45 protein-coding genes and 5 tRNA genes (1 of these 50 cut by a window edge) are annotated in these 57671 nt (G+C 37.4%); 39 read left to right on the top strand and 11 right to left on the bottom strand.

Features of this window, described 5'->3' with window-relative positions; genetic code table 11:
* Window positions 1-1687 carry the 3' portion of a metallophosphatase gene (locus tag M0G43_RS05825; RefSeq protein WP_248024331.1) on the top strand. The gene continues 1916 nt to the left of window position 1, outside the view, so 1687 of the gene's 3603 nt are visible here — the last part of the coding sequence; the start codon falls outside the window, past its left edge; its stop codon occupies window positions 1685-1687.
* Window positions 1688-1715: 28 nt separating this feature from the next.
* Here the strand turns inward: M0G43_RS05825 and M0G43_RS05820 are convergent, their stop codons facing one another.
* Window positions 1716-2141 (bottom strand): LytR/AlgR family response regulator transcription factor, encoded by a 426-nt coding sequence (locus tag M0G43_RS05820; RefSeq protein ID WP_248024328.1) that lies wholly within the window; start codon window positions 2139-2141, stop codon window positions 1716-1718.
* Window positions 2142-2234: 93 nt separating this feature from the next.
* Window positions 2235-3350: an FG-GAP repeat domain-containing protein gene (locus M0G43_RS05815; protein WP_248024325.1), complete on the bottom strand. Its 1116-nt coding sequence runs from the start codon at window positions 3348-3350 to the stop codon at window positions 2235-2237.
* Window positions 3351-3841: 491 nt separating this feature from the next.
* Here M0G43_RS05815 and M0G43_RS05810 point away from each other — a divergent pair, with 491 nt between their 5' ends.
* Window positions 3842-4744: a hypothetical protein gene (locus tag M0G43_RS05810; RefSeq protein ID WP_248024323.1), complete on the top strand. Its 903-nt coding sequence runs from the start codon at window positions 3842-3844 to the stop codon at window positions 4742-4744.
* A 281-nt stretch (window positions 4745-5025) separates the two neighbouring features.
* Window positions 5026-6486 carry a hypothetical protein gene (locus M0G43_RS05805; protein WP_248024321.1) on the top strand — a complete coding sequence of 487 codons (1461 nt, stop codon included), beginning with the start codon at window positions 5026-5028 and terminating at the stop codon, window positions 6484-6486.
* A gap of 11 nt (window positions 6487-6497) precedes the next feature.
* On the opposite strand, the gene M0G43_RS05800 is transcribed toward M0G43_RS05805, so the two are convergent.
* The 5 genes from M0G43_RS05800 to M0G43_RS05780 form a co-directional block, all read right to left on the bottom strand.
* Window positions 6498-7541 (bottom strand): nucleoid-associated protein, encoded by a 1044-nt coding sequence (locus M0G43_RS05800; RefSeq protein WP_248024319.1) that lies wholly within the window; start codon window positions 7539-7541, stop codon window positions 6498-6500.
* Window positions 7542-7543: 2 nt separating this feature from the next.
* Window positions 7544-9400: a DUF3732 domain-containing protein gene (locus tag M0G43_RS05795; RefSeq protein ID WP_248024316.1), complete on the bottom strand. Its 1857-nt coding sequence runs from the start codon at window positions 9398-9400 to the stop codon at window positions 7544-7546.
* Entirely contained in the window at window positions 9397-9855 is a 459-nt protein-coding gene (locus M0G43_RS05790) for a three component ABC system middle component (RefSeq protein WP_248024314.1), read from the bottom strand. The genes M0G43_RS05795 and M0G43_RS05790 overlap by 4 nt, the downstream gene beginning before the upstream one ends.
* Window positions 9852-11075 (bottom strand): hypothetical protein, encoded by a 1224-nt coding sequence (locus tag M0G43_RS05785; protein ID WP_248024312.1) that lies wholly within the window; start codon window positions 11073-11075, stop codon window positions 9852-9854. Before M0G43_RS05785 ends, M0G43_RS05790 begins: the two co-directional genes overlap by 4 nt.
* Before the next feature lie 586 nt (window positions 11076-11661).
* A complete protein-coding gene (locus tag M0G43_RS05780; RefSeq protein WP_248024311.1) occupies window positions 11662-11898 on the bottom strand; it encodes a hypothetical protein in 237 nt (78 codons plus the stop codon).
* A gap of 196 nt (window positions 11899-12094) precedes the next feature.
* Between M0G43_RS05780 and M0G43_RS05775 the strand changes: the two genes are divergently transcribed.
* From M0G43_RS05775 to M0G43_RS05765, 3 genes are all read left to right on the top strand, one after another.
* On the top strand, window positions 12095-15115 hold the full coding sequence (locus M0G43_RS05775) for a tetratricopeptide repeat protein (protein WP_248024310.1): 3021 nt from the start codon (window positions 12095-12097) through the stop codon (window positions 15113-15115).
* A 63-nt stretch (window positions 15116-15178) separates the two neighbouring features.
* The gene (locus M0G43_RS05770; protein WP_248024309.1) at window positions 15179-16906 is read left to right on the top strand and encodes a TonB-dependent receptor; all 1728 of its coding nucleotides are present in this window, start codon (window positions 15179-15181) and stop codon (window positions 16904-16906) included.
* Between the two features lie 120 nt (window positions 16907-17026).
* A complete protein-coding gene (locus M0G43_RS05765; protein WP_248024307.1) occupies window positions 17027-18694 on the top strand; it encodes an amidohydrolase in 1668 nt (555 codons plus the stop codon).
* Window positions 18695-18697: 3 nt separating this feature from the next.
* Here the strand turns inward: M0G43_RS05765 and M0G43_RS05760 are convergent, their stop codons facing one another.
* A complete protein-coding gene (locus M0G43_RS05760) occupies window positions 18698-19399 on the bottom strand; it encodes a class I SAM-dependent methyltransferase (RefSeq protein WP_248024305.1) in 702 nt (233 codons plus the stop codon).
* 68 nt (window positions 19400-19467) lie between these two features.
* On the opposite strand from M0G43_RS05760, the gene M0G43_RS05755 reads away from it, so the two are divergent.
* From M0G43_RS05755 to M0G43_RS05735, 5 genes are all read left to right on the top strand, one after another.
* Window positions 19468-19968: a YkgJ family cysteine cluster protein gene (locus M0G43_RS05755; RefSeq protein WP_248024303.1), complete on the top strand. Its 501-nt coding sequence runs from the start codon at window positions 19468-19470 to the stop codon at window positions 19966-19968.
* Window positions 19969-19971: 3 nt separating this feature from the next.
* The gene (locus M0G43_RS05750) at window positions 19972-20868 is read left to right on the top strand and encodes a hypothetical protein (protein WP_248024301.1); all 897 of its coding nucleotides are present in this window, start codon (window positions 19972-19974) and stop codon (window positions 20866-20868) included.
* Window positions 20861-21697, top strand: a complete 837-nt coding sequence (locus M0G43_RS05745) for a sterol desaturase family protein (protein ID WP_248024298.1) — start codon at window positions 20861-20863, stop codon at window positions 21695-21697. Before M0G43_RS05750 ends, M0G43_RS05745 begins: the two co-directional genes overlap by 8 nt.
* Before the next feature lie 227 nt (window positions 21698-21924).
* Window positions 21925-22614 (top strand): hypothetical protein, encoded by a 690-nt coding sequence (locus M0G43_RS05740; RefSeq protein ID WP_248024296.1) that lies wholly within the window; start codon window positions 21925-21927, stop codon window positions 22612-22614.
* Window positions 22615-22776: 162 nt separating this feature from the next.
* Window positions 22777-23175: a hypothetical protein gene (locus M0G43_RS05735; RefSeq protein WP_248024294.1), complete on the top strand. Its 399-nt coding sequence runs from the start codon at window positions 22777-22779 to the stop codon at window positions 23173-23175.
* Here the strand turns inward: M0G43_RS05735 and M0G43_RS05730 are convergent.
* Entirely contained in the window at window positions 23172-24455 is a 1284-nt protein-coding gene (locus M0G43_RS05730; RefSeq protein ID WP_248024292.1) for an exo-beta-N-acetylmuramidase NamZ domain-containing protein, read from the bottom strand. The genes M0G43_RS05735 and M0G43_RS05730 overlap by 4 nt on opposite strands.
* Window positions 24456-24464: 9 nt before the next feature.
* Between M0G43_RS05730 and M0G43_RS05725 the strand changes: the two genes are divergently transcribed.
* From M0G43_RS05725 to M0G43_RS05595, 27 genes are all read left to right on the top strand, one after another.
* Complete coding sequence (locus tag M0G43_RS05725) at window positions 24465-25700, top strand: ABC transporter permease (protein WP_248024290.1); 1236 nt, start codon at window positions 24465-24467, stop codon at window positions 25698-25700.
* A gap of 146 nt (window positions 25701-25846) precedes the next feature.
* Window positions 25847-26827 carry a PLP-dependent cysteine synthase family protein gene (locus M0G43_RS05720; RefSeq protein ID WP_248024288.1) on the top strand — a complete coding sequence of 327 codons (981 nt, stop codon included), beginning with the start codon at window positions 25847-25849 and terminating at the stop codon, window positions 26825-26827.
* 133 nt (window positions 26828-26960) lie between these two features.
* Window positions 26961-28256 (top strand): DUF2851 family protein, encoded by a 1296-nt coding sequence (locus tag M0G43_RS05715; RefSeq protein WP_248024286.1) that lies wholly within the window; start codon window positions 26961-26963, stop codon window positions 28254-28256.
* A 26-nt stretch (window positions 28257-28282) separates the two neighbouring features.
* Window positions 28283-28510, top strand: a complete 228-nt coding sequence (locus tag M0G43_RS05710; protein WP_248024283.1) for a PspC domain-containing protein — start codon at window positions 28283-28285, stop codon at window positions 28508-28510.
* A gap of 3 nt (window positions 28511-28513) precedes the next feature.
* Window positions 28514-29536, top strand: a complete 1023-nt coding sequence (locus M0G43_RS05705) for a potassium channel family protein (protein WP_248024281.1) — start codon at window positions 28514-28516, stop codon at window positions 29534-29536.
* A gap of 106 nt (window positions 29537-29642) precedes the next feature.
* The gene (locus tag M0G43_RS05700) at window positions 29643-31313 is read left to right on the top strand and encodes an alanine/glycine:cation symporter family protein (RefSeq protein ID WP_248024279.1); all 1671 of its coding nucleotides are present in this window, start codon (window positions 29643-29645) and stop codon (window positions 31311-31313) included.
* Between the two features lie 21 nt (window positions 31314-31334).
* Window positions 31335-32234, top strand: a complete 900-nt coding sequence (locus M0G43_RS05695) for a ComEA family DNA-binding protein (RefSeq protein WP_248024277.1) — start codon at window positions 31335-31337, stop codon at window positions 32232-32234.
* Window positions 32235-32270: 36 nt separating this feature from the next.
* Window positions 32271-33428, top strand: coding sequence for an acyl-CoA dehydrogenase family protein (locus M0G43_RS05690; protein ID WP_248024275.1), 1158 nt, complete (start codon window positions 32271-32273; stop codon window positions 33426-33428).
* Between the two features lie 12 nt (window positions 33429-33440).
* On the top strand, window positions 33441-34874 hold the full coding sequence (locus M0G43_RS05685; protein ID WP_248024273.1) for a carboxypeptidase-like regulatory domain-containing protein: 1434 nt from the start codon (window positions 33441-33443) through the stop codon (window positions 34872-34874).
* An 87-nt stretch (window positions 34875-34961) separates the two neighbouring features.
* Entirely contained in the window at window positions 34962-35156 is a 195-nt protein-coding gene (gene rpsU, locus M0G43_RS05680) for a 30S ribosomal protein S21 (RefSeq protein ID WP_248024271.1), read from the top strand.
* A gap of 105 nt (window positions 35157-35261) precedes the next feature.
* Window positions 35262-36155, top strand: coding sequence for a tyrosine-type recombinase/integrase (locus tag M0G43_RS05675; protein ID WP_248024792.1), 894 nt, complete (start codon window positions 35262-35264; stop codon window positions 36153-36155).
* A gap of 24 nt (window positions 36156-36179) precedes the next feature.
* A complete protein-coding gene (gene hpf / locus M0G43_RS05670) occupies window positions 36180-36482 on the top strand; it encodes a ribosome hibernation-promoting factor, HPF/YfiA family (protein WP_248024269.1) in 303 nt (100 codons plus the stop codon).
* Window positions 36483-36582: 100 nt separating this feature from the next.
* Window positions 36583-36656: transfer RNA gene (locus M0G43_RS05665), tRNA-Thr, on the top strand.
* Between the two features lie 62 nt (window positions 36657-36718).
* Window positions 36719-36800, top strand: a tRNA-Tyr gene (locus M0G43_RS05660).
* A gap of 57 nt (window positions 36801-36857) precedes the next feature.
* Window positions 36858-36933, top strand: a tRNA-Gly gene (locus M0G43_RS05655).
* 66 nt (window positions 36934-36999) lie between these two features.
* A tRNA-Thr gene (locus tag M0G43_RS05650) sits at window positions 37000-37071 on the top strand.
* A gap of 58 nt (window positions 37072-37129) precedes the next feature.
* On the top strand, window positions 37130-38317 hold the full coding sequence (gene tuf / locus M0G43_RS05645; protein WP_248024267.1) for an elongation factor Tu: 1188 nt from the start codon (window positions 37130-37132) through the stop codon (window positions 38315-38317).
* 163 nt (window positions 38318-38480) lie between these two features.
* Window positions 38481-38553, top strand: a tRNA-Trp gene (locus tag M0G43_RS05640).
* A 145-nt stretch (window positions 38554-38698) separates the two neighbouring features.
* Complete coding sequence (gene secE, locus M0G43_RS05635; RefSeq protein ID WP_248024264.1) at window positions 38699-38893, top strand: preprotein translocase subunit SecE; 195 nt, start codon at window positions 38699-38701, stop codon at window positions 38891-38893.
* Between the two features lie 17 nt (window positions 38894-38910).
* Complete coding sequence (gene nusG, locus M0G43_RS05630) at window positions 38911-39468, top strand: transcription termination/antitermination protein NusG (RefSeq protein WP_248024263.1); 558 nt, start codon at window positions 38911-38913, stop codon at window positions 39466-39468.
* Between the two features lie 69 nt (window positions 39469-39537).
* Window positions 39538-39975, top strand: coding sequence for a 50S ribosomal protein L11 (gene rplK / locus M0G43_RS05625; RefSeq protein ID WP_248024260.1), 438 nt, complete (start codon window positions 39538-39540; stop codon window positions 39973-39975).
* 11 nt (window positions 39976-39986) lie between these two features.
* Window positions 39987-40676 (top strand): 50S ribosomal protein L1, encoded by a 690-nt coding sequence (gene rplA, locus M0G43_RS05620; RefSeq protein ID WP_248024258.1) that lies wholly within the window; start codon window positions 39987-39989, stop codon window positions 40674-40676.
* 18 nt (window positions 40677-40694) lie between these two features.
* Window positions 40695-41216, top strand: coding sequence for a 50S ribosomal protein L10 (gene rplJ, locus M0G43_RS05615; RefSeq protein ID WP_248024256.1), 522 nt, complete (start codon window positions 40695-40697; stop codon window positions 41214-41216).
* A 61-nt stretch (window positions 41217-41277) separates the two neighbouring features.
* Window positions 41278-41655 (top strand): 50S ribosomal protein L7/L12, encoded by a 378-nt coding sequence (gene rplL / locus M0G43_RS05610; RefSeq protein WP_248024254.1) that lies wholly within the window; start codon window positions 41278-41280, stop codon window positions 41653-41655.
* A 126-nt stretch (window positions 41656-41781) separates the two neighbouring features.
* Window positions 41782-45594 carry a DNA-directed RNA polymerase subunit beta gene (gene rpoB, locus M0G43_RS05605; protein WP_248024252.1) on the top strand — a complete coding sequence of 1271 codons (3813 nt, stop codon included), beginning with the start codon at window positions 41782-41784 and terminating at the stop codon, window positions 45592-45594.
* Between the two features lie 81 nt (window positions 45595-45675).
* Window positions 45676-49977 (top strand): DNA-directed RNA polymerase subunit beta', encoded by a 4302-nt coding sequence (rpoC, locus tag M0G43_RS05600; RefSeq protein ID WP_248024249.1) that lies wholly within the window; start codon window positions 45676-45678, stop codon window positions 49975-49977.
* Between the two features lie 65 nt (window positions 49978-50042).
* Window positions 50043-50360 carry a DUF3467 domain-containing protein gene (locus M0G43_RS05595; protein ID WP_248024247.1) on the top strand — a complete coding sequence of 106 codons (318 nt, stop codon included), beginning with the start codon at window positions 50043-50045 and terminating at the stop codon, window positions 50358-50360.
* A 98-nt stretch (window positions 50361-50458) separates the two neighbouring features.
* Here M0G43_RS05595 and M0G43_RS05590 read toward each other — a convergent pair whose 3' ends face one another.
* Both M0G43_RS05590 and M0G43_RS05585 read right to left on the bottom strand, forming a co-directional pair.
* Window positions 50459-50695 carry a (4Fe-4S)-binding protein gene (locus M0G43_RS05590; protein WP_248024245.1) on the bottom strand — a complete coding sequence of 79 codons (237 nt, stop codon included), beginning with the start codon at window positions 50693-50695 and terminating at the stop codon, window positions 50459-50461.
* 206 nt (window positions 50696-50901) lie between these two features.
* Entirely contained in the window at window positions 50902-52491 is a 1590-nt protein-coding gene (locus M0G43_RS05585; RefSeq protein WP_248024243.1) for a peptide chain release factor 3, read from the bottom strand.
* 444 nt (window positions 52492-52935) lie between these two features.
* Here M0G43_RS05585 and M0G43_RS05580 point away from each other — a divergent pair.
* Window positions 52936-57671: beta strand repeat-containing protein (locus tag M0G43_RS05580; RefSeq protein ID WP_411039853.1), on the top strand; the 4736-nt coding region annotated here is incomplete at its 3' end.

Here is a 57671-nt window from a genome sequence, read left to right as displayed (position 1 = left end):
TGTTGACAATGTAAAATGGATGAGCCGCTATGCCTATCCACTTGACCAGGCCTTTCTTAAAACAGCTACTTGGGAAGAGTGGGAAGCGCAGGTGAAATTCATCCAGCAAAACCTCACCGACGAATCTATTGATAGTGCCTTCAAGACCTTGCCAGAAGCAGCGCAAGATGATAGTATTGAAACTATCAAAAAACATTTGAAAGCACGTCGTGATAATTTGGCGTCTATCGCCAAGCGTTATTATGACTACTTGATGGCACATCAAATTTTGACTGGAACAAACGATAAAGATACCTTTTTGATAACACGTCAACCGAACGGTGAAACCACCATTTCACGAACCTCTGAAGATGGTTCTAGTTTTGAGCGCACCTACACAAAAGATCAGACAAAAGAAATCTGGATTTATGGTCTAGATGATGAAGACACGTTTAAGATTGTTGGCGAAGGCGACCATTATATTCCGTTGAAGATTTTGGGTGGTGAGAACAATGATGTGTATGATTTTGAAAACACACGTTCCGCAAAGGTGTACGACTACAAAAGCAAAAAAAATACCTTTGTGAATTCTGGCACGCACAAATGGTTGGTAGATAGTTATGATATCAATAACTATAACGATTCAAATCGAAAATTGAATGCCTTCACCACTTTTCCTGCTATCGGCTTTGATCCAGATGCAGGCTTTAATGCTGGCTTGAGCGGTACCTATACCACCTATGGCTTGGCAAATAATCCATTTAAAACCCAACAAACACTGACAGCAAAATTCTACTCTGCCACTACTGGCTTTGAGTTTGGTTATTCTGGCGAATTTGCACACGCATTTTACAATTGGAACTTCGGCTTGGATGCACGTTATACCAGTCCCAATTTTGCCATCAATTATTTTGGTGTAGGTAATGAGACCTTTTACGATGATGATGCCGTAACGCGCGATTTCAACCGAGTGCGGATCAGTCAATGGAGTGTGTCGCCATCGCTTATCTATAGAAAGGACAGAGTCACGATGCGTGTGGCACCATTGGTAGAGTCATTGGACGTAGAATATGATATGGGCAATATCACTGGCCCAGCAGGCGATTTGGCACCGACAGATGATGTGTTTGATAGACAACTATACGCGGGTGGCGAGGTCAGCTTTCAGTATAAAAATAAAAGTGGAGAAATTGCCTTTATCCGTCGTGGGTTTCAGTTTGATGTCACTGCAGGTTACAAAACCAATATCGACGACTATAATAATGAGGTCACTTACCTAAAACCTGTTTTATCCATTGATTTTCCGTTGCATCGCAGTGGTGCTGCGGTGTTGGCTACCAAGATTGGAGCGCATATGAACTTTGGAGACGAGTATGAATTTTATCACGGGGCAACGCTTGGAGGAAACAATGATTTAAGAGGTTTCAGAAACGAACGTTTCAACGGTGAGACGGCTTTTTATCAAAGCACTGACTTGCGTGTGGGTGTGTTCCAATTTAGAACCAACTTTATCCCGATTCGTCTTGGCGTCTCTGCCGGCTTTGATTATGGTAGAGTATGGGTAGAGAACGACAATTCAGACCAATGGCATAACAGTTATGGCGGTTCCATCTTTATCAATGGCTTTAAGGCAATAACTGCCAATGTGGGCTATTATCAAAGCAGTGAACTGGGAAGAGTGATTTTTACGTTAGGGTTTAGGTTTTAGAAGTTCGGGTGACAACACGGGCGATCACTTATTTTAAACCGAGACTTTCTATCAAGGCCTCGTAATCAAAAGTTTTTGAGATGGGCAGTTCTTCTTGAGTGGAAAGCAGCATAGTGCTGTTGTCCATTGAAACAATAAATAGACTATTGACGGCATAACGTCTATGTATTCGATAGAGTGACGTATTAGGTAACTGGTCAAGGACATCTTGTAATTTACCTCGCACTTCATGAGAGGTGTCAGTGGTTTTTATATGCACATAATTGCCTTGAGACATAAGATAGGTAATGTTTTTTGTGTCAATGGAGACAATGCCCTTGCGTGTTTTGATATGTGCGATGGATGCCTGCGCTTTAGGAGTGTCAGTTTTTAGTCGTTCTCTATTGCGGCATGCCATTCGGATGGCCGAAAGCAAGGTGGGATTGTTAAAGGGGTGAAATATGAAATTGACCATAACATCAAAAACTACTGCTCTTGAGGGGAGCGGTGGTTTTTTTGTTGTCGTTTTTTGATCGGGACTAGTAGGAAATGCTGGTTAGGTATTGGCTTACTCTTTGCGTGTCCTGTAATATAAATTCCAGCTTCCGGAGTTAGACTCTACAATGTCGGGTAGCCCATCGTTATTGATATCTCCTATGTCAATGTTGTAGGTGTCATCTTTCAGGTCTTCGCGCAATGCTATTTCTAAAAATTCCCCATTTTTTTGACCAAGATATACATAATTGCGATCTTCTGAATTTCCTTCGACAATATCTAACAAACCATCCTGATTGAAGTCGGATATCTTAATGGACGCCGTCATGCGTTCGGCCTTAAAATCATATGTCTTTTTAAAAGATAGATTTTTATCGCCAAAGTAAATACGATTCTTTGAGCCCAAATTTCCAGTAACAATATCCAAAATACCATCATTATTAAAATCGCCCACATCAATAGAACGAGTTTCCTCCTCTTCGTGCCCAAATGTCATTATGTTTGAAAAGTCCATAGAGCCGTCGTTTAAATAAATGTTGTTCTGGGCTTGTCGTTCTGCCGTAATCAAATCCATGTGGCCGTCTTTGTTAATGTCTACAAGTTTGGTTTGAATGGTTTGATCTGATGCCTTGCCATAGGTGAGGATGGTATCAAAATTACCATTGCCATCATTAAGGCAAATTTCATTTTGGGCATTGCGGTTAGATAAAATTAAATCAATGTCGCCATCACCATCGATATCGCCTATCTCTAGGTGTCTTGAGGGTGCTGTGGAGCCAAAGGTGACCTCTCTGTCAAAGTTTTGGTTGGCCGAGCCAAAGTAGATCCTGTTGGGGACATTGTCATTAGCTACAGCAACGTCCATAAATCCATCATTGTTCAAATCGGCACCCTGTAAGGCATAAGAAGCATCCAGAAACTTTCCTAGAGGTTGCGCCAGTTTAAAACCGCCTTTACCATCATTGTAGTAAATATAATTTTGTTCTGCCCAATGCCTACCATTGGCCACTAATGCATCCAAATCGCCATCTTGGTCTATATCACACAAGCTTATAGAAGCTGTTCTGTACGATTGTGTGCCTATTGAGAAAAAACCATCTGCATTAAAAAAACTAACTTCTTGCGAAAATCCTGTAGAGGCAACTATCAGGGAGCATATCAGGCTGAATGGTATTTGCTTTTTTTTCATGGGTGAACAGTGGTTGTGTTAGGAAAAACTAAAATTAGTAAAACTTTTTTAATCGATTTTTTACAAGTGCCAAGCCTTTAATAGCTCGCTAAAATGACATCAAAGACCTCTAAATTCCACACATTTGTTTTTCACAATTTTGACAAAAAGTCTTGAGCTCGCCGTTTTTAGATTTTTACACCATCAAAATATCCTCACTTTATACTGTTAAAAACAAAGAATATGACCCCTCAAATGTTAAAGTTTGCAGCAGTTCATCGACTATTTGCCATTTTAACAAATCAATAATTTTATGAAATTTGTCAGATTTGACGCGGTCTTTACGTATTTTTATCGATTTTTTTAAACACTTCATCTATTATTTGCAAAATATGCTCTGTGTTTTGAATGGTAAAATGATGTACATTGCGGCATATCAAAACACTGAAACTGAAAGGATAGGAGGTAGGTGTTTTGACAGTAACCCAAACATTTACTAATACCTATTATTTATGAGTACTACTAAAAAGAATGGAGCAAAAGTGTCACGGGTGACACCGCTCGCAGACAATGTGAAACAAGTATTGACCCAGAAGGCACAAGACCACGACTTTCAGTCAAATTCCAAACCTTCTTCACAGCAAGTAGATCTTCGCCCAGAGCTGAAGAAAAACACTTCTGAAAAAGCCGCAAAAGCGGTGCGTATCAATGAGACCGGTAATGCTACCGTAGTGTTTAATTTCGAATTGCTCATCGCAGCAGCCATCGGCTTCGACACAAAGTACAACCCGAGTTCACCCTTGTTGAAAGTATTGTATATGCAAACCCTATTTACCGATGCACAACTGGCCCTCTCCAGAGTCAATGATGAGTTCAATGCCCTCAAGCGCGCTTTAGATAGTCGTCATGCACTCTATGAAGGCATGCTGTTGTTGGCAACCCGTATGATGGGCGAATTGAGATCTTGTGGTGCAACAAAGTCAACTATAGAAAAGGCAGAAACTTATAAACGTGCTATCGATGGTAGACGTGCTCACAAGATAGACCCTACATCTTCAGATAAGGTCATCAGTGCTAGTCACACCTCCTTCGCAAACCGAGCCCTTAATTTCGACGGTCTTATAGGTGTATGCGAGTTAGAACCATTGTACAATCCGTCCGAGGTGCCATTGCAAATCGTATCACTAAAATCTTATTTGGCAGATATGAGAGCGGCCAACTCGGCAGCGGTTACCACCCAAGCGTCACTTACTAATGCGCGTACAGACCGCAATAAGCTTCTGTACACCCCAGGCACTGGCTTGGTAGATATTGCAAAGGCGGCTAAAGAGTATGTAAAAGCAGTATTTGGGTATAAAAGCCCAGAGTACAACCAGGTAAAGCACATTAAGTTCAAAAACAGAAAGATAGCTTAAACAAAACAATCCCCGTGCAAACGGGGATTTTTTTATGTCCTCACGTATGTGGGTATCTCTTTTTTTCCATTTCTAGAAGCCTGCTCCGAGCATTATTGAGAAACAAAATATATGTTGTTTCGAAGATAGCTTGCGCAGTAAGTCAATGGGTCGGAATCTCATAACAATAAACCATTGCTCTTGAAAAAAGGAGGTAGTTTTTTATAGTTATAAGGGAAAATAAATAATAAAAAAATTGTGACCTTGCCTATTATAAGTTATACTTGTATAAATAGTGTGGTGTGACAAATATAGTTGAAATTATAAAAAGTAGGGGTCCTATCTTATCTGGAGAATTGATAGAGATTATTGTTAATCAGGATAATAGTATATCTAAAGATGCTGCTAGAAAGCGTATTTCAAGAATCAAAGATGATGATATAGCTCGAGTAACAGGATTATTTGCTGACCGACAAATACTATTTCATGACAAAGCAATTTTTCGAAATCATGAATATTATGAAGGATTATCATCTGCATTAAAAAATGCTGGGAAACAATACTATTTAATTCTACAATCTCTAGATTTTCATTATGGTGTGATGAATTTAGCTAATTTACCCGCATATTCAATAAGCCCAGTTAAATTAACCAAAGGGCATCAAGATTTTCACACTGTTATTAATAAGCTTAATGATCTTAGCTTAATTTCAATTCAAGATAAGCAAGTTTATCTTTCTTATGCAATTAATGACAATCAAAGAAACGAGAAAAAATCTAAAGGTGTAGAAACTGCAAAAAATTTTCTTCTAATTCAGTTTAATGACTGGGCGAGAAAAATTGGCCTAGCATCCTATAATACGTCAAGTTTTCATAGTGATTTCGGTAATTTTCAGTTTAACTATGTTAACCCTAGTTATGTTGGAACGTTACCAAAATATTCTTCTAGTAAAAAGATTGTACCTGGGTTTGTGATTGCAGATATTTTAATTGGTAACACCGTCAATGCTTATCAAATTGAATTTTTTCTGAATAAAATAAAAACATTAAAATTCAAAAAAAATACTCCTAGTTTTTTACCTTTTCTAATTGTGGAATCAATAGATACAGATTCTTTAAACTTATTAAAAGCAGAAGGAATTATTGTAGGGTTTGTAAATGAATTGTTTGGTAGTAAATATAAAGAGTTACTTAATTCTTTGATAAATCTTGTAACAAATGCAGGCGCTATTTTAAAGAAAAATCCTGACGCTTATTTAGACTTAATTACAAAGCTTAATAAGCTAGTAGATGGTAAGACAAATAATCTCCGTGGAGACTTGTTTGAGCTTGCGGTAGGCTACTATCAGGGAAGAATGGGAAATAGCATAGAAATAGGTAAATCAATTAATTTCGAAGGAAATTTACGAGAAATAGATGTATTCAGTTTCATGCCAAATAAAGTTACGATATCAGAATGTAAGGGATATAATAGTATGATTGATATTGTAGAGGTCGATAAATGGTTAGGAGAAAAAATTCCAATAATTAGAAAATGGATAATGGAGCAGGCGTATTTTAACGGTTATGAAATTGTTTTCGAGTTTTGGTCTACTGGAGGTTTCACCCCTGATGCCAGAGCATTATTAGAACAAAGAAAAGCAGAAACAAAAAAGTATCAAATAGATTTTTTTGATATTGAAAATATGATGAATAAATCAAAAGCTTTGCACTCTAAAAAGTTTACAGATATATTAAACGAATATTATATAAAAGAGATTTGATTTTTATTTGTTCAATTTTCCTCTTTATAATAAATTTTATAAAATTTTCTTCCATCTTTCTCGGTTCCCTGTTCAATTAAATTTCTATCCCCGTGAATATAAATATGAAAATTTTTATCTAGTCTTAAAACACTTTTAAAAACTCTTGCCTGTTTTTTTACTGCTTGAGGGGAAATTTCGAAATGGTCATTTGATTCTAGTTCGTTTTCTTTTCTATACCTTTCATCGTATTCACGAAAATAATCTATGACATTGCTGTCCCCAAAAACTGTTTCTTCAAATTCTTTTTTGTCAAACTCATTATGTTTTTTAAAATAATCTACTGAACGATTAAGAAAATCAATTTTATCCGCTTTGCTTACTTCAAAATTTTTATCTAATTCTTTGGTGACAAATTGTTTTGTAATGCCTAAAAATTGGTTGGTTTGTAGATATTCATTTTTCTTTGTTTTGACACTTAAAAATTCATCCTTCCAATATTGGGCTTCCGTGCTTTTATTAGTATTGTCAACTATGGCAATTAAGTATCCATTTTCTTTGTCAACATTAAATATCAAACACCCTTTGTCTAATTTATGAGTGTTCATGCCACTCACATCTTTTAGCCCATATTTTGTTTTCTCATCTTGAATCGTTAATATAGTTTCTTTATTCTCTGATTTAAAAATGCCAATACCACTAATTATCTCATCGTCTATACGGCAATCATTCAAATAAAAAACAACTATTTCTCCTGACTTAATTTGATGATGGGTGCTTTTATCATATAGATATCTACCAATATTTTTAGTTTGGTCTATAAAATTTAAATCTTCGTCATTATCAAAAATTGAGCTGACAAATGTGAAAACTGGATTTAATTCAAGGTTAGGCAGGAAATGGAATTGATGCAATTCATCAAATTTGAAATTACTAGTGATTAATTTACTTATAATATCTTCAATGTTATCAAAGTTTGTCAAGTCCTCGGAAAAGCGAACTCCGTCACCATTATTCTTATTACCAATTTTATGAATTATTAACTTGTCTAGCGTACCTAAAGCAATGTTTTGCATATTTATTTATTGTAAATTTTACTTGGAATTAGACCGTTTCCATCAATAAACTCATCAACAGTATGAAAATGAGTTAAGTTATTTTCAATCCAAAATTCTTTAGCCGCATGTTCAACCATGAAAATCTGAAAATCCGATTTCTTTTCATGCACAATATCTTTGATAAATGAGTTTAGAAGATTAAAAGCGTCAAGAAGTTTTTTCTCATCATCATTATTCCCTCCAAAATAAGGAGTGCTTGGTTGGTCAATGAATAAAAAAGGAGGCACATTTTCTTGTTCTAAATTTATCACGTGTTCATGCAAACCTAGATAAGTGCATAAATGCATTAACATGTAATTTGAAGCACTTCCAACATTAGGTAAAGCAAATAATTGTCCTTCCGGTATTAGCTCTAATAACATTCTATCACTATTAAACCTCACTTTACTATTCCTGTAATTTTGAAGTGTTGTTAATTTATCATAATTTCTTTGAATGCTATCATTTAATAGCATTTCCATTGTAGATTTTATTTGCGGATTATCTTGTGCTTGCTTGACCAAATCATTTTTTTCATCTAACAGCCTATTGAGTTCGATTGTATCTATTGGTTTTATTTCTTTTTCCTTTAAAATCTTTTCAAGAGCATATTCTATTTTACCTAATTCTATGAATTTTTCTCCCTCAGCAAGAAAACCTTTCTTAATTTCGTTTAATTTAGAAATTTCTTTATTTATCGTTTCCAATTGAGTTTTTAATTCTTTTATATCCCCTTCGACTTTTAATGGTTTTTCTGCTTTATTTGAGAGATTATTTTTTATACTCTTTAATGAACCATCTAAATAATCAATAAATACTTTAACCTCATATATGTCTAAAAGCTGGTCGGACATTTTTTGATTTAAAAATTCAATAGGCTGAAGACTGTCCGCGGATTTAGTGAGATTTCTTTTATAGATATCATATTCTCGTTGATATTGAGTAATCGAATTTATTTGTGATTGTATTCGATTTTTAGCTATTTCTAACTTATCTATTTCCGAGAAGAGAGATGTGTTTTGGGCTATTCGTCTAGTGTTTTTTACAATTTCTTTTATAGTCAGAATAGCGGTATCAATATCTTCGATGTCGTCAGTAAATTCAATTAGGTTTAATTTTTTACCCCAATTAACAAGTTCAAAAATGTCGGATTTAAATGTTTCTAACTTTTTCTTATTCCTTTTTTCTTGATTAGAAATGCTTTTTAATTTTTTGTCTATTAGTTTTAATTTTTCTTCGCCTTTAATATTGTTCATATCGTTGATGCCAATTACTAAATCAAAGATGTGGTTCAGTGCTTTGTCATACTCCTCTTTACCATAAAACGTAGTATCAAAATAAGTTTCGGGAGCATCAATAATGGTTTGAGTCAATGAATTGAAAAGCAGAAAATAACGATAAGAAATATTGAATGGGGCTTTTCCTGCTTCTTTACCAAAAGGGAATCTTAAATTATCGTTTATTCCAAATTCTTCATCCAGAAATGATTTAATCTCCGCTATTTCAGAATTGCTAAATGGTATATCAGGAAACATTCCAAGATTAAAATATACTTCTGATGAAACCGCACCTTTAACTGGACTTTTCCTGATAATGGAAACTTCCTTTTTATTAATACTAAACCTAATTCCGAACCATTGAACCCTATTAATGACTTCGGTTGGAATCGTTACCTTTCCTGCCATTAAACAATAATCAATTATATTCCAAAAACTGGTCTTGCCTTTAGTTGAATCCCCAGTTATAACATTAATTTTATTGGGTAATAATTTATAATTTTTAGGTTCAGCAGTTTCATCGTTGAACCACAACTTTATGTCATGAAGTACAAATTTCATAATTGTATATTTAAAGTTTTATAAAGTTTACTTGTGTCATAGCTTTTTATTATTGCGAGCAGTTGAGGAATGGCTCTATTAATGTTTGAAAAGCGAGCTCCTAGATTATCTGTGTTTTCAATCTTGAACTCAGAATGTACTTTAATTAGCTTTTTAATTTTTATCTGATTACTTTTTTCTAATATTATTAAAGAATTAATCATTACAGGTAGAAGTGATAAATAGCGTTGGTTGAATGAAACAAATAATCGAGGTTGCTCTTTTATAATTTGTTCCAAATTCAAATCTGATTCCAGTCCTAATCTGTTTAAGAAATTAACAGTTCTGTCATCCAACAGGAACGGTAGCATAAGGCTAATGCGAGCAATATCAATTTCCTTAATTTCTTGTAAAATAGAAAGAAAAACACAGCTTGCTATTGCTTCATTATTATATACGTAATATACTTCTTTCATTTTTTGTATTTGTTTTTCCAGTCATAATGCCAGCCTATTTCTAAATCATTTGAAAGTAAATAGTAATGACCGTTTGAAAAATTTATTCCTAAAGGCATGTAATCACCAATTCTTAAGTCAAGTTTTCTAATATAATCGACTATACCTAAGCTTAAATGTTTTATTTCGTCATCCAGATCAACAATGTTAGAGCCTGCTTTTATCTTTTCTTCAATTGCCCTATATTTAGATTTAAATTCATTCTTCCATCTCGTGATACTATCTTTCTTGAATTCATCAGCTTCTGATAATAAAATGAAATTTTCATCATCCGACCAATATGTAAAATTCTTTAGGAACTGAAGCATTAGCGTTGTATATTCAATAACATCTTCAGAACCTTTATGAATCTCACCTATATCAATTAGTTGTTTTATAAAAATTTGTTCTTCTGGGTTTTCAGGAATTAGAATGGGAAATTCTCTTAGAGGTAGTTTTTTTATTTCTGTTGAAGTTTTAAAACACCTTGCAAATTTATTTGAAAAATCTTCAAAAGTAACTTCAAATTTTTTTCCTGCTGTTATTTCCAAATACTTTGAAGATTGTAAATTTGAATAAAGACTATTATATACAGTCTCTACAATATGTTCATCTCTATAGCATATAAATAGTCTTTCTTTGATTTTGCCAATAATATTATCAGTGTCAGTTTCAATTGTAAGTTTTTGGAAAAACAATTTTAGAGCTCTAGAACCTATTTTTCGAATATTTGCACAGTATTTTTTTAATGAGGTGTCTGTTGTTTTATTTTCAATACTGCTTATTGTATCAATTACTGCATTAGTTTTTAAATCCTTTTTGAAAGTTGCGAGAGACTCCATAAATTTATTGTTATTCTCATTTTTGTTCGTTATTAAAATGAAGGAATGTTTTTTTAAAAAATCTATTTTTGAAGCCGCTTCATTAATGAAGGATGCCCAATTACTTAATGTCTTCCACATATCCAAATCCATTGTTGTTAGATTTTGCGAAGTTCCATCGGCATTTTTTAAAGTGGTGTGTTTTGTTTGGTACAATAATGTCGTTCCATCTTCTTTATCAATATGGACATCATCCTTTACTTCAAATCCTACTTTTTCCCCATGCCTCAACTCTAACGCCATAAGCATAAAATAATAGAATTGGTAATCGAAGCCTACTGCTATTGGTCCCGCACTATGTTGTTCTTGTATAGATTTCATTTATTTAGTTTGATTGAATAAATAAACTAGTTGCCAAAATGCAAACTAATGATAATATTGGAAGGGAGAATGCTCTAAACATAGTAAATATTCAGATTGGTTGATTTTGTGTTGGGATGAACGGGTTAGAAAGTCGATGAAATGCCATTTGCGCTCTCAAACTGCCCCAGCTCTGCGAAGTCTTCTGACTTTGCCCCGATAGCGCGGATTTGCAATCCGTGCATTCTCGCTTATATTTCATCTCCCAACTCCCAACTCCCAACTTCCAGCTACAAGCTTCAAACTCCATATTTCTACATTCTGTAGCAACATCCTGCTACAATCATAAGTAATTTTGTGTATTCAATAATCTCTATGATGAAATACACAAACTATTACAGCGAGCTTCTCAAAGCAAATAAAGTACCTAACCTATCCAGAAACCAACAACAAGAAATCATGAACATTGTATTTCTAGAAGGTAGCCTAAACAGCTTAATAAAATTAAACTGCCACGCAGACACCCAAGTCAATAAAATTCATGCCACTTATAAACTCTCCGCAAAGCTCTACAACCTCACAAAAAACCAAACCCCACAACAACTTTTCACAAAAATTCTAGGTCCACATTAGCACCACGCAATGTCCCGCGTCCACCACGCAATGTCCCACCCACACCATGAAATGTCTCGGTCACACCACGCAATGTCTCACGTCCACCACGCAATATCCCAGCCACACCGCCCAATGTCTCGGTCATACCACGCAATGTCTCAAGTCCACCAAGCAATGTCTCGGGCGCACCAAGCAATGTCTTGCGTCCACCACCCAATGTCTCGGGCACACCAAGCAATGTCTCGCGTCTACCATGCAATGTCTCGCACTCAAAAAACCATACCCATCCACCCACATCCAAAGGCTAACGGCTAACAGCCAAAAGCACACCTTTTAATAACCCTGTTTATAATTAATCGCAAATCCCATCGTTATTACTTTTAAGATTCCCATATCTTTGAATCGTCAAACAAAAAACGACATGAATGGCTCATAAAAAAATCATCGTGTTTGCCGCTATCGTGTGGCTGCACGCCTTCAGTTTTGCCCAACTATCGGCCACGTATACCAATGACTTGGTAGACTATCAAAAGGCCCTCACACTATACAACAATAAGCAGTATCAGGCGGCACAGAGTATGTTCGACAAGATCATCGACGCTACTGATGACGAGCAGCTCAAAAGCGATGCGGTGTATTACTACGCCAATTGCGCCGTGCGCCTTAATCAAATCAACGCCGACAGCCTCATTGAGGACTTTGTAGAGACCTACCCAACCTCTACCAAGAAGAACACGGCGTATCTCGATGTGGCAGATTACTATTTCGACAACGGAAAATACGCCTACGCACGCAAATGGTACGAAAAGGTGGATGAAGGCAGCATATCACGCACCGAGCGCGACAAGTTTTCCTTCAATTATGGCTATTCGCTCTACTCCACAAAGGATGAAGCGGGTGCGCAAAAGTACCTTAACCGTGTGGTGAACAGCAAGGAGTATGGCTCGCAGGCGAAATACTACATCGGGTTTATGGCCTATGAAGGTGATGATTATAACAAGGCGAATGAATACTTTGAACAGGTAAGCGACAACGAGCAATATGCTGAAAAACTCTCGTACTATCAGGCGGATTTGAACTTTAAGCTCGGCAATTTTGAGAAGGCGATTGAAATGGCGAAGGAACAGATGCCGAAAAGTAGTCCCGCAGAAAAATCAGAGCTGAACAAGATTATTGGCGAGAGTCTCTTTAACCTAAAACGCTACGACGAGGCCATCCCATACCTGAAAGAGTACAAGGGTAAGGGCGGCAAGTGGAACAACACTGATTACTATCAGTTGGGCTATGCTTACTACAAGCAAAACAACTTTGAAGCGGCCATTTCGGAGTTTAACAAGATTGTAGGCGGTAATAACAGCGTGGCGCAGAATGCCTACTATCATTTGGGCGAAAGCTACATCAATCTCGACAAGAAGCAAGAGGCGCTGAATGCCTTTCGCAATGCCTCGCAGATGGATTACGACCTCAAAATTCAGGAAGACGCGTGGTATAACTATGCGAAAATAAGTTACGAAATCGGGAACCCATACCAGTCGGTGCCGCAAGTGCTCACAAGCTATCTAAACCAATATCCGAAAACCGCGATGCGCGAGGAAATTGAGACGCTCTTGATAGACAGTTACATCACCTCAAAGAATTATAAGGAAGCCTTGAAGTTGCTGGAAGGCAAAAGTAGCTTTGAGAACAAGGTCGCTTATCAAAAAGTGACCTTCTATAGAGGAATTGAGGTGTACAATGAAGGGAATTACGCCGAAGCGAAGAGTTTATTTGAAAAATCACTGAAGGAACCGCGCGACGCAAAGTTTACGGCTCGTGCCACCTTTTGGAAAGCCGAAAGCGATTATAACATTGGGAATTTTGCCGATGCCTTGATTGGTTTCAAGCAGTTTCAACAGCAAGCCGAGGCCAAAAACACCCCAGAATGGACCAATCTGGACTATAACTTGGCTTATACCTATTTTAAACAGAAGAATTACAGTCAGGCGACAGGCTTGTTTAAGGATTTTATTGCCAATCATAAGGACGACAAGCTCCGTTTGAATGATGCCTATTTGCGATTGGGCGATGGCTATTTTGTGTCGAGCAATTACCAAGAAGCGATAGCCGCTTATGATAAAGCGATGGCGCTGAACGAAATCGAAACTGACTATGCCGCATTTCAAAAAGCGATGAGCTACGGCTACATAGGGCAGGGCAGTACCAAAATGCAGGAACTCAACAGTTTTATCGACCGCTACGCGAAGTCGCCGTTGCGTGACGATGCGATGTATGAGTTGGCAAACTCTTACGTGAAGGCGAACCAAACCGACAAAGCGATGGCAATGTACGACCGAATGAATAACGAGTACAAGACCAGCGTGTTCGTACCAAAAGCCTTGTTGCGTCAAGGTCTGGTGCACTATAACGCCAGCCGAAATACCGATGCCTTGGAGAAATTCAAGAAAGTAGCGCGCGATTATCCGAATTCCGAAGAAGCCATTCAGGCGGTCAGCACTGCCAGATTAATTTATATCGATTTGGGACGCGTGGACGAGTATGCCGCTTGGGTGAAAACGCTTGATTATGTGAATGTCACCGATGCAGAATTGGACAACACGAGTTATCTCGCGGCAGAAAAGCAGTATTTGGATGGCAACACCGACAATGCGATTAAGCAATTCAACCGTTATTTGAATGACTTCCCTAACGGAATGAGTGCCTTGAAAGCGCATTTTTATCTCGCGGAGTTATACACGAAGAAAAACCTTCCGGAAAACGCACAACCGCATTACGAATATGTGGTCAACCGTCCGAAAGGCGAATACACGGAGCAATCCTTGGTGAAATTGTCTGAAACCTATTTGAACGCGTCCCAATGGAACAAGGCCTTACCCATCTTGAAGCGTCTCGAAACCGAAGCTGATTATCCACAGAACGTGACTTACGCACAATCGAATCTGATGAATGCGTACTACCAGTTGGATAACTATCGCGATGCCGAGGCGTATGCCGAAAAGGTGTTGGCGAGTTCGAAATTGGACAACAAAGTGAAGAGCGATGCGAAAATCATCATCGCGCGTTCTGCCATTAAGACAGGTAACGAAGCGAAAGCTAAAACCGCTTATGCCGAGGTGGAGAAAATTGCCACAGGCGCCTTGGCAGCGGAAGCCTTATACTATAACGGTTACTTTAAAAATAAGGACGGACAGTATGAAGCCAGTAACACGGTCATACAACGCCTTGCCAAGGACTATAGCAGCTATAAATATTATTCGGCGAAAGGTCTTGTGGTGATGGCGAAGAATTTCTATGCTTTGAAAGATGCCTTCCAGGCCACGTATATTTTGGAATCCGTCATCAACAACTTTGCAGAGTTTGATGATGTGGTCGCCGAAGCTAGAACCGAATTGAACAAAATCAAAACAGAAGAAGCCAAAACAAATTCATCAATCACCACGGAAGATTAAAATGGCCGTCTCCTTTAGTGAAGTCGAGATGACATTTTTAATTTTTGAATTTTAAATAGAATTATGCAGAATCAAATCAAATATACCCTCATCCTGATGCTTTTGGCAAGCAGCACCTTTTTTGCCCAAGAAAGAACCAAAGACACCTTGGATCCCGAGGTAGTCAATGTGGTAAAACCCTACACACCTACCATTTCCGATGCGTTTAAAATCAAGGAAACACCTACCCTCGATGATGCCACGACCACAACCAAAAAGGAAGTGAAGTACAATATCTTTTCCATTCCAGTCGCATCGACCTTCACACCTGCCAAAGGCAAGGCTGCCTCTGTGAACAAAGCGAAGCAGGACAAATTGTATGACAACTATGCGTCGTTGGGCGTGGGCAATTATACGACTGTTTTGGGCGAAGTCTATTTGAATCACGAATTGGGCAGAGGAGAAACCGTTGGTGGCTATTTGAGTTATCACTCCTCTGGCGGAGGTATTGAAGGCTTACAAGTAGACGACAACTTTATGGACATCAACTTGAACGCGAACTATACTAAAAAGGAACGTGATTATTCTTGGAGTGTTGATGGTGGCGGATTGTACAAGAATTATAATTGGTACGGGCTCCCAAAAGACTTTTTTCTAGATGAGGTTGCTGATACTTTGGACGTTGGACATTCGTACACTGGCGTCAACATCGGAGGGAAAATCAAGTTTGAAGATTCTTATTTCAAGCAAGCCACTGTGCGATTCAGACGCTTTGGAGACAATCAAGGCAGTGGTGAAAATAGGCTTGTTGTGAAAGGAAATGTGGACGTGCCTATCCAGGATGAAATCATCTCTACGAAAGTGACTTTAGATTACTTGGGTGGTTCGTTCGATAGAAGCTATTTCGTGAACGAAGAGTTGAAATACGGAAACTTTAATATCGGTATCGCGCCACAATATCAATTGACGCAAGACGATTTGACCTTGAATTTGGGCGTGAGTCTATTCTATTTAAACAACACCGAAAGTGGTGACAACGATATCTTTATCTACCCGAACATTACTGCCAGTTATCGTTTGGTAGACGAGTTGTTGATTGCCTACGGAGGCATTGAAGGTGGCTTGATTCAGAATTCGTATGAAAACTTCGTGGATCAGAATCCGTTTGTGTCGCCAACCTTGTTCATAACACCTACTGACCAACAATACAATGTCCACGCTGGAATCAAAGGAAAACTGTCGAACAGTATGAGCTACAACGTCAATGCACGTTATTTTGCAGATAGAAGCAAAGCCTTGTTCAAATCGAACGCCGTGTTCAGCGATGCCACCGAAGATTATCAAATGGGCAACTCATATGATGTTGTTTATGATGATTTGAAAACCTTTGCATTTTCTGGTGAATTGAGTGTGGACGTGAATCGTAACTTTAAGTTGGGTGCCAAGGCAGAGTTTTTTGCGTATAATACCAAAGACGCATCCGAACCTTGGAACTTGCCAGATATTACCGGATCATTGTTTGTAGATTATCAGATTGACGAACATTGGTTTGCGGGCGCTAACCTGTTCTTTGTGGGCGAGCGTAAAGACCAGTTTTTTGAAGTTGGCACCCTTGTGCTTCCAGACCCTCAAACAGTTACTTTGGACAGTTATTTTGATGCCAATGCCCACGTTGGGTATCGCATCACCGATCAGATTTCGGCCTTTGCGAAAGTCAATAACATTGCAAACCAAAACTATCAACGTTGGTTTAATTATCCAGTGCAGGGATTTCAGTTTTTGATAGGTGCTACCTATCAGTTTGATTTTTAGAAACACACATTATTTGCATTAATGATTATATTGAAAAAGCATCTCAAGTGGGATGCTTTTCTTATTTTTACATAGCTGTCTGATCGAGCGGAGTCGAGACCTATTCAACCCTATATGATTATGAAAAAAATCCTAATACTCTTTGCAATTATATGCTTCTTTTCCTGTAAAAATGAAGAAAAAATCAAAGTAGATGCCATCGTTATCAATGCCAATGTTTATACTGTGAATGCCAGTTTTGATAAGGCGCAAGCATTCGCTATTAAAGATGGTAAATTCTTTGATATCGGAAGAAATAGTGACATCCAAGACAAATACGAAAGCCACAACATCATTGACGCCAAAGAACAAACTGTATTGCCTGGCCTGATTGATGCGCATTGTCATTTTTTGGGATTGGGATTCAATCAGCAAAGCATTAATTTATTCGGTACCAAGAGTTTTGAAGAAGTGGTGGATAGTGTGGTGGCGTTTCACAAAAGAACCAAGGCAAAGTTTATTACTGGTCGCGGCTGGGATCAAAATGATTGGCTTGAGAAGGAGTTTCCAACAAAAGACTTGCTCGATGCCAAGTTCCCAAATACGCCAGTCGTGCTTACCAGAATTGATGGTCACGCCGTAATTTGTAACCAAGCCGCTTTGAACCTTGGCAAAGTAACTAAAGATAGCAAGGTTGAAGGTGGCGAAGTGGTTTTAAAAGATGGAAAGCCTACAGGTGTGTTGATTGACAATGCAGAAACATTGGTAATGGATGCTTGGCCAAAAAATACCCGAAAGGACATTGCCAAAGCCTTAATTGCTGCCCAAGACATCTGTTTTAAATACGGATTGACCACCGTTGATGATGCAGGATTGAATAGAGATGCCATTGAAGTCATTGATAGTTTGCAGAAAGCTGACATCTTAAAGATGCGAGTGTATGCAATGGTTTCAACCTCTGATGAAAACCTCGATTACTATTTGAACAAAGGTATTTACAAAACAGACTATTTGAACGTTCGCTCCTTTAAAGTTTATGGTGATGGCGCTCTGGGTTCTCGTGGTGCTTTGTTGCGCAAGCCTTATAGCGACCATCCAAACCATTTTGGTCTGCCAATCACCAGCATTCCAAAACTGGATAGCATTGCGCAACGTATTGCCAATTCGAAATTCCAAATGAATACACACGCCATTGGAGATTCTGCCAATCACACATTATTGACTATTTACAACAAGGTTTTAAAAGACAAGTCAGATAGACGTTGGCGCATCGAACACGCGCAAGTCATTTCTCCAAAGGATTTTGAAAAATTCAAAAATGTGATTCCGTCGGTACAACCTACGCACGCGACGAGCGATATGTATTGGGCAGAAGAACGATTAGGGAAAGAACGCCTGAAGAATGCCTATGCTTACCAAGATTTATTGAAAGTCTATGGTAAAATAGCCCTTGGAACCGACTTTCCTGTTGAGGAGGTCAGTCCGTTTTTGACGTTTCATTCGGCTGTAGCACGACAAGATTTGGAAGATTATCCGTTGGAAGGATTTCAGATGGAAAACGCTTTAAGTAGAGAGGAAACCTTACAGGGTATGACTATTTGGGCAGCCTATTCCAATTTTGAAGAAAACGAAAAAGGAAGTATTGAAGTTGGTAAGTTTGCTGATTTTATCATTTTGGACAAGAACATTATGGTCATTGACAATAAAGACATTCCAAAAGTGAATGTTTTGAAAACGTTTGTAAATGGTGTGTTACAATATGAAATGCCAACCAAGGCAACTGAAAACACATCCGAAGAAAAAAAGTAATACCTATTTCGAAGTCAGGCGAGCCAAATAATCAAAGTGTTCGCCTTCTTGAACCAATTCGCAATATAATCCCACTGATTCACATTCCTTCTTAAAGGTATTGAAATCGAGGTACAACCATTTCATAGGAACTTCATTTTCGCCTTTATAGCTTAAGAAATAGTCGAGTTCGCCATAATAGTTGGCGTTGAGGTCTTGCCAGAATCCGCCATCTTCATCTTCATACATATATTTGATATCGGAAGAATCAATCAAAATCTGTCCGTCAGGATTCAACAGTGATTTTAGATGAATGAGATATGATTTTGTTTTTGACAACTCTTGAAAAATTCCGATGCCATTCATCAACAATAATATGGTGTCAAAGGTTGCAGTTTCACCAAGAATATCCACTAACTCAACGGAATTCACACCACGAGCGTTAGCAACTTCAACAGCACCTTTAGATACGTCAATTGCTTTCACATCAAAACCTTTGTTCTGTAAATACAAACTATGGCTTCCGGAACCACAGCCAACATCCAAGGTCTTTCCTTTCGCCAATTGCAAAGCTTTTTGTTCTAATTTCGGCATGCTATCAAAACTTCTGAATAAATAGGGAAGTGGCAATTCATCTTCATCAGAGATATTGGTTGACGTGATGAGGTCTTCGGTGTAATTTCCGTTATGGTAATCCAATAAAGCTTTTCCGAATAAATCTTTCATAAGTTTTTGGTTAGTTCGACTGTTATCCAAAGACGAATTAAATCGAGAACTTTAATTATTTTTGTGTTATGCAAGACATCCTCAATCATCTGCCACAGCTCGCCAAAGATAAGCATAAGGAAAACAAAAATTTCTTTGCAAGGCTAAAAAAGAAGCCACCAAAACAATTGGATTATTTGATGCAGGAGTTGCACGAAGCAGAATTTCAACGAACCGACTGTTTGGAGTGCGCTAATTGCTGCAAGACAACAGGGCCTTTATTTACGGATAAGGACATTGAACGCATTGCGAAACATTTCAGGATGAAACCGTCTCAATTTATAGCACAGTTTTTGAGGCTAGATGAAGAAAATGATTATGTGTTGCAGAGTGTGCCGTGTACATTTTTGGGTGCTGATAATTATTGTTCCATTTATGAAGTGCGACCAAAAGCGTGCAGGGAATTTCCGCATACCGACCGAAAGAAATTTCAGCAAATCTCTAATTTGACATTGAAGAATGTGGCCATTTGTCCTGCAGCGTACAACATTGTGGAAGAAATGAAAAAACGATTGCTTCAAATAAAATAACAGATGAAAAAGACATTTTTGATACTTGTATTCGGTTTGATGGTCAGTGTTGGCCAGGCTCAAGAATGGTTTACGTCTTTTGATGTTGCCAAGAGATTGGCACTTGTACAGGACAAAATGTTGTTGGTAGTTTGGGAAGGTTCGTTTGAGTATTCAATACCCGTTAGCTATACAGCTGTAAACGGCAACAGAACTGTGATTGATTTGGCTGTTGATAAAACTTTGGATCCTATTATATTCAATTATTTTGTGCCAGTAAGATTGCAGGAAGTCAATCACTTGGATGTTATGAAAAAGGCCGAGGGCAGAGGTTTATCTTATAAAAGTAAACTTGAAGACGATAGCATCAAAATTATGGATGTCAATGGCAATATCCTGAATGTTGACCAATCTTCTGAAATGATTTTGGATTTTTCAGAATTAATCAACCGATACGCACTTAATACTTCTTTTCTCAATGCAGAATTGAGGAATTATCTAGACAATCCGAACTATTTATCCTCGTTTTTACTTGGTGAAAAGTATATTGAATATGCTATGTATGCACAAAAGGACTTGAGACTAGAAATCATTGATTTGGGAACCATTTATCTTGAAGAGTCGAAAAAGATGGCAGAAGCCAATAGTATTGACAATTTAGATGGTGTACTTCAAAAGATTGAATTGAAGGAGATTGAAAGCTTATTGATATTGAACAAAGAAGGAAAGGCGAAAAGATTTTTGAAAAGGATTGAACAACAAGATGTGGAGACAATAAATCAACGCACTTATAATTTTTTGAACTATGTAATTTCCACATTGGATAATGATAATACAAACGCAGATATGTGGAAAAATGAAATTTCTTCATTAGATTTGAGAAAAGCCGAAATGATTTTGAATATCATAAAACATGGATAATATAATCAACTATTTTGAAACCATTCCTTCACTTCACAGAAGCATCATTTTGGTAGGAGGTATTGCTTTCTTTTGGTTGCTCGAAGGTTTTCTGCCGTTATTCCAATTTGAATACAAAAAGTGGCAGCATGCTTTACCAAACTTTTTCTTTACGCTTACAACAGTTGTTGTAAATTTTGGGTTGGCTTTTTTATTATTAAAAACGGCCGATTGGGTCAAAGCCAATGATTTTGGAATCATCAATTGGTTGCCAGAAATGCCATTATGGCTTTATGCATTTTTAGGTGTATTGTTTTTGGATTTTTTCGGAGCTTATTTGGCTCATTTGGTGGAACACAAGACAAAAATCCTCTGGATGGTGCATTTGGTACATCATACGGACCATAAAGTGGATACTACAACAGCCAATAGACATCATCCAATTGAAAGTGTCATTCGCTTTGTGTTTACACTTTTTGGGGTTTTCATTGTAGGAACTCCGATTGCCTTGGTGTTCTTGTATCAGTCGCTTTCATTAATTGCTACACAATTTGGTCACGCCAATATTAAAATGAATAGAAAACTGGACAAAGCGTTGAGTTATGTGATAGTTTCTCCTGATATGCATAAGGTGCATCATCACAACGTATTGCCTTATACGGACTCTAACTATGGAAATATCTTTTCAATATGGGATCGACTGTTTGGAACTTTTATGTCTTTGGATAGAGACACAATCGTTTACGGCGTTGATACTTTTCCAGATGAGAAAACTAACAGTAATGTCAAGGATCTGCTGAAGCAACCGTTTCATAAATACCGCAAACCTACGACGCACAATAAGCATTAAAATTTCTAAAGACAGAACAATAATTGTTTTGATTTAAGTTGTTCATTTTTAAGTATTTGATCAATTTTTGCATTTCGTCGATTATTTTTGAAAATTCTCACATCTCATCGTTGCTTTTATTGTTTTGACTAAAACCTTTGGGGCGCTTACTTCCTCACTCTAATTTTGGTACAGAATTAATCCAAAACCCTCAAAAAAGATTAATTAAACCAAAATGCCCCCCAATCATGAACTTATTAAATAGAACGACAACTAAATTCTACCTTTCCATCATCATTTTGATCTTGATGACTATGATTGCCCAAATGGCGAATGCCCAAAATCAGTATACCACCATTTCAAAAAATATCAACCCAGAAGCTCAAAACCTTTATCACGATTTGTCGCCTCAAGGCGACAGTCTCTACCTAAAAGCTGAAACTATTTTTTATAAAGTTGCTTTTTTGAATAGTTTGGATAGAAAGGTTTTTACATTTAATCCTCCAGTTCTAGAAAGTAAAATTGCTCTTAAAGATATTGTGGTTGGCGATTACACTGTTTTGGTTTACAAGCGTGACCGCATTATTGTATTTCATATATCGAGATTATATGAAATAGAGAAGCCTTTGCAGATTTTGCTAGATAATGAAATTTCTTTATTAAATGTTGATATTGGAAAAACTGTGGTGAAAGAAGTGGCTATCAAACAACAATCTCTTTTGAAATTTGGTATGAACAATATTGAATTGGCCGAAAATTTTGATTTAGGTATAGAGGAAGTCAAATTTGCAGTCAATGATGATAATTTAAAGATTGATGAAAGCAACTTCTCAATCAAAACAAAGCCTTATAATCTTACAAGCAGAGACAGAAAAAATATGCAAAGCAGGGAAGAATATCGTAAAATTAATTTAAGACCAAATAAAAAAACGTACTAACTTTTCTGCTTTTTAAGATGTAGTATAATTTTGAGTAATTCGTCGAATTAATTGACATTTTACAGACGAAATAAATTATTTGATCTCTATTTAGTATAGATTCGTTTAGGGATTATTATTTGCTGTTGATAAAATTGTTGAACCAACCAACATACAGCAAATATGGGAAAATATAGAAGGTTATTTTTGGCTTCGATTGTAGGACTTACTATTCATAAGCTACAAGCTCAAAAACCATTTGCCACTATTGAAAAGAATTATAATGTGAGGGCAAAAGATCTTTTTCACGAACTGAATTCTTCAAAAGATACTTTACTACTTCAAAGTACAAAACCTATTGATTACGTTTATGCCATTAATAGTGACTATAAGCGTGAAATTGATTTTTATAATAACACCAATTCACTCAAGATACCTTTGAATCAATTAAGCAAAGGCAAACACGTCTTTGTGGTGGGACACCAAAAAATGCAGATCATTTTTGTAGTAAGAATACAAACTGAAACCAAGAAAGCATTGGCAATGGTTTCAAAAGATCAAACCACAATAAATGGAAACTAATTGTAAATCAAATACTTTTTTCTGACAGATTTGAATGCGTCCAAATCCTTTTGCCACGTAGCTTTAATAGATTTTTCATCCATTCCATCTTCAATTTGTTGACGCAGTTTTTTGGTACCAGCTAATTTCGTGAAGAAATCATTGAAGAAAATTTTCTTGTCAATAGAATGATTGTAAGCCTCGATGAGCCAATCTAAATCGAGCCTATTTAAAGAATCAGTATTGCTTAAATCTTTTCCAAAGCATATAGATTCTTGATGTAGAGGAGATTTTGCCCCTTCATTAGGTTGCGGAACAAATGTATAGTCATAAAGCTCTTTATGCAGAAACGGACTACCAAAAATTTGGAATTGTTTGTTTGTTCCTCTGCCAACACTCACATTGGTGCCTTCAAAGAAACAAAGACTTGGATAGAGATTGATAGCTTTGTCATTGGGTAAGTTGGGCGAAGGTTTAATGGGAAGGTTATATGAAGTTTGATGTGTATAATTTTTAACAGGAATAATCGATACATCGCATTGAATGCCATTTTTTAACCACTTTTCACCATTGATCATTTTGGCATATTCACCAATGGTCATACCGTGTACCACTGGTATTGAATGCATACCAATGAAGCTCTTATGTTCCTTTTCCAAAACAGGACCATCAACGTAATGTCCATTAGGATTTGGCCTATCCAAAATCAAAACCGGAATGTTTGCTTCAGCACAAGCCTCCATCACATAATGCAATGTAGAAATGTATGTGTAAAATCGAGCGCCAACATCCTGAATATCAAAAATCATTAGGTCAATGCCTTTTAGCTGTTCTGGTTTAGGCTTTTTATTGTCGCCATAAAGAGAAATAATAGGAACGCCAGTTTTTTTGTCAACACCATCTTTAATCAACTCACCTGCGTCAGCCGTGCCTCTAAAACCGTGTTCTGGAGCATATACTTTTTTAACATCAATTTTTAAAGAAATCAAGGAGTCTACCAGATGCACGTAAGGTCTTGGCTCTTGATTCTTCCCTCCCAACTTTTTAAAAATCACACTTGTTTGGTTCGCAACAATACCTATTTTCTTTCCTTTCAACAATGGTAAATAATCAGCCGTGTTGTTCGCACCGACGCTAATATCTTGCACGCTCAATCTTTCAACTTTTTCAATAGTTTCAAGTTTTAAACTATTCACTTCTGTGGTCGATACTCCATCTTCCATCTTACTGGAAAAGTTTCCACAAGAAATGGCTGTCAAAACAAATAATAAAACAGTATTTTTGAACATCATTAAACGCATCTTGAAAAATTGAATTACGAATTTTTTATAGCTAAACGTATTATTGGCAATAAAACGTATAAAAGTAGTGTATCAGCACCAATTATAAAAATTGGTATTACTGCGATTGCTATTGGGATTATCGTCATGCTTATTGCCATTGCAACGGGTATTGGGCTTCAACAAAAAATTCGAGACAAAGTTGTGGCTTTTAATGGTCATGTCATTATTACCAATTTTGATTCCAATATTTCTGATGAGTCTGAAGCGCCTATCAGGTTAAAGCAAGATTTCTATCCAAAATTCAAATCTGTTGATGGTATAAAACATATTCAAGGTGTTGCCACAAAATTTGGAGTGGTTCGCACAGAAACCGATTTTGAAGGTATCGTTTTAAAAGGTGTAGGCTCGGATTATGATTGGCATTATTTTGAAGAATTTTTGGTAGAAGGTCGTTTGCCACAATTTGGTTCCGAAATGAGTAACGAGGTAATAATTTCACATTATCTTGCCAATAGGTTGCAGTTAAAACTCAATGGAACGTTTCAAACCGTTTTTGGAAAGGAAGATATTAACGAAATCCCATTTATCAGAACGTTCACCATTGTAGGCATCTACAATTCCGGATTTCAGGAATTGGATGAAAAATTCGTCATTGGAGACTTGCGTCATATCCAACGTATGAATAAATGGGAAGCTGACCAAATTGGAAATTTTGAGGTGTTTATTGATGATTTTTCGGACATTGATACCAAAGCCGTCGAAATCTATCAAGCCATTCCGTCAAAAATGAATTCAGAAAGCGTGGTGCAAAAATACTACTCTGTATTCGAATGGATAAAGATTTTCGACAATAACACCTACGGAATCATCGGCATTATGATTTTGGTGGCTGGAATAAATATGGTCACAGCATTGCTCGTCCTTATTTTGGAACGCACCCAGATGATTGGCATCCTCAAAGCTCTCGGAAGCAGCAATTGGAGCATCCGTAAAGTATTTTTGTATAACGCTACCTATCTGATTGGGTTAGGCTTACTTTGGGGAAACATCATAGGCATTGGATTGCTCTTTGCGCAAAAATATTTCAAGCTCATACCCTTGGATCCAAGCGTCTATTACGTCACCGAAGCGCCAGTGTATATCAGTTTCGATTACATCCTTCTCCTCAACGTAGGCACCTTTGTAGTCTGCCTGCTTATGCTTTTGCTTCCGTCGGTCATCATCACAAAAATTTCACCTGTAAAAGCCATACGTTTCGATTGATTTTGGGCGTTACCACAAGGGTCGCGCTATCCACTATATCTTTTTTTTCAAAAAAGGATACCGTTCCTATCGCTAACGCAATTAAAATCCGTTTTGTTTTTTAACTCCTAACTTTTAAGCTAAATTTGCACCGCAAAATAAATAAAATGGAATACGCAAAGAACATTCTTGAAACCATTGGAAACACACCTTTGGTAAAAATCAATGAGTTGACCAAAGAGTTGCCGTGTTTGGTATTGGCAAAATATGAAACCTTCAATCCAGGCAATTCAGTAAAAGACCGAATGGCATTAAAGATGATTGAGGACGCAGAGGCTGATGGTCGTTTAAAGCCAGGAGGCACCATCATTGAAGGGACTTCAGGAAATACAGGAATGGGATTGGCATTGGCAGCCATCGTTAAAGGTTACAAATGTATTTTTGTGATGAGCGACAAGCAGTCCAAAGAAAAAATGGACATTTTAAGAGCAGTTGGAGCGGAAGTTATTGTGTGTCCAACAGATGTGGAGCCAACGGATCCAAGAAGCTACTACTCCGTATCAAAACGATTGGGAGAAGAAACACCTAATTCTTGGTATGTGAATCAATATGACAATTTAAGCAATGCCAAAGCACATTACGAAAGTACTGGTCCTGAAATCTGGAAACAAACAGATGGCAAAGTGACCCATTTTGTAGTGGGTGTTGGAACAGGCGGAACTGTTTCAGGTGTTGGAAAATACCTAAAAGAACAAAATCCAAATATCAAGGTTTGGGGAATTGATACTTACGGAAGCGTTTTCAAAAAATATCACGAAACAGGCGTTTTTGACAAGAACGAAATCTATCCTTATGTCACCGAAGGAATTGGTGAAGATATTCTTCCAGCAAATGTTGACTTTAGCATCATCGATGCCTTTGAAAAAGTAACGGATAAAGATGCGGCAGTTTACACGCAGTTATTGGCAAAGAAAGAGGGAATGTTTTTGGGCAATAGCGCAGGAGCAGCCATTAAAGGCTTGTTGCAGTTAAAGGATAAATTCACAAAAGATGATGTAGTTGTCGTATTGTTCCATGATCATGGCAGCCGTTATGTGGGCAAAATGTTCAATAATGATTGGATGAACAAAATGGGATATTTGGATTGATCAAAATTCCTTCAAAAACAAAAATTTCTTTAATTAAAATAATAAGCCTGAACTCAAGTTCAGGTTTTTTTCGTTTAAAAAGAATGTTCGATTCCTTTGTCAAACGTACATTGTAATTTATTACATTTAGTCTATGCAAGAAGACTTTTTACATTACGTCTGGAAACATAAAAAATTCTCAACACCAAGACTCCTCACAACAGATGGAGAGCTATTGACATTGGTAAAAGTCGGACAGCATAATTTGAATTCAGGGCCAGACTTTTTCAATGCTCAATTGGGAATTGGAGGTCAATTGTGGGCAGGAAATGTTGAGGTGCATATAAAGAGTAGTGATTGGTATGTTCATAATCACGAGCGCGATGCAGCTTATGACAATGTTATTCTTCACGTCGTCTATGAGCACGATACCGAGATTTTTAGGAAAGACAATACAGTTATTCCAACATTGGAATTAAAGAAATATATCAGTAAAGACTTATTGCATAACTATCAGAGTCTTTTTTCTACTCAAAAAAAATGGATTAATTGTGAAAATGATTTTGCCAGCACAGATGATTTTGTACTTCAAAATTGGATGGAAAATCTATATTTTGAACGTTTGGAGCGAAAATCAAAAGCTATTGAAACAATGCTGTTACTTTCAAAAAATGATTGGGAAGCGGTGTTGTTTAGGCTTTTGGCCAAGAATTTTGGTCTCAAAGTCAATGGTGAAGCATTTTTGAGTATGGCATCATCCTTCGACTTTTCAATCATCAGAAAATCACAGTCAAAGGTAGAACAGCTTGAAGCACTATTTTTTGGACAAGCTGGTATGTTAGATGAAACGATTGAGAATGCATATCATCAACAACTTACCAATGATTATAAATTCTTAAAGCAAAAATATAGTCTGTCGAACTCCAATGTCATTCCAGCCCAATTTTTTAGGTTGCGACCTCCGAATTTCCCAACGATTCGCCTATCTCAATTGGCAATGCTATATCACCAAGAGCAAAATTTGTTTTCAAAAATCATCAATGCACAAAGCATAGAGGAACTATATGCTTTAATGAAGGTTTCTACTTCCGATTATTGGACAGAACACTACATTTTTGGTAAAAAATCAAAGTCCTTAAAAAAGACGTTGACAAATTCGTTCATAGATTTATTAATTATTAACACGTTGTTGCCATTGAAATTTAGTTACGCTAAATCTCTTGGAAAAACGATTGATGACAACATTCTATTTATCATTCAACATATTGAAGCAGAAAATAATGGCATTGTCAGTAGCTTCAATTCCCTTAAAAAAGTCGCTTCAACGGCTTTAGAATCTCAATCACTAATTCAGTTGAAAACAGACTATTGTTCAAAAAATAGATGTCTTCAGTGCGCTATAGGAAATGCACTCATTACGAAATCCCAACTTGAGAATCTTAATTCATAAGATTAAAATTATTACTAAATTGCATTATGAACGTTTTCTATAAAGCCCTTCTTTATTTTCAGAAACACGGATACTATGTTTGTCAGCGAATTGCCGATAGATTGGGCATTCGAGCCAAAGTAGTTAGAACCTCGTTTATGTATTTGACCTTTGTGACATTGGGATTTGGTTTTGCGCTTTATCTTTTCATAGCGTTTTGGATGCGCATCAAAGATTTGATATATACAAAAAGGTCATCTGTATTTGATTTATAATAGATGAAAAATCCAATCATTCAACTTTTTAGAACCAGAATATATATGGCCATATTTCTATTGGCGCTGTTGATGGTTGTTGGGGTTTTGGGTTTTAAATTTATGTCTAACTATTCTTGGATTGATGCCATCTATATGACTGTCATTACCATTACCACAGTTGGTTTTGGTGAAGTGCAGCCTCTTGATGAGTTTTCGAAGATTTTTACGGTGTGTCTTATTTTGGCGAGTGTCGTTATTGTGGGTTACGCCTTGACCGTTATTACCGAATATATTTTGAGCAAAAACAATTTTGAAGAATTAAAACTCAAGAAGATGCAAAAAAAGATTGATAAACTTTCAGGACATATCGTAATTTGTGGCTATGGACGAAATGGGAGACAGGCCGCAAAAAAGTTGATGGCTCATAAAAAGTCATTTGTCATTATTGAACAAGATAAAGATATTGTTGATAAACTTCAAGATGAGGATATATCTTATGTTTTTGGCAATGCAAACGAAGATGAAACCTTATTGCGAGCAGGGGTCGATAGAGCCGACACCATTATTTGTGCACTTCCAAATGATGCCGATAATTTGTTTGTGGTGTTATCAGCAAGGCAACTCAATAAAAATTTAAGAATTATTAGTAGAGCCTCTCAAGAAACATCATATGAAAAATTGAAGTTGGCTGGAGCAAACAACGTGATTCTGCCAGATAGAATAGGAGGTGACCATATGGCGTCATTGGTAGTCGTTCCAGATTTGATTGAGTTTATTGACAATCTATCTATTGTAGGACGTTCCGATATTAATATTGAAGAAATATCAACTGAAAAGCTCTACAATACTTCTGAAGTTAAAACCATTAAAGATTTGGATTTGAGACATAAAACCGGTTGTACAGTCATAGGCTATAAAAATGGAGAAGGCGAATATATTGTGAATCCTGAAGCGGAACTTAAACTGGTTCCAAATTCAAAAATTATTGTCTTGGGTCGGCCTGAACAAATTCAAAAATTAAATTCTCTGTATGACATAAATTAGGCTAATGCTCATTTTAACAATAGATGTTTTATAAAATCATTTTTTTTTAGCATCTTGTCACGTTTTTAAGAAAAAACTAATCACTAACTAATTTCAAATAAATTTTATGAAGAAATTTCTTCTTTTGGCATTATCTACTCTTTTACCAATATTGACATTTGCTCAAGACAAAGGTCTGGATGAACAAATCAACGATGCATTTATGCCTATTGCAACGTGGTGGGAAGGTTTTATTCTAACCACTGTACCACTAGGAAGTTACAACGTTCCATTTGTGGTGTTGTTATTGGTTTTCGGAGCTACTTTCTTCACTATATATTTTAAATTTCCAAGTATCACCAAATTTAAAACAGCGATTAATACAGTAAGAGGTAGATATGTAGATATTGAAAAACACGGAGTGGATAAACTTTATAATAATGACGAAGCTCTTGCTGTTGAGGATATCCCAAATACAATACGTGACGAAAGTGCCCACGGTGAGGTGTCTCACTTTCAGGCTTTGGCAACAGCTGTTTCAGGAACAGTGGGTCTTGGTAATATTGCTGGTGTTGCTGTAGCAATTGGAATGGGTGGTCCAGGCGCCACATTTTGGATGATTATATGTGGATTGTTGGGAATGTCTACCAAGTTTGTAGAATGCACACTTGGTGTAAAATATAGAGATGTTGGTAAAGATGGTACTGTCTATGGAGGACCAATGTATTACCTTTCTAAAGGTTTGAAAGAAATTAAATTTGTTACCGTTGGTAAAATTTTAGGAGGATTATTCGCGATTTTGTGTGTAGGTGCATCTTTTGGTGGTGGAAATGCCTTTCAGTCAAACCAAGCAGCTGTTCAAATCAGTTCTTTATTGAATTTGCAAGGCGGTGCAAACGGTGTGATCATTGGTTTAGTTTTGGCCATACTGGTGGGTATCGTTATTATAGGTGGCATCAAACGTATTGCAAGTATTACTGAAAAAATTGTGCCTTTTATGGCAGGTCTTTACATATTGGCATCCTTGGTCATCATCTTTGCTAATATTAGCGATATTGGATTGGCATTTTCATTGATTATTGATGGTGCTTTTTCTCCTATGGCTGGTCTTGGAGGCTTGGTAGGTGTATTGATTGTCGGTTTCCAAAGAGCTGCTTTCTCTAATGAAGCAGGTGCTGGTTCAGCTGCCATTGCTCACTCTGCTGTGCGAACAAAATATCCAGCTTCCGAAGGTGTTGTGGCGCTTCTAGAGCCTTTTATAGACACTGTTGTAATATGTACGATGACAGCTTTGGTCATCATTTTCTTCAACATTAATGGTACTGATCCTCAATCGGTATTTGATTATACAGCCGCTCACGGCAGTAGCGTTATTTTAAAATCTACCGAATTGCCTATTAGTGGTGTTGATTTAACATCAATGGCATTTGATTCAGTTATACCACACTTCTCGTATGTATTGACGGTGGCGATTGTATTGTTTGCATTTTCAACGATGATTTCTTGGTCGTACTATGGACTACAATCTTGGAAATATCTTTTTGGTAAAGGAAAAACAGCAGATTTAGCATACAAAATCTTGTTCCTGATATTCGTGGTTATTGGTGCTGCTGCAACATTAGATGCGGTGATCAAGTTCTCTGATGCTATGATTCTTGCGCTGGTATTCCCTAATATGATAGGATTGTTCTTCTTGTTCCCTAAAGTAAGGCAGGAAATGAAAAGATATCTCAATGCAATCTCAATTAAAAGAGAAGCTATCCAAGACGGAGCAGAAGATATTACTAAACATATGTAATCACTTTGTGATTACCATACAATGAATAAGCTAAAATCCCCTTTTGTGTTTTCGAGGAAGCAAAAAAACGGGATTTTGCTTTTGTTGCTGTTGATTATAGTAACACAAGGTTTCTATTTTCTCCTTTCTTCTAAAAATGATGAAACTAATGTTGACCATAAAGATTTGGCCAAGTTTATCAAAGAAGTAGATTCTTTAAAATTGGTTGAATCAGAAAACCGAAAGCCAAAAATTTACCCTTTCAACCCTAATTTTATCACAGACCATAAAGGATATTCCTTGGGAATGTCCAATGAAGAAATAGATAGATTATTGGCTTTTAGGAAGCAGGATAAATGGGTCAATTCTGTTCAACAATTTCAAGATGTGACAAAAGTTTCAGATTCTTTGTTGGATGCAATTTCGCCTTATTTCAAATTTCCAGATTGGGTGACAAATCCTAAACCAAAATCCTCTTCTTGGGTAGATTATTCCAAATCAAATGAAAACAAAGCCTATCTAACCAAAACATTTGAGCAAAAAATTGATTTGAATAAAGCCACGTCAGAGCAGCTTCAGAAAGTAAACGGAATAGGCGTTGCACTGGCAGACAGAATCATCAAATATCGCGGGAAATTTGTAGGTGGTTTTATTTCGGACATACAACTTCAGGATGTTTATGGTTTGTCTCCAGAAGTTATAGAGAGAGTCAAAAATGATTTCACAGTCAAAACGCCTCGACCTATTCAAAAAATAAATCTCAATACAGCTACAAAGGAACAATTGGTTACCATTCAGCACATAGACTATGAGGTTGCGCACTATATTATTGAGCAAAGGACTTTAAGGGAAGGATTCAAATCACTTGACGAGTTGACCAAAGTTAAAGCCTTTCCAATCGGCAAAATTGATATAATTAAGTTATATTTGACGCTAGAATAACTCCGGATTTTCGGAACAAAAAAGCAACAGAACATTATGTACTTCACAGAAGAACATCACTTATTTAGACAGAGTTTACAGGATTTTTTAAAGAAGGAAGTCGTTCCTCATATTGATAAATGGGAAAAGACCGGAACCATCGAACGTTTCATATGGAAAAAGTTTGGTGATATGGGTTTTTTCGGAATCAATTACCCAGAGCAATATGGTGGTTTAAATCTTGACATTTTTTACACAGTAATTTTTCTAGAAGAATTGCAAAAAATCAATTCAGGAGGTTTTGCAGCAGCTATGTGGGCGCACGCTTATTTGGCAATGACGCATCTTAATAAAGAAGGCAGTCACGAAATTAAAGAGAAATATTTGGCACCAAGTATTTCTGGTGATATGATAGGATGTCTGTGCATTACTGAACCTTTTGGAGGAAGTGATGTGGCAGGTATGCGTTCAACCGCCGAAAAGAAAGGAGATACTTACGTATTGAATGGTTCCAAAACATTCATAACCAATGGTATTTACAGTGATTATTTAGTTGTAGCCGCCAAAACTTCTCCAGAGAAAGGAAATAAAGGCATAAGTATTTTCGTGGTTGATAGGAATACTGAAGGCGTTTCTGCAACTAAATTGGATAAACTTGGTTGGCGAGCTTCAGATACAGGCGAAATTGCTTTTGATAATGTCGTTATTCCAGCCAATCAATTAATGGGTGAGGAAGGTCAAGGTTTTGCATACATTATGCAGCATTTCGCTTTAGAAAGATTGATAATGGGTATCAATGCACACGCAAGAGCTGAATTTGCCTTGGAATATGCACTTCAATATATGTCAGAGCGAACGGCTTTTGGAAAAACAATTGATAAGTTTCAAGCTTTGCGACATAAAGTAGCCGATTTCTATACCGAAATGGAAATCTGCAAAGCATTCAATTATTCGGTGGCACATCGATTGAATAAAGGTGAATATGTAGTTAAAGAAGCCACGATGTCAAAATTGCATTCCACCAAAATGGCTGACGAAGTCATTTACGGTTGCCTTCAATTTTTAGGAGGTTATGGCTATATGGAAGATTACCCAATGGCACGTTTGCTTCGCGATAGCAGATTAGGGCCTATCGGTGGCGGAACGTCAGAGATTTTACGTGAGATACTCGCCAAAATGATTATTGATAAGAAAGATTACAAACCAGCAACTTAATTTTTGCGTCTTATGAAAACCAAATCTATCCAGTACATTACCGTTTTTATTTTTTCCTTCTGCTTTACTTATGGTTTTTCCCAAGTGGAATTAAAAAACAAAGTTGTAGATTTTACGACATTGATGCCTATTGAAAGTGCAAGTATTTACATCAAAAATACAACCACAGGGACTGTGAGTAATTCCGATGGAAAATTTGTGCTTTTGGTTCCTAACGAATATGCCAATGATACTTTGGTGATATCCTCAATTGGCTACAAAAGTTTCAAGTCGGCCGTAAAAGATTTTGATAATTCGATGGAAATTTTTCTTGAGGAAGACATCGCTTCGCTGGATGAAGTAGTGTTGGTTGCCGAAACCAGGCCAAAAACAGGAAATGACATTGTGTTGAGAGCATTGGAACGTTTGCCTAGAAATATGCCTGATTCGTCCTATTTGCAAAAAGGATTTCTTCGACACAAAGAGCGTAATAAAAAAGAATTTAAATGGTTGATTGAAAGTGCTATCACCGTATACGACTCCAGTTATAATATGAATGCTGCAAACAATCTGAAGATCAATGTCGATGAGGTTCGAAAAAGTTACGACTTGCGTGATGTAGATAGTTTGCTTACTTACACGGCCTATCTTCAACAGAGAACAAATAATCGAAACCTGAAAGCCAGAAATCTGCGCAGAGATACCATCAGGACATCTACATTGGTTAAGGCCATTAAGTGGAATGATACAAGAGTCAATGGGTTGCAAAATCTCTTTGAAGGAAAATTAAATTTAGTTCGAAATTCGGCAAGCTCAAAAGCACTCTTTGGTGAAAATATCTTGGATGTTCACCAGTTTGAATTGGATACAGTTTTAGTGGATAACGAAAGAAAGATTTACAAAATCAAGATTAAAGAAGGTAAAGATTATGTCAACCTTAAAACCAAAGGCATTTTTAATGATGGTTATAAGGCTGAAGGCTGGATTTATATTTATTGGGACACTTATGCCATCAAAAAAATTGAATATAATTTGATTGCTGCGTCACCAGAACAGAAGAGTAGAAGCAAGGCACTTTTTGATACGCAAATCAACCATAAATTGGTGCTCAATTATATGGAATATGAAGGAAAAATGTATCCTAATTACATTTATTACGAAACACCAAAGCTTGTGAATGTAGGTTCCAAACCAACCGAACCTAGAAAAAGTATTGATGAAGCTGTTGCCACATATGACAAGGACGAACGTTATTATTATACAGTGCAAGAAATTCTTTTTACAGAAGTTATTTTAGAACCAGAAAAAATTCAGCAAGCATTGGCAAAGAAATGGGATCCGGATATTTTTTCAATCAAGCCATATAACAAGAATTTCTGGAAAAACTATAATACTCTTTTGGAAAGCGATGAAGATGAGCAGTTGATACAAGATTTGACGAAACGTTCTTCTCTGTATAAAGATTGAAAAAAATAAAAAAATAAAATTGCAGATAATAAAAAACACTTTATATTTGCAGCCTTGAAATTCTAAAAGAGAGGAGGTTAAGATACTATGTTAATAATACCGATTAAAGAAGGAGAAAATATAGATAGAGCGCTAAAGCGTTTCAAGCGTAAGTTTGATAAAACTGGTGCGAAGCGTCAATTGCAAAATCGTAAGCAATTCACAAAGCCTTCAGTAGAACGTAGAGCACAAATTCAAAAAGCGCAATACATTCAAAGATTGAAAGATCAAGAAAACATCTAAAAAAGTTTTCAGACAATATCAAAATTCCCGCATCTGTGGGAATTTTTTTTGTCTTATATTTAATGGTTTTCATTTGAAAAATTGATAAGCAAACAAAATAGTGAGATAATGATTGATGCCTTTACAGAATATTTACTTCGAGAAAAAAACTATTCTCCTCTCACCATAAAGGCTTATCATTCCGATTTACAGGAATTTTCAGATTATGTGTTGAAGGAATTTGATTCGGATAGCATAAATGATGTCAACTACGCACAAATTAGAAGTTGGATAGTCACGCTAGTTGAATCCGGTATTTTAAACAGAACGATCAATAGGAAAACATCCTCCTTAAATTCATATTATAAATTCCTTATGAAAACCCAAACAATTAGTGTCAATCCTTTAGCAAAGCATAAGGTTCTAAAAACTGGAAAGAAAGTGCAGATTCCGTTTTCTGAAGCTGAATTGAACACCGTTATTTCCAGTTTGCAATCAGAGACTGATTTTGAAGGATTACGAAACAAGTTAATTGTTGAGCTTTTTTATGCCACAGGAATTAGACGAATTGAATTGATACAGATAAAACTCTCCAATCTGGATTTATCCAATAAAACGTTAAAAGTAATTGGGAAGAGAAATAAAGAGCGCTACATCCCGTTAATAAATTCAGTTGTTGAAACAGCTAAAGCTTATTTGATTGAACGAAATAATCTTGAAACAATTTCTGACAAGGAGTTTCTCCTTTTAACGAAAAAAGGGTTAAAAATTTATGAAAATCTTGTTTACAGAATTATTAATGATTATTTTAGTAAAGCATCTAGTAAGGTAAAAAAGAGTCCGCATATATTAAGGCACTCATTTGCGACTCATTTGCTTAATCAAGGTGCAAATTTAAATGCTGTCAAGGAACTTCTTGGACATACAAGTCTGGCAGCAACCCAAGTCTATACGCATAATAGTATAGCAGAACTTAAAAAAGTGTATTCCAATGCTCACCCAAGGAGTAAAAAGGAATAATTTGTCTAACCAAAATTGATAAGTATGAAAGTTAACACACAATCGGTAAATTTTAATGCGGATAAAAAATTGATTGCATTCATCCAAAAAAGAATGGATAAGTTAGATCAGTTTTATGATAAGGTCATCCAATCTGATGTGTATTTAAAATTAGATAACACAAGTCAAAAGGAAAACAAGATTTTCGAGGCAAGAGTCAGTGTTCCAGGCGACAGTATTGTTGTAAAAAAGCAATGTAAAACTTTTGAGGAAGGTGCTGATAGTGCAGCCGCGAGTATTGAACGACAATTAAAAAAGAGAAAAGAAAAATTAAGAGCCCATATCTAGTAAAATTTTTCAAAAAATGTTTTGAAACAAAAAATAAATCTTTACATTTGCAGTCCGTTAGAAATAGCGGGCTTTTTTTGTGATGAAAAAAGGTTGAAAAGCCGATGTAGCTCAGCTGGCTAGAGCAGCTGATTTGTAATCAGCAGGTCGTGGGTTCGAGTCCCTCTATCGGCTCTTTTTTAACAACAATTTCGAAAAAAGAAATTGAAGGTTGAAAAAATGAAATTTTGACAATTGGGGAGATACTCAAGCGGCCAACGAGGACAGACTGTAAATCTGTTGGTTTTACCTTCGCAGGTTCGAATCCTGCTCTCCCCACTAATTGTTCTTTATAGAATTGAAGTTTTGAAAATTGGTAAAATTTTTAAAAAAAATGCGGGAGTAGCTCAGTTGGTAGAGCGTCAGCCTTCCAAGCTGAATGTCGCCGGTTCGAACCCGGTCTCCCGCTCCAAAATTTACGAGTTACGATATGCGGTTTACGAATCGTAAATCTTAAATCGGCAATCGTAAATGAAAAGCCGGTGTAGCTCAGGGGTAGAGCGTTTCCTTGGTAAGGAAGAGGTCACGAGTTCAAATCTCGTCATTGGCTCAATTATTTAGAATTGAATAAGAACACTAATATAAATTAAGATTAAAATAAATTAAACATGGCAAAGGCAACTTTCGATCGTTCAAAACCACACTTAAACATTGGTACTATTGGACACGTAGATCACGGTAAAACAACTTTAACTGCTGCTATTACTAAAGTATTAGCTGATGCAGGTTTATCAGAAGCAAGATCATTTGATCAAATTGATAATGCTCCAGAAGAAAAAGAAAGAGGTATTACTATTAATACTTCACACGTAGAATATGCAACTGCTAACCGTCACTACGCTCACGTTGACTGTCCAGGCCACGCGGATTACGTTAAGAACATGGTTACTGGTGCTGCTCAAATGGATGGTGCTATTCTTGTGGTTGCTGCTACTGATGGTCCAATGCCACAAACTCGTGAACACATCCTTTTAGGACGTCAAGTAGGTATTCCTCGTATCGTAGTATTCATGAATAAAGTGGATATGGTTGATGATGAAGAGCTATTAGAGTTGGTAGAGATGGAAATCAGAGATTTGTTGTCTTTCTACGAATATGATGGTGACAATGGTCCTGTAATTGCTGGTTCAGCTCTTGGAGCTCTTAACGGTGAGCAAAAATGGGTTGACACAGTTATGCAATTGATGGAAGCTTGTGATACTTGGATCGAAGAGCCGGTACGTGATATGGATAAGCCTTTCTTGATGCCAATCGAGGACGTATTCTCTATTACTGGTCGTGGTACAGTTGCAACAGGTCGTATCGAAACTGGTATCGCTAAAACAGGAGATCCTGTTGAAATTATCGGTATGGGTGCAGAGAAATTGACTTCTACTATCACAGGTATCGAGATGTTCCGTCAAATCCTTGATAGAGGTGAAGCTGGTGACAACGCTGGTATCTTGTTAAGAGGTATTGAGAAAACTCAAATCTCTAGAGGTATGGTTATTGTTAAGCCAGGATCTGTAACTCCTCACAAAAAATTCAAAGCAGAGGTTTATATCCTTAAAAAGGAAGAAGGTGGACGTCACACTCCATTCCACAATAACTACCGTCCACAATTCTACGTTCGTACGACTGACGTAACAGGTAACATTCACTTGCCTGATGGAGTAGAGATGGTAATGCCTGGAGATAACCTTACTATTACTGTAGAGCTTATTCAACCAATTGCAATGAACGTAGGTCTACGTTTCGCAATCCGTGAAGGTGGACGTACAGTTGGTGCAGGTCAGGTAACTGAAATTTTAGACTAATTATATAATCTATATATAAATTAAGGTGTTCCGATTTTCGGAATGCCTTGATTTATATTTACGGGTTTAGCTCAGTTGGTATCACGCCACGGCGTGACAAAACCAGGTGAGAACCAGACAGACAAATAAACTCGGACTTCCGTATGAAAGTTTGAGTTTTTAAACGGGTTTAGCTCAGTTGGTAGAGCACTGGTCTCCAAAACCAGGTGTCGGGAGTTCGAGTCTCTCAACCCGTGCGAAGTAAGGATTGAGGGCGAGAAGTTTATCTCGAGCGTAGTCGAGGGAAGTCTCTCAACCCGTGCTAAATAGAAAGATTTATATCTTTTATCATATAAAAAGTGCCTTTGCAGCTAGTGTAAGGCTTTATAATAAAAAAGTAAAATGGCAGGATTTGTAAATTACGTAAAAGAATCGTTTGACGAATTGAAAAACAATGTGTCATGGCCAACATGGGCAGAGGCTCAAAGCTTGACTATTTTGGTGGCTGTTTTTTCGATCATTTTTTCACTGGCTATTTGGGGAGTTGATACTGTATTTAGTAGAGTAATCGAATGGTATTTTAGCTTGTTGAGCTAAACAGAAAAAAAAGAAGAATGTCAGAGACAAGCGGAAATAAAAAATGGTATGTAGTAAGGGCTGTAAGTGGTCAAGAAAACAAAATTAAAACTTATATCGAGAATGAGATAGCTCGTTTGGGTTTAGAGGATTTTGTTGACCAAGTTCTTGTTCCAACCGAAAAAGTGATTCAGATACGTAACGGAAAGAAGATAAACAAAGAGAAAGTCTATTTTCCAGGTTACATTATGATCCAAGCTAATTTAAGTGGTGAAATCCCTCATATCATTAAATCCATTACGAATGTGATTGGTTTCTTGGGAGAAACAAAAAATGGAGATCCTGTGCCGTTGAGACAATCTGAAGTCAACAGAATGTTAGGTAAAGTAGATGAGTTGACAGTAGATGCCGATGTGAATGTGGCTATACCATTTACAAAAGGTGAAACTGTTAAAGTTATCGATGGACCATTTAATGGGTTTGATGGCACTATTGAAAATATAAATGAAGAAAAGCGTAAACTTGAAGTGATGGTTAAGATTTTCGGAAGAAAGACTCCATTGGAATTGAGCTATATGCAAGTAGAAAAAGTATAATAATTGTTACACTATAGATAGTATGCCTTTTGGCTTCCAATTGAAAGGCGTGCAACTAAAATTTAAAAAATGGCAAAAGAATTAAGTAAAGTAGTTAAGCTACAAGTTAGGGGAGGTGCAGCGAATCCGTCGCCACCGGTCGGACCCGCTTTAGGAGCTGCTGGAGTTAATATCATGGAATTTTGCAAGCAATTTAATGCGAGAACGCAAGATAAGCCTGGTAAAGTATTACCTGTGGTTATCTCGGTTTTCAAAGATAAGTCGTTTGATTTCGTGATTAAAACCCCACCAGCTGCGGTACAATTATTGGAAGCGGCCAAAGTAAAAAAAGGATCTGGTGAACCTAACCGAAAAAAAGTAGCAAAAGTAACTTGGGAACAAGTGAAAGCAATCGCAGAGGACAAAATGCAGGATTTAAACGCATTTACAATGGAATCTGCTATGAACATGGTTGCTGGTACAGCAAGATCAATGGGAATTACTGTAACAGGTAACAAACCGTATTAAAACTTTTTGAAATGGCAAAATTGACAAGAAAACAAAAAGAGGCAAGAGCTAAAGTTGACAAAAACAAACTTTATTCTCTTGAAGAAGCTTCGGCTTTACTAAAAGAAATTACCTATACAAAATTTGATGCGTCTGTTGACATTGCTGTAAGACTTGGTGTTGATCCTCGTAAAGCAAATCAAATGGTGAGAGGTGTAGTTTCTTTACCTCATGGAACAGGAAAAGACATGAAAGTATTGGCATTGGTTACTCCTGACAAAGAACAGGAAGCTAAAGATGCTGGTGCTGATTATGTAGGATTGGATGAGTATCTAGATAAAATCAAAAATGGTTGGACAGATGTAGACGTTATCGTTACAATGCCTGCTATTATGGGTAAACTAGGTCCATTAGGTAGAGTATTAGGTCCAAGAGGCTTGATGCCTAACCCTAAAACTGGTACGGTAACTATGGATGTTGCAAAAGCAGTATCTGAAGTAAAAGCTGGTAAAATTGATTTTAAAGTTGACAAAACAGGAATTGTTCATGCTCCAATAGGAAAAGCATCTTTCAGTGCTGATAAATTGGTAGGGAATGCAAATGAATTGTTGACCACATTGATCAAATTAAAACCAACTGCTGCTAAAGGTACATATGTAAAGAGCATTTATATGTCTAGCACCATGAGTCCAAGTATAGCAGTTGATACAAAAATAGGATAGTAGTTAAACTTTAATATTATGACAAGAGAAGAAAAATCACAAGTTATTGAAGAGTTGACTGCTCAATTGGCCGAAAATGCTCATATATATTTAACAGATATATCTGGATTGAACGCAGGGAACACTTCAGAATTACGTCGTGCTTGTTTTAAAGCAAATATTAAATTGGCCGTCGTAAAGAATACCCTTTTGGAAAAAGCTATGGAAGCTTCTGATAAAGATTTTGGTGATTTGCCAAAAACTTTGAAAGGAAACACTTCTGTAATGTACTCTGAAACAGGAAATGCTCCAGCTAAAGTAATAAAAGCTTTCCGTAAAAAGTCTGATAAGCCGTTGCTTAAAGGTGCTTTTATAGAAGAAGCTATTTACATTGGAGATGCACAATTAGATGCATTAGTTGAAATCAAATCAAGAGAAGAACTTCTTGGAGATATTATAGCATTGCTACAATCTCCTGCTAAAAATGTTGTTTCAGCTCTTAAATCAAGTGGTGGAAAACTAGCAGGAATTGTAAAAACTTTATCCGAGAAAGAAGGATAATCAAATAAGTACGCACTTAAACAAATTATATTTTATTAAAAATTTTTAAAAACGATAGAAAATGGCAGATTTAAAAGATTTCGCAGAAAAATTAGTTAATTTAACAGTAAAAGAAGTTAACGAATTAGCTACAATATTAAAAGATGAGTATGGTATCGAACCAGCTGCTGCTGCTGTTGCAGTTGCTGCAGGTGGCGGTGCTGCTGCAGGTGAAGCTGCTGAAGAGCAAACTGAATTCACAGTTGTTCTTAAAGCTGCTGGTGCTTCTAAATTGGCAGTTGTTAAATTGGTTAAAGAATTAACTGGTTTAGGCTTGAAAGAAGCTAAAGAACTTGTGGATGGTGCTCCAAGCAACATCAAAGAAGGCGTCTCTAAAGATGAAGCTAACGCTTTAAAAGCATCTTTGGAAGAAGCTGGAGCAGAGGTTGAGCTTAAGTAAGCTAAACCAAACTCACAATTTATGGTTTAGGTCTTCCGAGTAGTCGGAATGACCTAAACCCTTTTGTGTATATTAAGTGTACGCAAAAAAACAACTATTTATTTTTAATCAAAATCTCGTTCATCGATGTTAGCACAAAAAGCTGAAAGATTAAATTTCTCTTCTATTGTCAATAGAACGGAATATCCAGATTTCTTGGATATCCAGATCAAATCCTTCCAGGATTTTTTCCAGTTAGAAACTAAATCAGAAGAAAGAGGGAATGAAGGACTCTACAACACCTTCATGGAAAATTTCCCGATTACAGACACTCGCAATCAATTTGTTTTGGAGTTTTTGGATTATTTTATCGATCCACCAAGATATACCATTGAAGAATGTATTGAAAGAGGACTTACTTATAGTGTACCGTTAAAAGCTCGTTTGAAGCTTTACTGTACAGACCCAGAGCATGAGGATTTCGAAACGATTGTACAGGATGTATATTTAGGAACTATTCCTTATATGACACCAAGTGGTACTTTCGTTATCAATGGAGCCGAGCGTGTAGTTGTATCTCAATTACACAGATCTCCTGGAGTGTTCTTTAGCCAATCTTTCCACGCCAACGGAACCAAATTGTATTCTGCAAGGGTGATTCCTTTCAAAGGTTCTTGGATAGAGTTTGCTACAGATATCAATAGCGTTATGTACGCCTATATTGATAGAAAGAAAAAATTACCGGTTACAACATTGTTCAGAGCCATTGGTTTTGAACGTGATAAAGATATTCTTGAGATATTCGATCTTGCAGAAGAAGTAAAAGTTTCAAAAGCAGGATTGAAAAAAGTGTTAGGTCGTAAACTGGCTGCTCGTGTATTGAATACATGGCACGAAGATTTCGTTGACGAGGATACTGGTGAGGTAGTATCGATTGAACGTAACGAAATTGTTCTTGATCGTGATACAATTCTAGATAAAGATAATATTGAGGAGATTCTTGAAGCTGATGCTAAAACCATTCTTTTACACAAAGAAAGTGCCCAGCAAGGAGATTATGCCATTATACATAACACGCTTCAAAAAGACCCGACCAACTCGGAAAAAGAAGCTGTTGAACATATTTACCGTCAATTGCGTAATGCAGAACCGCCAGATGAGGAAACCGCTCGTGGCATCATTGACAAATTGTTCTTCTCTGACCAACGTTATTCACTTGGTGAAGTAGGTCGTTATAGAATGAACAAAAAATTAGGTCTTGATATCGGAATGGACAAACAAGTTTTGACCAAAGTAGATATCATTACCATCATAAAATATTTAATTGAACTTATCAACTCGAAAGCAGAGATTGATGATATTGACCACTTGTCTAACCGTCGTGTACGTACTGTAGGTGAGCAATTGTCACAACAATTTGGTGTTGGTTTGGCACGTATGGCTCGTACCATTCGTGAGCGTATGAACGTTCGTGACAATGAGGTGTTTACGCCAATTGATTTGATTAATGCGAAAACATTGTCTTCTGTGATCAATTCATTCTTCGGAACAAACCAGTTATCGCAATTTATGGATCAAACCAATCCATTGGCTGAAATCACTCACAAACGTCGTTTGTCTGCTTTAGGACCTGGAGGTTTGTCTCGTGAAAGAGCTGGTTTTGAGGTTCGTGACGTTCACTATACGCACTACGGACGTTTATGTCCGATTGAAACTCCAGAGGGACCGAACATTGGTTTGATTTCTTCGCTTTCTGTTTATGCTAAAGTTAACGGAATGGGCTTCATCGAAACTCCTTATCGTAAGATTGAAAATGGAGTTGTAGATATTAAAAATGATCCAACTTATTTGAGCGCTGAAGAGGAAGAAGATATGTTGATCGCTCAAGCTAATATTCGTGTAGACGAAAAAGGAAAAATTATTGAGGATAAACTGATTGCACGTCAAGAAGGTGATTTCCCTGTAGTAGATCCTGCAAATGCTAATTATACAGACGTTGCTCCTAATCAAGTTGCTTCTATTTCTGCGTCGTTGATTCCATTCTTGGAGCACGATGATGCAAACAGGGCGCTGATGGGATCGAATATGATGCGTCAAGCTGTACCTCTATTACGTGTAGATGCACCTATCGTTGGAACTGGATTGGAACGTCAAGTGGCTTCTGATTCAAGAGTATTGATAAATGCTGAAGGTGATGGTGTTATTGAATATGTTGATGCCAATGAAATTGTTATCAAATACGAGCGTACTGAAGAAGAGGCAATGGTGAGTTTTGATAGTGATACGAAGACCTATCCATTGGTAAAATTCAGAAAAACCAATCAAGGTACGTCTATTAACTTAAAGCCTATTGTTAAAAAAGGTGATAAAGTTAAAAAAGGACAAGTGCTTTGTGAGGGTTACGCAACACAAAATGGTGAATTGGCTCTTGGACGCAATATGAAAGTAGCGTTCATGCCTTGGAAAGGTTACAACTTCGAGGATGCGATTGTAATTTCTGAAAAAGTAGTTCGTGATGATATTTTTACGTCTATACATATCGATGAATATTCATTGGAAGTTCGTGATACCAAATTAGGTAACGAGGAGTTGACAAATGATATTCCAAACGTTTCTGAAGAAGCTACAAAAGACTTGGATGAAAACGGTATGATCCGTATCGGAGCTGAAATCAAACCTGGTGATATCTTAATCGGTAAGATTACGCCTAAAGGTGAATCAGACCCTACACCAGAGGAAAAACTTTTGAGAGCGATTTTTGGTGATAAGGCTGGCGATGTTAAAGATGCTTCTTTGAAAGCGTCTCCTTCATTGCACGGAGTTGTTATCGATAAAAAATTATTCTCAAGAGCCGTAAAAGATAAGCGTAAGAGAGCAAAAGATAAAGAAGATATCGATGCACTTGAAGCTATCTATTACAGAAAGTTTGATGAATTGAAAGCCGTTTTGGTTGATAAATTGTTCAACATCGTTAATGGCAAAACAGCTCAAGGTATTTTCAACGATTTAGGTGAAGAAATTATTCCTAAAGGAAAAAAATACACCTTGAAAATGTTAAATGCTGTAGATGATTACACGCATTTGACATCAGGAACTTGGACAACTGATGACCATACAAATGATTTAATTGCTGATTTGATTCACAATTATAAAATCAAGGAAAATGACCTTCAAGGTTCCTTGCGTCGTGAGAAGTTTACCATTTCTGTGGGAGACGAACTACCAGCTGGTATTATCAAATTAGCTAAAGTTTACATCGCTAAAAAACGTAAACTAAAAGTTGGTGATAAAATGGCAGGTCGTCACGGTAACAAAGGTATTGTAGCACGTATCGTTCGTCAAGAAGATATGCCATTCTTAGAGGATGGAACTCCTGTGGATATCGTATTGAATCCACTTGGTGTACCATCTCGTATGAACATTGGTCAGATTTATGAAACCGTTCTTGGATGGGCTGGTCAAAAACTTGGAAGAACTTACGCGACACCAATTTTTGATGGTGCTACGTTAGACCAAATCAATGAATTGACTGACGAGGCTGGTATTCCAAGATTCGGACACACGTATCTCTATGATGGTGGAACAGGTGACCGTTTTGACCAACCAGCAACTGTTGGTGTTATCTATATGTTGAAACTTGGTCATATGGTTGATGATAAGATGCACTCGCGTTCTATCGGACCTTACTCATTGATTACACAACAGCCATTGGGTGGTAAAGCCCAGTTCGGTGGTCAGCGTTTTGGTGAGATGGAGGTTTGGGCACTAGAGGCTTATGGAGCTTCTGCTACATTGCGTGAAATCTTAACCGTAAAATCTGATGATGTGATAGGTAGAGCTAAAACTTATGAAGCAATCGTAAAAGGTGAGCCAATGCCAGAACCAGGACTACCTGAATCTTTCAACGTACTTATGCACGAATTGAAAGGATTAGGATTAGATATTAGATTAGAAGAATAAATTTAAGTGGGCAGTTCACAGTCTTCAGTTGGCGTTTAATGCTTCTGAAGACTGAAACTGCAAACTGAAGACTATAAGAAAATGGCTAAAAGACAAGATAAAAATACAGTACAGAAATTTAACAAAATTTCTATTGGTTTGGCATCTCCAGAATCTGTTTTGGCAGCTTCACGCGGCGAGGTTTTGAAACCTGAAACTATTAATTATCGAACACACAAACCAGAACGTGACGGTTTGTTCTGTGAGCGTATTTTTGGTCCTGTGAAGGATTATGAATGTGCTTGTGGAAAATATAAAAGAATTCGCTACAAAGGTATCGTTTGCGACCGTTGTGGTGTTGAGGTTACTGAAAAGAAAGTACGTCGTGATAGAGTAGGACACATTAATTTAGTGGTTCCTGTAGCTCACATTTGGTACTTCCGTTCGTTGCCAAACAAAATTGGTTACCTTTTAGGATTACCTTCTAAAAAGTTGGATATGATTATCTACTACGAACGTTACGTAGTCATCCAGCCAGGTAATGCGAAAAATGTAGATGGTGAACCATTGGAAAAAATGGATTTCTTAACAGAAGAAGAATACTTGACTATTTTGGATTCTCTTCCGCAGGAAAACCAATATTTGGATGACCACGACCCAAATAAATTCGTGGCAAAGATGGGAGCAGAGTGCTTGATTGATTTGTTGGCTCGAATTGATTTGAATGAGTTGTCTTATGACTTACGTCACAAAGCAAATAACGAAACATCTAAACAACGTAAAACGGAAGCATTAAAACGTCTTCAAGTTGTTGAGGCGTTCCGTGATTCTAACGCAAACCGTGAAAATCTTCCTGAATGGATGATTATGAAAGCGATACCAGTAATTCCACCAGAATTACGTCCATTGGTGCCGTTGGATGGTGGTCGTTTTGCAACGTCCGATTTGAATGATTTATATCGTCGTGTGATCATTCGTAATAATCGTTTGAAGCGTTTGGTTGAAATCAAAGCTCCTGAAGTGATTTTGCGTAATGAAAAACGTATGTTGCAAGAATCTGTCGATTCATTATTTGACAACACGCGTAAGGCTTCTGCTGTAAAAACAGACTCCAACAGACCATTAAAATCATTGTCTGATTCCTTAAAAGGAAAACAAGGACGTTTCCGTCAAAACTTACTTGGTAAGCGGGTGGATTACTCTGCTCGTTCGGTAATCGTCGTTGGACCAGAATTGAAATTATACGAATGCGGATTGCCTAAAAATATGGCAGCTGAACTTTATAAACCATTTATCATCAGAAAATTGATTGAGCGTGGTATTGTAAAAACCGTAAAATCTGCAAAGAAAATTATAGATAGAAAAGAACCTGTGGTTTGGGATATCTTGGAAAACGTTCTAAAAGGACATCCAGTTCTTTTGAACCGTGCTCCTACGTTACACAGATTGGGTATCCAGGCTTTCCAACCAAAATTGATTGAAGGTAAAGCGATTCAGTTGCACCCATTGGTATGTACCGCCTTTAACGCGGATTTCGATGGTGACCAAATGGCCGTGCATTTACCGTTAGGTCCAGAGGCTATTTTGGAAGCACAATTATTGATGTTGGCTTCTCACAATATCTTGAATCCTGCAAACGGTTCGCCAGTAACGGTTCCTTCTCAAGATATGGTTCTTGGTCTTTATTACATGACCAAAGAGCGTAAGTCTACTGGTGATGTAAAAGTGAAGGGAGAAGGATTGACGTTCTACTCATTTGAAGAGGTAAACATTGCCTACAATGAGAAGAAAGTAGATTTGAATGCTTCTATCAAAGTAAGAGCAGTTGACTTTAATGAGGAAGGCAAATTGGCTCCAAAAATTATAGAAACTACTGTAGGTCGTGTGCTTTTTAACGAAAAAGTGCCTGAAGCTGCAGGATATATCAATCAAGTATTGACTAAAAAGTCTTTGAGAGATATTATTGGTGATATTTTGAAAGTAACTTCAGTTCCTGAAACTGCTGAATTCCTTGATGAAATCAAAGATTTGGGTTACAAGTTCGCTTTCCAAGGTGGTTTATCATTCAGTTTAGGTGATATCATTATTCCTGCTGAAAAACAAGGAATGATTGACAATGCCAATAAAGAAGTGGATGGCATTATGGCCAACTATAATATGGGATTGATTACCAATAACGAGCGTTATAACCAAGTAATTGATATCTGGACTTCTACGAATGCTGCTTTAACTGAATTGTCAATGAAGCGTATCCGCGAAGACCAACAAGGATTCAACTCTGTGTATATGATGCTTGATTCTGGTGCGCGTGGTTCGAAAGAGCAAATCCGTCAGTTGACAGGTATGCGTGGATTGATGGCGAAACCTAAAAAATCTAACGCAGGTGGAGGTGAGATTATCGAAAACCCGATTCTTTCTAACTTTAAGGAAGGTCTTTCGATTTTGGAATACTTTATCTCTACGCACGGTGCACGTAAAGGTCTTGCCGATACGGCGCTTAAAACTGCCGATGCTGGTTACTTGACACGTCGTTTGGTAGACGTTTCTCAAGACGTTATCATCTACAGTGAAGATTGCGGTACTTTGAGAGGAATCGATGTATCTGCATTGAAGAAAAATGAAGAGATTATCGAATCTCTTGAAGATAGAATCGTTGGTAGAACGGCATTGAATGATGTATACGATCCAATGACTGAAGAGATCTTGGTGAAAGCTGGTGAACATATTCACGATCACATTGCAAAACGTATTGGAGAATCTGCATTGGATTCTATCGAGGTACGTTCAGCATTGACTTGTGAGGCTAAACAAGGTATTTGTGCTAAATGTTACGGTCGTAATTTAGCGACTGGTAAGATGGTACAAAGAGGCGAGGCTGTAGGTGTGGTTGCCGCGCAGTCCATCGGTGAGCCAGGTACACAGTTGACACTTCGTACCTTCCACGTAGGTGGTATTGCAGGTAACATTTCTGAAGAGAATAAATTGACTGTTAAGTTCAATGGTATTGCAGAAATTGAAGATCTGAAAGTCGTCAAAGGAACTGACAATCAAGGAAATGAAGTAGATGTTGTTATTTCTCGTACTTCTGAATTGAAATTGGTTGATGCCAAAACAGGAATCACTTTGAGTACAAACAATATTCCTTATGGTTCTTACATTTATGTGAAACCAGGACAGAAAGTGTCTAAAGGAGATGTCATTTGTTCTTGGGATCCTTACAACGGTGTGATTATTTCAGAATTTGCAGGTAAAGTTTCTTATGAAAATATCGAACAAGGTATTACTTACCAAGTAGAGATAGATGAGCAAACTGGTTTCCAAGAAAAAGTAATTTCAGAATCAAGAAACAAAAAATTGATTCCAACATTGCATATCGAGGATGCTAAAGGAAATACACTTCGTTCATACAACTTGCCAGTTGGTGCCCACTTGATGATTAACGATGGTGAGAAAATCAACGTTGGTAAAGTTTTGGTGAAGATTCCTCGTAAGTCTGCTAAAACTGGGGATATTACAGGAGGTCTTCCACGTGTGACCGAGCTATTCGAAGCGCGTAACCCTTCAAACCCGGCTGTAGTAAGTGAAATCGACGGTGTGGTTTCTTTTGGAAAAATCAAAAGAGGTAACCGTGAGATCATTGTTGAGTCTAAATTAGGTGAAGTCAAAAAATACTTGGTGAAATTATCAAATCAGATTCTTGTTCAAGAAAATGATTATGTTAAAGCAGGTATGCCTCTATCTGATGGTTCAATAACTCCAGATGATATCCTAAATATCAAAGGACCTTCTGCAGTACAACAATACTTGGTGAACGAAGTACAAGAAGTTTACCGTTTACAAGGTGTGAAAATTAACGATAAGCACTTTGAGGTTGTTGTAAGACAGATGATGCGTAAAGTTCAAATTATCGATTCTGGTGATACGATTTTCCTAGAAGATCAATTGGTTCATAAATCAGACTTTATCGAAGAAAACGATAAAATCTTTGGAATGAAGGTTATCACAGATGCTGGAGATTCCAAAACTTTGAAACCTGGACAAATCGTTACGGTTCGTCAGTTGAGAGATGAAAACTCAATTGTGAGAAGAGAAGATGGTAAGTTGGCCGAGGCAAGAGATGCTAATCCTGCAACTGCAACACCTATCTTACAAGGTATCACAAGAGCATCCTTACAGACTAAATCATTTATTTCTGCGGCATCGTTCCAAGAAACAACCAAAGTATTGAATGAAGCAGCTGTAAGTGCGAAAGTTGATGAATTAGACGGATTGAAAGAGAATGTTATTGTCGGACATCGAATTCCTGCAGGAACAGGTGTGAGACGCTACGAGCACATCATAGTTGGTTCTAAAGAAGAGTTCAACGAAATGATGAAAGCTAAAGAAGAGTTTAATTATAACTAATAGATTAGAACATTGATTCCCGCAACAGCGGGAATCTTTGGTTTTAAGAAGAAAACATACAAAATATGAGCGATCAAAAAGAAGCTCCAAAACAAGGGCAAATCAATATTGAATTAGATGAGAAAGTTGCTGAAGGGATTTATTCGAATTTAGCTATCATCAATCATTCTGTATCCGAATTTGTGATTGATTTTGTGAGCATTATGCCTGGAACGCCTAAAAGCAAGGTGAAGTCAAGAATAATTTTGACTCCACAGCACGCAAAGCGTTTGTTGAAGGCTTTGGGAGAAAATGTACATAGATTTGAGAAAGCCCACGGCGAAATTAAAGATTACGAACAACCACCAATTCCATTGAATTTTGGACCGACAGGACAGGCATAAGAAAACTGTTGTAAATTGTCAGTTGGAGAGGAGTTGAGAACTAAAAAATCCCTTTGATAGAAATTATCAAAGGGATTTTTTATTAATGAAGCTTATTTTTAAGCAACTTCATTATTTACATTGTTATACGAAAATTTTAAAGCTCCCGAAGGACATTTCTTTACCTGTCGAATAATCTTTTCCGTAGAATCGCCATCAAGGTCAATCCAAGGTATCACAGAATTCCTAAAGACATTCGAAAGTTCTCTTGCACAACGCTCCGCATTAGTGCAAACATAAGGTTCGTAGGTGACAGTAATATCTCTATTACTGAACACATTGGCAGTAGTTTTCATAGGTAGATCAATTTGGGGTTTGAATCTAATATTTAATAAATGAATCAATCCATTGAAAAACAATTGATTAATGAAATAAATCTATTGAAATTCAAATAAATTACAATTCATTTATCGATTAAATGTAATAAAAATTCGATTAAGTTTATTTTAAATTTTGAATATTCGATGAAATGCATTCAATTTTTTGAGAAATTCTCAATATATCATTTAAATTCTGATGTAAAGTGAAATTTAATAGTTGGATATTTCTGTTGAGTCATTTGTAGAGAAAACTGTGAATCAGCCAAAAACACCAATTGATTTTGTTTGTCTTTTGCTAGATAGCGCTGTTTTACAGCCAAGAAGTCTTTGTATTCTTCGCTCTTCGCATCTTCTGGTTCTACCCAACACGCTTTGTAAACATTCAAATTTTCGTAGGTACATTTTGCACCATATTCGTGCTCTAATCGGTATTGAATTACCTCATATTGCAGTGCACCAACGGTTCCAATAACTTTTCTTCCATTCAATTCCAAAGTAAATAACTGTGCTACACCTTCATCCATTAATTGATCAATACCTTTATAAAGTTGTTTGGATTTCAATGGGTCGGCATTATTGATATATCTGAAATGTTCAGGGGAAAAACTCGGAATTCCTTTATAATTAATGTTTTCACCTTCAGTAAGTGTATCACCAATCTTGAAGTTTCCAGTATCGTGAAGTCCTACTATATCACCAGGATATGAAACATCAACAATTTCCTTCTTTTCAGCAAAGAAGGCATTCGGACTCGAGAATTTCAATTTTTTGTCGTGTCTAACGTGCAAATAAGGTTTATTGCGTTCAAACTTGCCGGAGACTATTTTAACAAAGGCTAATCGGTCTCTATGATTTGGATCCATATTGGCGTGTATCTTAAACACAAATCCTGTAAATTCCTTTTCATCTGGTTGAACCAAACGCTCTTCGCTCTGTTTAGGTCTTGGCTTGGGAGCTATCTCAACAAAACAATCCAACAATTCCCTTACTCCGAAATTATTCAATGCAGAGCCAAAAAACACAGGCTGCAAATGTCCATTCAGGTATTCTTGTTTGTCAAAAGCTGGATAAATGCCTTCCACAAGTTCTATTTCTTCCCTTAATGTGTTGGCCGATTTTTCACCAACCAATTTTGTCAATTCGGAAGAATTTAAATCAGAAATTTCAATGGTTTCTTCAATATTCTTTCTGCTGTCACCACTAAACAAATTGATATTTTTTTCCCAGATGTTGTAGATGCCCTTAAAATCGTAGCCCATCCCAATTGGAAAACTCAATGGTGTCACCGTTAATTTGAGTTTTTGCTCAATTTCATCCAATAGATCAAACGCATCTTTACCTTCTCTATCCAATTTGTTGATGAAAACAATCATAGGAATGTTTCTCATTCTACAGACTTCCACCAACTTTTCAGTCTGTTCCTCAACACCTTTCGCCACGTCAATCACTACGATAACGCTATCAACAGCCGTCAGGGTTCGAAATGTATCCTCTGCAAAATCCTTGTGACCAGGAGTGTCAAGAATATTGACTTTAATGCCATCGTATTCAAATGCCAAAACGGACGTAGCAACCGAAATACCACGTTGGCGTTCAATCTCCATAAAGTCACTGATTGCACCTTTTTTGATTTTATTGCTTTTCACTGCTCCAGCTTCCTGGATGGCTCCACCAAACAGTAGTAGTTTCTCTGTTAATGTTGTTTTTCCAGCATCAGGATGCGAAATGATGCCAAACGTACGTCGTCTATTTATTTCTTTGATAAAACTCATTGTGGTATGAAAATGGTTGCAAAGATACTATTATTTCAGGATTATGTAATGGACCATTTTGAACGAAATATGTTAGTTGGTGACATTTGAGTTTATCAAATTTTAAGATTTTAAAATTGATGGTTTACGCACGAAATTTGTTTTTTTTGTGCATTTCATCGAATTTTTCGGTTCTTTTAGCGTAAATTATAAAAATATAGCTATTTTCACGATAGTTAAATAAAATAACGGTCACCATTAATAACCCAAAATAAGGTTTACCGTTATTGATCCAGCTTTAAATATTTTATTCTCCCCGTAACAAAATATTTAACTGAAGCACATCGAATATTGCTTTTTGCGAAAGCTTGAAGTTGTCCGTTGTGTTTCTGAAGCAGAGCAAATCAAATTTTGTTGATTTCCTTGTTTCAGATGAAGATTTTTTAATCTAAATCAGTATAAGCTATGGACAAAATTACCTACTCGTATTTAGTCAATTCTAGGCTATTTACAAAAAAAAGTATCTGGATTTATGTAACAATTCTATCTTTCGTGGTCTTCTCACGAGCAAAATCCGTCTACGACGATTTTAACACTCTTTATTTTTTACCTGCAGTCGATGTTCCGTGTAACACAGATCTACCTGTGCCATTGACGAATCTGAATTATACTGATTTAGCTGTGACATCTAGTACTTCGGGTTTATGTGTTTTGGGTTGCGGAATTCAAAACGCTGCCAACATTGTTGATGCCAGTGAAACAAATTTTGCAACGGCAGCAACACTTGTAGGATTAGGTGTTACTCATACTTTCACTGTAACAGATACTACAACTGATGAATACTATAATGCAGGAAGTTATGCAGGCTTCCTTATAAGAAATACTTCGGTCGTACAAGCGGATTTATTAAATGCGATTGTCGTTAGAACATATTTGGACGGCGTTTTGCAAGAAACTAATGCTGGATCGGCATTGGCTGTTGTAAACAGTTCATTGCTGGGAGCAGACCAATATTATGTCGGATTCTATACTACTCAAGATTTTGATGCTATTCAAATATCCATTGCAAGCTTGGCAGGAATACTGTCTACTACAAATATTTATCACGCAGTTACAAATAGCTTCTGTCCAGGGCCAGATTTAACTTGTAATACACCTACGGCTCTAGCCAAAACAGATTTTCCTGCACGAATTGTAGACGAACGTACAGGTTTTGGAGGAGTACTGGGAGTAGGAACCATCACTGATCCTGCAAATGCAATTGATTCAAATAGTAATTCTTATGCGAGTATTGATTTTACTTTAGGTGTTTTGGCTACGGGAAGTCTTTCTATAAAAGATGAATTGATGGATTATGCTGCCAATACTTACGTAGGTTTTGATATCGAAAATAGTTCAGTTTTAAATCTGGATTTAATTGATGGTATCACAATAAGGACTTATTTGAATGGAGCTCTGCAAGAAACCAAAACTGGAGTTTCCGAGTTACTTTCGGTAGATAGCGGTCTTTTGTTGACAGGTACAGAACGGTCACAAGTCGGATTCTTAACTACTATGCCATTCGATGAAGCGAGAATTAGTATTCAGCAAACTGTATCGCTAAACCTTGGAAGCACTCGAGTTTATGGATTGATTCTAGAATCATTCTGTTCTGGAACATTAGAGTGTTCAACCGCTACTGTCTTAAGCAATCCTGCTCAACCAGTCATTATAAATAATTTACGAACTGGTGTAAATGGAGTGGCTTGCGTTGGATGTGAAGTAGATAATGCAACAAATGTTATAAGCGAGAGCAATTCAGATTTTGCAATGGTCAATGTAGTAGCAGGTGTTGCAAGTACAGCTTCTATCTCTGTAGAAAATGTATTGGATACATATCCAGCAGGTAGTCAAGCAGGCCTCGTTATTCGAGATACTAATGATTTATTGCAAGTCGATTTATTGAATTCATTAACTGTTACAACATATTTGGATGGTGCTGTACAAGAGTTTCAAACAGGAGCAAACCTTCTAGCATTGGAAGCTTTAGGACTCATCACAATCACACCTACATCCAGTGATGGTTTTTATTTAGTGAGTTTTACCACAAGCACAGAATATGATGAAATTAGACTCACGGTTGCAGCTGTTGTAGGAGTAACTAATAGCATCGAAGTTTACGGAAGTTTTGTTGACAATTCTATACAAATTGAAGGAACTGTCATTAATGAAACAGCCATTGATGCTGATGATGGAAGTCTTTCAGTAACGGTCACTGGTGGAACTCCTCCCTACGAATATTTATGGAGTCCAGGAGGTGAAACTTCAAGTTCGATTAATGGATTGTCACCAGGTGTCTATTCTGTAACGGTAACTGACGCAGTTGGTTGTCAGGCTACAGCCGAATTCATCATATATACAGATGGAGTTCAATATCCAGTTCCTTGTAATACGGAAGTTCCTGTAGCGGTTACTGAAGTTGGATTTACAGACTTATCTATTTCAGACAATACAACAGGAGTTTGTGTGTTGGGCTGTGGTATCTCAAACGAAACTAACATTATTGATGCCAACACTGACAATTTTGCGACTGTAGCTACATTGGTTGGAGTGGGAGTCACTCATACGTTGAGAGTCACAGATGAAACATCTGGTGAATTCTTTTCTGGAGGTGGTTATGCAGGATTTTTGATTAGAAACAGTTCGGTTCTTCAAGCAGATTTATTAGATGCTATAGTTGTCAGAACTTATTTAGATGGAACACAGCAAGAAGTTAGTGGTGGTGGAAGTTTGGTTGCTGTTAATAGTACTTTGCTTGGAACCAACCAATATTATGTTGGATTTTATACAACGATGGATTTCGATGCCGTTGAAATTTCAATTTCTAGTTTGGCAGGTGTTTTATCGACTACAGATGTTTATCACGCAGTTACAAATAGCTTCTGCGCAGGTCCAGCTCTTGAATGTAATACACCTACCGTACTGACAAAACCTGATTTTCCAGTGAGAATTGTTGAAGAACATACGGGACTGGGTGGTGTTTTAGGTGTTGGAAGTGTCAATGATACTGATAATATATTCGATTCCAATCTTGGTAATTATGCATCCATTGATTTATTGGCTGGAGTTGCTGCAACAGGTTCAATTGCCGTAAAAGATGAGTTAACAGATTACCCTGAAGGTACATATGCTGGTTTTGATATTGAAAATTCAACTTTGTTAAACACCCAATTATTTGATGCCATTACAATTTCGACATATTTAGATGGTGTCTTTGTGGAATCTCGAGTGGGAACTACCGAATTATTGCCAGTGAGTTCAGGCTTGCTGTTTCCTGGAAGCGAAAGTGTTCGTGTTGGTTTTGTAACAACAGCTCCATTTGATGAAGTTAGAATTACTCTGACGCAATTGGTATCGTTAAATTTGGGAAGTACAAGAGTTTATGGAGTTGTTCTGCAAGCTTTCTGTCCTGGGACAATTTATTGTGATGCGCCATATGTATTGTCAAATCCATCCTATCCGGTAATCATCAATAATTCTAGAACAGGTATTGACGGCATAGCGTGTGTAGCTTGTGAAGTTGATAATTCACAGAATGTGATTTCAGCTGATAATAGTGATTTTGCAATGTTAAATGTAGTCGCAGGTGTTGCAAGCACAGGTTCAATATCTGTAAAAGATGTTCTTACAGATTATCCTGTCGGTACAGTTGCAGGATTTGTCATAAGAGATACAAATGACCTTTTGGAAGTAGATTTACTGAATTCGATAACTATTACTACTTATTTAGATGATGTTCAGCAAGAACAGCGCACGGCAGCAAATCTTCTGGCGCTGGAAGCTCTTGGATTGGTCAATATAACACCAACTTCTACGGACAGTTTTTACGTGGTAGCTTTTACAACATCGACAACTTTCGATGAAGTTCGAATAACTGCTGCCGCACTAGCAGGCGTCATAAATTCGCTAGAAATTTATGGAGCTTATATTGATGCCACGAATACAGCTTTTTGTCAAACTGCGGATATCGCCTTGATCAAGACAGGCGTGTTCAACGACGGCGACGGCGACAGCTGTAGCGATGTAGGAGAGACGATCACCTACACCTTCACGGTGACCAACGAGGGCAATGCTTCGATCACCAATGTCGTTCTGGACGACCCGATGCTTGGTGGCACGATTGCCCTGACATCAGGCGACACGGATTCTGACGGCGAGCTTGATGTTGACGAGATTTGGATCTACACTTCGGACTATGCCGTTACGCAAACGGACATCGATGCGGGCCAGGTGAGCAACCAGGCCACGGTGACCGGAACCAGCACGGGAGGTGTGGATGTGAGCGACCTTTCGGACGACAACAGCATTACCGAAGACGATACGACCGTTACCACGCTCTGCCAATCGGCTGCGATAGCCTTGATCAAGACAGGCGTGTTCAACGATGGTGACGGCGACAGCTGTAGTGATGTCGGAGAGACAATTACCTACACGTTCACCGTGACCAACGAGGGCAATGCCTCGATCACCAATGTCGTTCTGGACGACCCGATGCTTGGGGACACGATTGCCCTGTCATCGGGCGACACGGATTCCGACGGTGAGCTTGATGTTGATGAGGCTTGGATCTATACTTCAGACTATATCATCACGCAAATGGACATCGATGCGGGCCAGGTGAGCAACCAGGCCACGGTGACCGGAACCAGTATGGGCGGAGTCGATGTGAGCGACCTTTCGGACGACAACAGCATTACCGAAAACGATACGACCGTTACCACGCTCTGCCAATCGGCTGCGATAGCACTCATCAAGACAGGGGTTTTCAACGACGGCGACGGCGATAGCTGTAGCGATGTCGGAGAGACGATCACCTATACGTTCACGGTGACTAATGAAGGCAACGCCTCGATCACCAATGTCGTTCTGGACGACCCGATGCTTGGTGGCACAATTGCCCTGTCATCAGGCGACACGGATTCTGACGGTGAGCTTGATGTTGATGAGGCTTGGATCTATACTTCGGACTATACCATTACGCAAACGGACATCGATGCGGGCCAGGTGAGCAACCAGGCCACGGTGACCGGAACCAGTACGGGCGGAGTCGATGTGAGCGACCTTTCGGACGACAACAGCATTACCGAAAACGATACGACCGTTACCACGCTCTGCCAATCGGCTGCGATAGCACTCATCAAGACAGGGGTTTTCAACGACGG

Source organism: Subsaxibacter sp. CAU 1640, from assembly GCF_023156585.1.
In the GTDB taxonomy this organism is placed as follows: Bacteria; Bacteroidota; Bacteroidia; order Flavobacteriales; family Flavobacteriaceae; genus JBPOFM01.
The sequence above is the reverse complement of the archived record's forward strand: the minus strand, read 5'-3'. Positions and strand labels throughout refer to the sequence as shown.

Coding starts and splice junctions, on each gene's coding strand:
- M0G43_RS05820 (WP_248024328.1), bottom strand. CDS start 2,141: ATGGTCAATTTCATATTTCACCCCTTTAACAATCCCACCTTGCTTTCG.
- M0G43_RS05815 (WP_248024325.1), bottom strand. CDS start 3,350: ATGAAAAAAAAGCAAATACCATTCAGCCTGATATGCTCCCTGATAGTT.
- M0G43_RS05810 (WP_248024323.1), top strand. CDS start 3,842: ATGAGTACTACTAAAAAGAATGGAGCAAAAGTGTCACGGGTGACACCG.
- M0G43_RS05800 (WP_248024319.1), bottom strand. CDS start 7,541: ATGCAAAACATTGCTTTAGGTACGCTAGACAAGTTAATAATTCATAAA.
- M0G43_RS05795 (WP_248024316.1), bottom strand. CDS start 9,400: ATGAAATTTGTACTTCATGACATAAAGTTGTGGTTCAACGATGAAACT.
- M0G43_RS05790 (WP_248024314.1), bottom strand. CDS start 9,855: ATGAAAGAAGTATATTACGTATATAATAATGAAGCAATAGCAAGCTGT.
- M0G43_RS05785 (WP_248024312.1), bottom strand. CDS start 11,075: ATGAAATCTATACAAGAACAACATAGTGCGGGACCAATAGCAGTAGGC.
- M0G43_RS05775 (WP_248024310.1), top strand. CDS start 12,095: ATGGCTCATAAAAAAATCATCGTGTTTGCCGCTATCGTGTGGCTGCAC.
- M0G43_RS05770 (WP_248024309.1), top strand. CDS start 15,179: ATGCAGAATCAAATCAAATATACCCTCATCCTGATGCTTTTGGCAAGC.
- M0G43_RS05765 (WP_248024307.1), top strand. CDS start 17,027: ATGAAAAAAATCCTAATACTCTTTGCAATTATATGCTTCTTTTCCTGT.
- M0G43_RS05760 (WP_248024305.1), bottom strand. CDS start 19,399: ATGAAAGATTTATTCGGAAAAGCTTTATTGGATTACCATAACGGAAAT.
- M0G43_RS05755 (WP_248024303.1), top strand. CDS start 19,468: ATGCAAGACATCCTCAATCATCTGCCACAGCTCGCCAAAGATAAGCAT.
- M0G43_RS05750 (WP_248024301.1), top strand. CDS start 19,972: ATGAAAAAGACATTTTTGATACTTGTATTCGGTTTGATGGTCAGTGTT.
- M0G43_RS05745 (WP_248024298.1), top strand. CDS start 20,861: ATGGATAATATAATCAACTATTTTGAAACCATTCCTTCACTTCACAGA.
- M0G43_RS05740 (WP_248024296.1), top strand. CDS start 21,925: ATGAACTTATTAAATAGAACGACAACTAAATTCTACCTTTCCATCATC.
- M0G43_RS05735 (WP_248024294.1), top strand. CDS start 22,777: ATGGGAAAATATAGAAGGTTATTTTTGGCTTCGATTGTAGGACTTACT.
- M0G43_RS05730 (WP_248024292.1), bottom strand. CDS start 24,455: ATGCGTTTAATGATGTTCAAAAATACTGTTTTATTATTTGTTTTGACA.
- M0G43_RS05720 (WP_248024288.1), top strand. CDS start 25,847: ATGGAATACGCAAAGAACATTCTTGAAACCATTGGAAACACACCTTTG.
- M0G43_RS05715 (WP_248024286.1), top strand. CDS start 26,961: ATGCAAGAAGACTTTTTACATTACGTCTGGAAACATAAAAAATTCTCA.
- M0G43_RS05710 (WP_248024283.1), top strand. CDS start 28,283: ATGAACGTTTTCTATAAAGCCCTTCTTTATTTTCAGAAACACGGATAC.
- M0G43_RS05705 (WP_248024281.1), top strand. CDS start 28,514: ATGAAAAATCCAATCATTCAACTTTTTAGAACCAGAATATATATGGCC.
- M0G43_RS05700 (WP_248024279.1), top strand. CDS start 29,643: ATGAAGAAATTTCTTCTTTTGGCATTATCTACTCTTTTACCAATATTG.
- M0G43_RS05695 (WP_248024277.1), top strand. CDS start 31,335: ATGAATAAGCTAAAATCCCCTTTTGTGTTTTCGAGGAAGCAAAAAAAC.
- M0G43_RS05690 (WP_248024275.1), top strand. CDS start 32,271: ATGTACTTCACAGAAGAACATCACTTATTTAGACAGAGTTTACAGGAT.
- M0G43_RS05685 (WP_248024273.1), top strand. CDS start 33,441: ATGAAAACCAAATCTATCCAGTACATTACCGTTTTTATTTTTTCCTTC.
- rpsU (WP_248024271.1), top strand. CDS start 34,962: ATGTTAATAATACCGATTAAAGAAGGAGAAAATATAGATAGAGCGCTA.
- hpf (WP_248024269.1), top strand. CDS start 36,180: ATGAAAGTTAACACACAATCGGTAAATTTTAATGCGGATAAAAAATTG.
- tuf (WP_248024267.1), top strand. CDS start 37,130: ATGGCAAAGGCAACTTTCGATCGTTCAAAACCACACTTAAACATTGGT.
- secE (WP_248024264.1), top strand. CDS start 38,699: ATGGCAGGATTTGTAAATTACGTAAAAGAATCGTTTGACGAATTGAAA.
- nusG (WP_248024263.1), top strand. CDS start 38,911: ATGTCAGAGACAAGCGGAAATAAAAAATGGTATGTAGTAAGGGCTGTA.
- rplK (WP_248024260.1), top strand. CDS start 39,538: ATGGCAAAAGAATTAAGTAAAGTAGTTAAGCTACAAGTTAGGGGAGGT.
- rplA (WP_248024258.1), top strand. CDS start 39,987: ATGGCAAAATTGACAAGAAAACAAAAAGAGGCAAGAGCTAAAGTTGAC.
- rplJ (WP_248024256.1), top strand. CDS start 40,695: ATGACAAGAGAAGAAAAATCACAAGTTATTGAAGAGTTGACTGCTCAA.
- rplL (WP_248024254.1), top strand. CDS start 41,278: ATGGCAGATTTAAAAGATTTCGCAGAAAAATTAGTTAATTTAACAGTA.
- rpoB (WP_248024252.1), top strand. CDS start 41,782: ATGTTAGCACAAAAAGCTGAAAGATTAAATTTCTCTTCTATTGTCAAT.
- rpoC (WP_248024249.1), top strand. CDS start 45,676: ATGGCTAAAAGACAAGATAAAAATACAGTACAGAAATTTAACAAAATT.
- M0G43_RS05595 (WP_248024247.1), top strand. CDS start 50,043: ATGAGCGATCAAAAAGAAGCTCCAAAACAAGGGCAAATCAATATTGAA.
- M0G43_RS05590 (WP_248024245.1), bottom strand. CDS start 50,695: ATGAAAACTACTGCCAATGTGTTCAGTAATAGAGATATTACTGTCACC.
- M0G43_RS05585 (WP_248024243.1), bottom strand. CDS start 52,491: ATGAGTTTTATCAAAGAAATAAATAGACGACGTACGTTTGGCATCATT.